This is a genomic window from Tannerella forsythia, from assembly GCF_001006485.1.
GTDB lineage: Bacteria > Bacteroidota > Bacteroidia > Bacteroidales > Tannerellaceae > Tannerella > Tannerella forsythia.
In genome coordinates, this window is sequence record NZ_JUET01000070.1 from 1 (window position 1) to 57,671 (window position 57,671).

39 protein-coding genes, 1 tRNA gene and 1 pseudogene (1 of these 41 running past the window's edge) are annotated in these 57,671 nt (G+C 47.2%); 19 read left to right on the forward strand and 22 right to left on the reverse strand.

Features of this window, described 5'->3' with window-relative positions; genetic code table 11:
- Positions 1 to 814: 814 nt before the first annotated feature.
- Complete coding sequence (gene pbpC, locus Tanf_RS05345) at positions 815 to 3,130, reverse strand: penicillin-binding protein 1C (RefSeq protein ID WP_046825169.1); 2,316 nt, start codon at positions 3,128 to 3,130, stop codon at positions 815 to 817.
- Positions 3,127 to 8,721 (reverse strand): alpha-2-macroglobulin family protein, encoded by a 5,595-nt coding sequence (locus tag Tanf_RS05350; RefSeq protein WP_046825170.1) that lies wholly within the window; start codon positions 8,719 to 8,721, stop codon positions 3,127 to 3,129. Before Tanf_RS05350 ends, pbpC begins: the two co-directional genes overlap by 4 nt.
- Before the next feature lie 352 nt (positions 8,722 to 9,073).
- Between Tanf_RS05350 and pyrE the strand changes: the two genes are divergently transcribed.
- From pyrE to Tanf_RS05375, 5 genes are all read left to right on the forward strand, one after another.
- Entirely contained in the window at positions 9,074 to 9,712 is a 639-nt protein-coding gene (gene pyrE / locus Tanf_RS05355) for an orotate phosphoribosyltransferase (RefSeq protein WP_014223927.1), read from the forward strand.
- An 18-nt stretch (positions 9,713 to 9,730) separates the two neighbouring features.
- Positions 9,731 to 10,165, forward strand: a complete 435-nt coding sequence (locus tag Tanf_RS05360; RefSeq protein ID WP_046825171.1) for a polyketide cyclase — start codon at positions 9,731 to 9,733, stop codon at positions 10,163 to 10,165.
- Between the two features lie 5 nt (positions 10,166 to 10,170).
- On the forward strand, positions 10,171 to 11,508 hold the full coding sequence (argH, locus tag Tanf_RS05365; protein WP_046825172.1) for an argininosuccinate lyase: 1,338 nt from the start codon (positions 10,171 to 10,173) through the stop codon (positions 11,506 to 11,508).
- On the forward strand, positions 11,505 to 11,972 hold the full coding sequence (locus Tanf_RS05370) for a Rieske (2Fe-2S) protein (RefSeq protein ID WP_046825173.1): 468 nt from the start codon (positions 11,505 to 11,507) through the stop codon (positions 11,970 to 11,972). Before argH ends, Tanf_RS05370 begins: the two co-directional genes overlap by 4 nt.
- A 147-nt stretch (positions 11,973 to 12,119) precedes the next feature.
- Positions 12,120 to 13,277 carry a glycosyltransferase family 4 protein gene (locus Tanf_RS05375; RefSeq protein ID WP_046825174.1) on the forward strand — a complete coding sequence of 386 codons (1,158 nt, stop codon included), beginning with the start codon at positions 12,120 to 12,122 and terminating at the stop codon, positions 13,275 to 13,277.
- A gap of 3 nt (positions 13,278 to 13,280) precedes the next feature.
- On the opposite strand, the gene Tanf_RS05380 is transcribed toward Tanf_RS05375, so the two are convergent.
- Entirely contained in the window at positions 13,281 to 13,916 is a 636-nt protein-coding gene (locus Tanf_RS05380) for a ribonuclease H1 domain-containing protein (RefSeq protein ID WP_046825175.1), read from the reverse strand.
- Between the two features lie 235 nt (positions 13,917 to 14,151).
- Here Tanf_RS05380 and Tanf_RS05385 point away from each other — a divergent pair, with 235 nt between their 5' ends.
- A complete protein-coding gene (locus Tanf_RS05385; protein WP_046825176.1) occupies positions 14,152 to 15,273 on the forward strand; it encodes a TlpA disulfide reductase family protein in 1,122 nt (373 codons plus the stop codon).
- A 27-nt stretch (positions 15,274 to 15,300) separates the two neighbouring features.
- On the forward strand, positions 15,301 to 15,810 hold the full coding sequence (cobU, locus tag Tanf_RS05390; protein ID WP_046825177.1) for a bifunctional adenosylcobinamide kinase/adenosylcobinamide-phosphate guanylyltransferase: 510 nt from the start codon (positions 15,301 to 15,303) through the stop codon (positions 15,808 to 15,810).
- Positions 15,811 to 15,838: 28 nt separating this feature from the next.
- Here the strand turns inward: cobU and Tanf_RS05395 are convergent.
- The 17 genes from Tanf_RS05395 to Tanf_RS05470 all read right to left on the reverse strand — a co-directional run bounded on the left by Tanf_RS05395 (position 15,839) and on the right by Tanf_RS05470 (position 45,665).
- A tRNA-Gln gene (locus Tanf_RS05395) sits at positions 15,839 to 15,909 on the reverse strand.
- Between the two features lie 72 nt (positions 15,910 to 15,981).
- The gene (gene tyrS / locus Tanf_RS05400; protein ID WP_046825178.1) at positions 15,982 to 17,274 is read right to left on the reverse strand and encodes a tyrosine--tRNA ligase; all 1,293 of its coding nucleotides are present in this window, start codon (positions 17,272 to 17,274) and stop codon (positions 15,982 to 15,984) included.
- Positions 17,275 to 17,410: 136 nt separating this feature from the next.
- Positions 17,411 to 18,724 carry a ribosome biogenesis GTPase Der gene (der, locus tag Tanf_RS05405; RefSeq protein ID WP_046825179.1) on the reverse strand — a complete coding sequence of 438 codons (1,314 nt, stop codon included), beginning with the start codon at positions 18,722 to 18,724 and terminating at the stop codon, positions 17,411 to 17,413.
- A gap of 77 nt (positions 18,725 to 18,801) precedes the next feature.
- Positions 18,802 to 19,695 carry a GTPase Era gene (era, locus tag Tanf_RS05410; RefSeq protein ID WP_046825180.1) on the reverse strand — a complete coding sequence of 298 codons (894 nt, stop codon included), beginning with the start codon at positions 19,693 to 19,695 and terminating at the stop codon, positions 18,802 to 18,804.
- Positions 19,676 to 20,680: a beta-ketoacyl-ACP synthase III gene (locus tag Tanf_RS05415; RefSeq protein WP_041590587.1), complete on the reverse strand. Its 1,005-nt coding sequence runs from the start codon at positions 20,678 to 20,680 to the stop codon at positions 19,676 to 19,678. The genes era and Tanf_RS05415 overlap by 20 nt, the downstream gene beginning before the upstream one ends.
- Positions 20,681 to 20,767: 87 nt before the next feature.
- Positions 20,768 to 20,953, reverse strand: coding sequence for a 50S ribosomal protein L32 (gene rpmF, locus Tanf_RS14200; RefSeq protein WP_074449431.1), 186 nt, complete (start codon positions 20,951 to 20,953; stop codon positions 20,768 to 20,770).
- 21 nt (positions 20,954 to 20,974) lie between these two features.
- A complete protein-coding gene (locus tag Tanf_RS05420; RefSeq protein WP_046825181.1) occupies positions 20,975 to 21,559 on the reverse strand; it encodes a YceD family protein in 585 nt (194 codons plus the stop codon).
- Between the two features lie 152 nt (positions 21,560 to 21,711).
- Positions 21,712 to 24,054 carry a GH92 family glycosyl hydrolase gene (locus Tanf_RS05425; RefSeq protein WP_046825237.1) on the reverse strand — a complete coding sequence of 781 codons (2,343 nt, stop codon included), beginning with the start codon at positions 24,052 to 24,054 and terminating at the stop codon, positions 21,712 to 21,714.
- Between the two features lie 25 nt (positions 24,055 to 24,079).
- Positions 24,080 to 25,561: a glycoside hydrolase family 28 protein gene (locus Tanf_RS05430; protein ID WP_046825182.1), complete on the reverse strand. Its 1,482-nt coding sequence runs from the start codon at positions 25,559 to 25,561 to the stop codon at positions 24,080 to 24,082.
- A 20-nt stretch (positions 25,562 to 25,581) separates the two neighbouring features.
- A complete protein-coding gene (locus tag Tanf_RS05435) occupies positions 25,582 to 28,458 on the reverse strand; it encodes a glycosyl hydrolase (protein WP_046825238.1) in 2,877 nt (958 codons plus the stop codon).
- A gap of 36 nt (positions 28,459 to 28,494) precedes the next feature.
- Complete coding sequence (locus Tanf_RS05440; protein ID WP_236684392.1) at positions 28,495 to 31,851, reverse strand: glycosyl hydrolase; 3,357 nt, start codon at positions 31,849 to 31,851, stop codon at positions 28,495 to 28,497.
- A gap of 205 nt (positions 31,852 to 32,056) precedes the next feature.
- Positions 32,057 to 33,670, reverse strand: a complete 1,614-nt coding sequence (locus Tanf_RS05445; RefSeq protein WP_014223948.1) for a RagB/SusD family nutrient uptake outer membrane protein — start codon at positions 33,668 to 33,670, stop codon at positions 32,057 to 32,059.
- Positions 33,671 to 33,690: 20 nt separating this feature from the next.
- Positions 33,691 to 37,476 carry a SusC/RagA family TonB-linked outer membrane protein gene (locus tag Tanf_RS05450; RefSeq protein WP_236684393.1) on the reverse strand — a complete coding sequence of 1,262 codons (3,786 nt, stop codon included), beginning with the start codon at positions 37,474 to 37,476 and terminating at the stop codon, positions 33,691 to 33,693.
- 153 nt (positions 37,477 to 37,629) lie between these two features.
- Complete coding sequence (locus tag Tanf_RS05455; RefSeq protein WP_014223950.1) at positions 37,630 to 38,661, reverse strand: FecR family protein; 1,032 nt, start codon at positions 38,659 to 38,661, stop codon at positions 37,630 to 37,632.
- A gap of 161 nt (positions 38,662 to 38,822) precedes the next feature.
- A complete protein-coding gene (locus tag Tanf_RS05460; protein ID WP_046825183.1) occupies positions 38,823 to 40,820 on the reverse strand; it encodes an alpha/beta hydrolase family protein in 1,998 nt (665 codons plus the stop codon).
- 15 nt (positions 40,821 to 40,835) lie between these two features.
- Positions 40,836 to 42,326, reverse strand: coding sequence for a RagB/SusD family nutrient uptake outer membrane protein (locus tag Tanf_RS05465; protein WP_046825184.1), 1,491 nt, complete (start codon positions 42,324 to 42,326; stop codon positions 40,836 to 40,838).
- Positions 42,327 to 42,353: 27 nt separating this feature from the next.
- On the reverse strand, positions 42,354 to 45,665 hold the full coding sequence (locus tag Tanf_RS05470; RefSeq protein WP_052449020.1) for a SusC/RagA family TonB-linked outer membrane protein: 3,312 nt from the start codon (positions 45,663 to 45,665) through the stop codon (positions 42,354 to 42,356).
- Between the two features lie 461 nt (positions 45,666 to 46,126).
- On the opposite strand from Tanf_RS05470, the gene Tanf_RS05475 reads away from it, so the two are divergent.
- Both Tanf_RS05475 and Tanf_RS05480 read left to right on the forward strand, forming a co-directional pair.
- Entirely contained in the window at positions 46,127 to 47,596 is a 1,470-nt protein-coding gene (locus tag Tanf_RS05475) for a C10 family peptidase (RefSeq protein WP_080948565.1), read from the forward strand.
- A 21-nt stretch (positions 47,597 to 47,617) separates the two neighbouring features.
- Positions 47,618 to 48,739: a hypothetical protein gene (locus tag Tanf_RS05480; protein WP_140230599.1), complete on the forward strand. Its 1,122-nt coding sequence runs from the start codon at positions 47,618 to 47,620 to the stop codon at positions 48,737 to 48,739.
- A gap of 497 nt (positions 48,740 to 49,236) precedes the next feature.
- Here the strand turns inward: Tanf_RS05480 and Tanf_RS16375 are convergent.
- Positions 49,237 to 49,493: pseudogene (locus Tanf_RS16375) on the reverse strand (IS1380 family transposase); the annotation flags it as partial.
- Positions 49,494 to 49,757: 264 nt separating this feature from the next.
- Here Tanf_RS16375 and Tanf_RS05490 point away from each other — a divergent pair.
- From Tanf_RS05490 to Tanf_RS05530, 9 genes are all read left to right on the forward strand, one after another.
- Positions 49,758 to 50,369: a peroxiredoxin-like family protein gene (locus tag Tanf_RS05490; RefSeq protein ID WP_014223958.1), complete on the forward strand. Its 612-nt coding sequence runs from the start codon at positions 49,758 to 49,760 to the stop codon at positions 50,367 to 50,369.
- 19 nt (positions 50,370 to 50,388) lie between these two features.
- Positions 50,389 to 50,667: a hypothetical protein gene (locus tag Tanf_RS05495; RefSeq protein ID WP_014223959.1), complete on the forward strand. Its 279-nt coding sequence runs from the start codon at positions 50,389 to 50,391 to the stop codon at positions 50,665 to 50,667.
- A 204-nt stretch (positions 50,668 to 50,871) separates the two neighbouring features.
- A complete protein-coding gene (gene fsa / locus Tanf_RS05500) occupies positions 50,872 to 51,528 on the forward strand; it encodes a fructose-6-phosphate aldolase (RefSeq protein WP_046825188.1) in 657 nt (218 codons plus the stop codon).
- 107 nt (positions 51,529 to 51,635) lie between these two features.
- Entirely contained in the window at positions 51,636 to 52,241 is a 606-nt protein-coding gene (yihA, locus tag Tanf_RS05505; protein ID WP_041590590.1) for a ribosome biogenesis GTP-binding protein YihA/YsxC, read from the forward strand.
- A gap of 48 nt (positions 52,242 to 52,289) precedes the next feature.
- Positions 52,290 to 52,964: a hypothetical protein gene (locus Tanf_RS05510; RefSeq protein WP_140230600.1), complete on the forward strand. Its 675-nt coding sequence runs from the start codon at positions 52,290 to 52,292 to the stop codon at positions 52,962 to 52,964.
- 31 nt (positions 52,965 to 52,995) lie between these two features.
- Positions 52,996 to 53,664, forward strand: coding sequence for a hypothetical protein (locus tag Tanf_RS05515; RefSeq protein ID WP_041590591.1), 669 nt, complete (start codon positions 52,996 to 52,998; stop codon positions 53,662 to 53,664).
- Positions 53,665 to 53,680: 16 nt separating this feature from the next.
- Complete coding sequence (gene trpS, locus Tanf_RS05520) at positions 53,681 to 54,673, forward strand: tryptophan--tRNA ligase (protein WP_014223965.1); 993 nt, start codon at positions 53,681 to 53,683, stop codon at positions 54,671 to 54,673.
- Positions 54,674 to 54,740: 67 nt separating this feature from the next.
- Positions 54,741 to 55,178, forward strand: a complete 438-nt coding sequence (locus Tanf_RS05525) for a putative quinol monooxygenase (RefSeq protein WP_014223966.1) — start codon at positions 54,741 to 54,743, stop codon at positions 55,176 to 55,178.
- Between the two features lie 143 nt (positions 55,179 to 55,321).
- Entirely contained in the window at positions 55,322 to 55,702 is a 381-nt protein-coding gene (locus tag Tanf_RS05530; protein WP_041590592.1) for a hypothetical protein, read from the forward strand.
- Between the two features lie 305 nt (positions 55,703 to 56,007).
- On the opposite strand, the gene Tanf_RS05535 is transcribed toward Tanf_RS05530, so the two are convergent.
- Positions 56,008 to 57,006: a malate dehydrogenase gene (locus tag Tanf_RS05535; RefSeq protein WP_014223968.1), complete on the reverse strand. Its 999-nt coding sequence runs from the start codon at positions 57,004 to 57,006 to the stop codon at positions 56,008 to 56,010.
- Between the two features lie 326 nt (positions 57,007 to 57,332).
- Here Tanf_RS05535 and dxs point away from each other — a divergent pair, with 326 nt between their 5' ends.
- Positions 57,333 to 57,671: the beginning of a 1-deoxy-D-xylulose-5-phosphate synthase gene (gene dxs, locus Tanf_RS05540; protein WP_014223970.1), read on the forward strand. The gene runs 1,590 nt beyond the window's last position; only the first 339 of its 1,929 coding nucleotides appear in the window; its start codon is at positions 57,333 to 57,335; its stop codon lies beyond the right edge, outside the window.

Consider the following 57,671-nt stretch of genomic DNA (forward strand, 5'->3'; position numbering starts at 1 on the left):
ATTAATGGTTAATTGTCAATTGTTAATTGTTATGCGTGGTTATCCGAACGCGAATTTCGCAAATGGCGCGAATCAACGCAAATAATCCCCTTTGTCATTCCGAACACCTCCTCTTGTCATTCCGAACATAGTGAGGAATCTCGCGGGGTAAAAGGAAGAGATTCTTCGCTTCGCTCTGAATGACAAATTAATGGTTAATTGTCAATGGTTAATTGTTATGCGTGGTTATCCGAACGCGAATTTCGCAAATGGTGCGAATGGACGCAAATAACCCCCTTTGTCATTCCGAACGCCTCCTCTTGTCATTCCGAACACAGTGAGGAATCCCACCCCGGTAAAGGGAAGAGATTCTTCGCTTCGCTCTGAATGACAAATTAATGGTTAATTGTCAATGGTTAATTGTTATGCCGGGTACATGATTCGGCGTGTAACACGCATAACCATTACCCGAAAGGGCTGAAAGCCAGACATAATCGTTAGCAGTCAGTATTCAGCAATCAGCCAACAACTCAACATATCAACATATCAACATATCAACAATTTAACAATTCAATAACTCACCGCCTCTGCGGGGTTTATAAGGGCTGTAAGCCTGAATTAAATTCATTCTTATTTCTTCTATTGCGGAATCCGGGGTTATATCGGCATCCATAAAAATATAAGGACAACCTACATAACTCATTTGGGAGGGGGTTTTGTCTCCTCAAACCATTTTTCCATGAAACAGGACCAAACCAGAAACACTCTTAGAGCGGAGAGTGTCAATTATCTAAAACAGCCATATTCAGTATAATCCCTGTTAAAAACTGGAATCTTACTCTTCGACCCGAATGGTTGCGGAGAGGGTATGTCCCTGCTCATCGACGACGGTCATCGTATGTTGTCCGGGCTGAGGAGAGACGGAGACTTTATGAAAATCGCGGGTGGCCGTGAGGTATTCTCCGTCTAAATGCCAAAAAACAGTCGCCTCGCTGTTACTGTGTGCCAGCTCGAACGTAACGACGCCCGGAGTTCCGTCAAGCTGCTTCGGTAAGGTCACTCGGGTATGATAACTTTGCGGATAGATAAATTGCATCGGTTGCTCGGAGTCGCCTCCGCATCCGGCCCAAAAAGGCGGAAGCGGCTTATATTCGGGATGACGACGTCTGTAATACCATTCCCATGCAGGTGGCAAAACAAACCAGTTCTCCGGAATCGTCGTCCCGTTATTCAGACAATGCTCATAGACGCGATAACGCCTGTCTGCACTCAGATTTACACGGATATGGTAAGGACACGCCACGGTTCGCTGTCCGTTCGGACAAATCGGAATCGTTTCCGTTTCGTCGCAAAAACGTCCTTTCAGATGTCCCGACAGGCGGCACACTTCGGCCTCCACAAATACGCCTTCGGGACGAGCGAACCATTCGGACGAAGGCAGGATATTGAAAATATCGAACATCACCGGCCCGGCCGTACGCGCCCCGACCAGCTCTGGTTTACCTTCACCCGAAGCATTGCCTACCCATACGCCCACGGCATAGCGTGGCGTCACGCCGACGGCCCACGCATCGCGAAAGCCATAGCTCGTACCCGTTTTCCAAGCGACGGACTGCATCGAGGGGATTGTCCGCCAGTCGATATCTTCCGGACGGTTCACCTCTTTGATGGCATCGAACGTCTGCCATACGGCTCCGGGCTGAAAGACTTCGGGCAGGGAGGGCGTTGTTTCTCCGTCGGAGAGCATGCGACAGGCTGTGCGCTCCTTTCCTTCCAATGCCCGTGCCATATTAGCATAGACCGTAGTGATATCCCAAAGGGTAGCTTCGGCGCCGCCCAGAATAAGCGAAAGACCGTAATGCGACGACGGGCGGGTCAAGGTCGTCAACCCGGCTTTTTTCAGGAAATCGTAAAACTTGGGCACGCCGTAGCGGCGCAGCAGCATCACCGAAGGGATATTTAGCGACCGGGCAATGACTTCGGACGCCGGAACAGCCCCATCGAACTGCATGTTGAAATTTTGCGGAGCAAAACCGTTTACATTCAGCGGCACATCGGGCAGCAAAGTATGCGGAAGAATATCGCCGTCCTGCAAGGCCGCATAATACAGCAAAGGCTTGAGGATACTTCCCGTACTGCGCGGCGACCGGATCACATCGACCTGATTGCCGGACTTCGTGTCTTGAAAGTTCACATTGCCGCAATAAGCCAACACCCGGTTAGTACGTACATCGATCACCATCGCGGCCATATTGCGGATATCGTGCCGGACGAATTCGGCATGCCAGCGTGCCAATAGCCTTTCAAGCTGCAACTGCAGCCCTTTGTCGATCGTTGAAGTCACCTGCTGCCCCTGACGGTTTCCATAAACATACGCTACCAGATGCGGGGCTATCTGCGGCAACGGCAACGGTTCCGGCGGAAGCGCTTCGCTCAAGGCCAGTTCATAGTCGATTTCGTCAATCACCCCTTGGCGATAGAGTTGTTCCAATAGCTTGTTTCGCTTTTTGATCAGCGCCGAACGATTTTTGGCCAGATGAATCATCGAAGGAGCATTAGGCAGCACAGCCAGTGTTGCAGCCTCAGCCCAGGAGAGTTGTGCGGAAGAATGTCCGAAATAACGCCACGATGCGGCATCAAGCCCCACTACATTTCCCCCGAAAGGGGCATGCGAAGCATAAAGGGCAAGGATTTTCGCTTTCGAGTATCGACATTCGAGACGCGTTGCCAGTATCATCTCAATCAGCTTTTCTCCGATCGTTCTGCGTTCTCCACGCGAGAGGCGAATCGTTTGCATCGTCAGCGTGCTTCCCCCACTCACCACTCGTCGAGCCTTGATATTCTGCACCAGCGCTCTCCCCGTCGCCAGCGGGTTAACACCCCAGTGCCGGTAATAATAACGGTCTTCAAAAGCAATCAGGCACTTTGCGAACTTCTCCGGTATCGTATCGCTCACCGGAAAACGCCACTGTCCGTCGGCTGCGATCCGGGCACCGAGCAACTCGCCGTGGCGATCAGTCACCACGGTGGCGTAGGGAGTATGAAACAAGGTACGGGGAAGGCAGAATAAATAGCAAACAAGCAAAAGAGCTATCCCGTATCGGATAGCCCTTTTGCGAAATAACGAATCTTTTATGCTCCGGTTAATCATCGTTCTACCGTGACACGTCCGGCACGTGTCCGCGCCTGTGCTCCCGCATCGTACATCGCTCCGCAATGTACGGCAGGCAATACGAACGTACCGGCATAAGACGCTTGCAAACGCACCTTAAACACTTTTGTTTCACCCATCTTCAGATCGAAATACGTCATTACCCCATCATCTCTGATGTCACGGTAAATGTAGGACGCCGCTTTTTCCGTATCCGGATCGTCCGGATTGAGCATGCGCTCGTTGTATACTTCCCATCCGGACGGAATAAGTTGTGTCAGGGCAACATCCGTATAGTCATTGATTCCACTGATATTCGACACCCGAATCACCGCCATAAAGTCCGTGCCCTGCTTCAGCCGTTGCACATCGACCAGCGTGCCTTTCAGATCGGTATACGTGACTGTCATACGCAAATTTTGCTCAATGGACGGAAGCGAGTCGCGGAGAGGTTTCGTCTTCGAGACAAGACTTACGTACAGCAACCCGTTTCCATTGTTTTTAACAGTTGCCGCACCGTTCGTCGGACGTGTCGGGAGGTCTTTCTGGAAAACGGCACGGGCCGAATTCACCTTGGATTGAGCCTTGCCGTTCAACGTCCAATCGAACTGCAACGAACCGGACACCTTCTCCGCCAGACGTCCCATAGCCACCAACGAATAAGCGGTAGACTGCGTGGTAAACGATTGTTCACGTGAAAGGTTGGCCGATACTTTCCGTGCCTGTTCGAAGGTTTCCTTTTCCTTGCCCATCAGCACCATGGCCTCAAGAATCATCGCCATATCCCGCTCGGACGAGCCAAACGTCGAGTTATTTAATGCATAGGGAGCTACCTCCGTCGAGGCGTTAAAGACAAGCTCGCTCGCCGCCTTCGTCTTACCGGACAAGGCATAAGCTGCCGCCAGACACCAGCGCGCCTGCATCGACAAGTCTTTCAACTCTTTCATCCGGTTCATTGCCCCGAGTTCGGGAGCGCCGGACAACGCCAGCGTATAAAGACGGTAAGCCTGCGAAAAGTCCGACTGATAATATGCATATCGACGACTTCCCCGTGCATTCGCCCGCCAGTTCTGAGCGGCACTCCGCTGGTAGTTTTTCCATCGACTCAGCACGCCCGAATTGACGTCATATCCTTTCTCTTTGGCCAAAACCAGGAAACTGCCGGCGTATGATGTCACCCATTCGTTCTCGTACCCATCGCCCGGCCAATAGGTAATCCCACCATTGGACAGTTGACGACCGTACAGATTCAAAATGGCTTCGCGCACATTCTTTTTCACGGATTCCGTCTCTTTCTCCTCCATGTCCTTAAACTGAGCGATAAACAACAGAGGCAAAGCCCTTGAAGTAAGCTGCTCGGAACAATAATGCGGATAGTCATACAGATAATCGAACCGTCGACTGATATCGACCGAAGGAATACGGGAAACTTCTAATTTCACCCAGTTCCCGTCGAAATCGCCGTCTAAGGTGTACGTAAAATCAGCCGACTCTCCTGCATTGAGCAGTTTATTGTCGGTACGGATAATCGGAGGATTAGGATTCCGGACATCGATTTCAATCGTCTCTTTCGAAGTATGCCCATTGCCAGTGGCGGTAACCGTCACTCGTTCTATTCCCGTCGAGGAGCCCGATTTCAGGGCAAAGTATACCATCTTATCGCCGGGAGCAGCAAACGTCAGGGACTGGCTGCCTCCGTTCGCGATTTTTAACTTACCTGTCGTCTCAACCTTGATCGATACGTTCTTCACCGTATTCTCCATTGCAAACACATTGACCGGCAAATAAATTTCTTCGTCCGTGCTGACTACACGAGGCAATGACGACAAGATCATCAACGGCGTACGTACCGGCACGGTCTTTTCCGCCTTGCCGTAAGCGCCATCCTGCCCGGCAACAACCATCACACGTACCGATCCGATATACGGCGGGAGCTTCAACTTATGACTCTGTTCCTCCCCTTTTTTCAACGCGAACGGACCGATAAATTTCACGACCGGTTTGAAACGATTAGCTTTCGAGTTGGCAGGCTTCATATCTTCATCCCCTCCGATACTGAACAGTGAACCATACTTCCCTGCGTAGGCGCCCATCACAAAGTCATACATGTCCCAGGTACGTATCCCCAACGCTTCGCGTGCATAAAAGACATTCCACGGGTCAGGCGTCTTGAAATTCGTCAGGTCAAGTAATCCGTCATCTACCACAGCCAGCGTGTACGTCATGGCTTTGCCCGATGTTTCTTTCACTTTCACCGTGAATTCCGTCTCGGGACGTAACACGTCGGGCATCGTAATTTGCGGTGTAAGCTCGGAACCTTTATTCGTGACGAAAACCGGTACTACTCCGTACATCCGGATAGGCAAATCATTGACGGTTTGCGCGTGAGGTTGCAACAGACTGACATGCACATAGACGTTCGGCGCCATCTGTTCCGTAATCTTAAACGTATATTTCGTATCGCCGGACGAAGCCATATCGACCCACTCGCGGCTTATGACTTCCGATCCGTTCTCAATAGAAACCAGCGCTCTGCCTCCGGCCGACGAAGGAATAATCACCGTCGCATTCTGGCCGGCCTCATACGAAGATTTATCTAACGAGAATGCTAACATCTTAATCCCGTTCGGATCCGATTTATTCGAACGTCCGCGCCACGAAGGCCAGTCGATATAAATAACCCCGCCTGTCGCATGACCGCTTTCATGATCCTTGACATAGACCAGATAACGTCCCCACTGCGGATAATCCACCCGGAAGCCGATCCGCGCCTTACCGCCCGAAGTGCTCAGCGTGCCCGATGCCACGGGCGAAATCGAAGAGTTATTCAGGTACGACACGAACGATTCGTCATCATGCTCCCACCACCAGCTCCAACCGATCTTGTAAATCTTATATTCCAGGCCGGAACGATTTGTCGGTTGACCGTCCGGACTGAGCGTCACAACTTCGAACTGATGGTCAACATCCGTCTCGAGGAAACCGGTCTTGTCCTTCTCTCCGAAACGGATTCCCACATATGAATCGAAAGGAGAGAAAGGAATCGTCTGCGTATAGATACTCGCATCCCCTCCCGGTTCAAACACCCGGCAGGTGATGTTGGCACGCAACATGCCCGGTGCATTTTTGGCCGCCGGAAGCGACATACGGAAGACTGACTTCCCCTCTCCATCCAACACTCCGGAGTATAGATCAATCGTACTCGACGTAAAGTCTGCGGCCGGATTATGAAAGATGTATTTTTCATACCCTTTAAACTGGGTTGTCGTTTCAGATAACAACAACTCCACTTTGGTCTTGAGATGCTGCGCCACCGCACCGGTCAACCAGGCCGATTCGAGAGTTGTCTGAACCGGCGATGCCGAAGCCTTCAACTGTTTTCCGGGGATCTTCAAGTTAATTTTCAAGCGATTGGGCTTCACGGTCTCGATACGTAACGATTTATGAAACGACGTACCGCCCACTTTCACATAGGCATTCCAAAGCCCCGTCGGATCATCGGCCTTAGTCGGAACCGTAAATGTGTACAATCCGTTCAGTCCTTTGGAAGAAACTTGCTTTTGATAGAATTGTCCACGGGGATTATACACTTCTATCGACACCGGATGATTGACCGGAATCCGCTTCTCACGGTCTTCCAACATAAATGAAAGATGTAATGTATCTCCCGGACGCCACACGCCACGCTCACCGTACACAAAGCCTCTCAAACCTTTTTTGATCTCCTTGCCGCCGACATCGAACCGACTCAGCAGATTATCCTCGCCATCGACGAGACGCAGGTAGGTCTTCTGCTTATCTTCCGACGAGGCAACGAGTACAAACGGTTTGTTTTTAGCCTTGATCAGTGCAAATCCGTCTCCGTCTGTCCGAGCCTTCCCTATCGGTTGCAACTGGAAGTTATATGCTGTTACTTCAACATTCGACATCGGCTTTGTATCCAACAGATTTGACACAGTGACCCATAACGTATTGTTCGTGTTGCCTTTCACAATCACCCCCATGTTCGAAGCCATCACATTCGTCGTTGCCTTACGCTCCGAAACCATATAATAACTCGGATGGCACGGGTTATCCCGTTCGTCCCATTCGTATATATCCCAGTCCATGTTCGAATTATCATAATAATACGTTTGGGGTTGATCCCATACGGCCTCGTCCTCTTCCGTCATCTCACCGGCCTCAATACGTGTCAAAGCATTCGATGTTTGCAGATTACGTGCGGCCGGCTCGTTTCCGCACGGATAAGCCGAATAGTCCTGCTTAAATGAAAGCTCTACCCGGTAAATAGCCCCCGGCTCCTGTTTCATCACTCCACTGAGGTCGATAAAATAGTTATCCCAGTCGTGTATATTCTTGGTCGGATCACTATCGAGACGAAGCATCTTTTTATATATCAGTCGGCCGGAACGTCTCAATTCCGAAGAAGAAGATGCAGATAACGAATTATCCTGTAAGAACATCAGCACGTTGCTCTCAAAAATCCGGATCACTTTCAGATCGACGGCATACAGATTAACTGCCCTAAACGGCAAAACCAGCTCTTTAGAATCAGGCATAATCGTTCCCGACGACAAAAATTCCACTTGTGGACTCAGTGAATTCATTTGCAGGGTAACAGACGAAGACCTGGATAACGATTCGTCAGATACATTTTTTAATCCCTGATCAACATTAATATAGAGAGACGTATTTTCACTCTTTCGCTCGAAAAAGATTTTAACTTTATTATCTTCCACCTGAAACGTATAGGCAGAGATCGGTTCCAGCGCAATCAACCCGTTCAAATCCTGCGTATTGGAAACCGGTGAAGAAAAAGTCAGACACACGCCATGTTCAGGTGCTTCAATAACTTTGGCCGACAGCAATTCAAATGGGGGCGTCAGGGCCGGTATGTCCATCTCCTGCTTGATCCTTTTATCGGAATTAAAAGCCTTTCCATCGACCGTAACCTCGAGGGTCGTTTCGGCTTCTTTTTTGGCGATGTTCGGAATAACGAAATGGAACGTACGCGGATTGTCGGTCGGGGTCACAACAGCCGAGAACGACTCGTTTTCCCTCATGGCCGTTATCATGTCTTGTACAATCGTAGCGGGCGGAGCTTCGCTAAAACGGATCTCTCCCTGAACAGCAACCTGACTCATCGCCGACTCCACCACATCAAGCGACGTAAATTCCATCACAAAACTTCGCTCTTCCACGCGAAACGAAAATTCAAATTCTTCCAGTTTCCTCTCCACCTTCATCACTTTACCCAGCGCAAAGGTTGCATTGTAGAGTTCTCCGGGTTTCAACGCACCGGAATCGGGGATAAACTGAAGCATTTTGTTGTTAGCCCAAAAAGTTTTTCCCTTCAGCGACGGAGAGAAACGAAAAAGTTTCTCCTTTACTTCGGCACCTATCTCCACGATTTGCTGTTCTTCAGTTAATTCGATAAAAATAGACGCATCGGACGAGATGACCCCGCCTGTATATGCACTTACATAAGGAGCATATTCGGACGAGGGCACAATATCCCGATTTCTTTTGCAGGACATGCAGGACAAGCCTGCGACGATTGCAATAACGGCAAGTGCAAGAAATTGTTTCATGGATTCTTTCTATTTAAAATTAAAATCATTTGTATTTCTATATTCTGTTTAGTTTTATTTTGCTTATCAAGAGGCAAAAATAGATAATATTTCTCAAAGAAGCGACTATTTTCATTTCCATTTCCCGCAACAATTGTTAAAGTTCTTAAAATTGCAAATGTATCGTATTATTTCTCCGCATGCAAATAAAAAGAGTTTTTCTTTACGGACTGAAGACTGAGGTAATACAGGGTCTGCGACTGTTTAGACGACATCGTTCCGAAATTCGTTCGAAAGAATTCCCTCATAAATATTATGTACATTCATTCTCTTTTTTTACTTTTGTCCTTTCAAATTTGGATATAACTATATTATGAAAGCATTAGAACGAATCGTAGCAGAAAAATTACTAAAGATCAAGGCCGTAAAGTTACAGCCGGCCAATCCGTTCACATGGGCATCCGGTTGGAAATCTCCTATTTATTGCGACAACAGGAAAACACTTTCCTATCCGGCTATACGTACTTTCATCAAGTTGGAACTGGCACGGATCATTTCTGAGAAATACGAGGAGGTCGATGCCATTGCCGGCGTAGCCACAGGGGCTATTGCCCAAGGAGCTTTAGTGGCAGATCTCCTCGGCCTGCCATTCGTTTACATCCGTTCGGCACCGAAAGATCACGGACTGGAAAATTTGATTGAGGGTGAATTGAAACCGGGCTCGAAGGTTATTGTTGTCGAAGACCTCGTATCTACCGGCGGAAGCAGCCTGAAAGCCGTGAATGCCATACGCAATTTCGGATGTCAGGTCATCGGGATGGTCGCGATCTTCACACACGGTTTCCCGATAGCCGAACAGCAGTTCAAGGAGGCCAAAGTATCGCTGACGACACTCTCGAACTATGACGCTGTCATCGAAGAAGCTGTTAAGATCAATTACATCGACGAAACGGAGGTAGCCATCCTTCAGGAATGGCGCAAGGATCCTGCGAACTGGGACCCGGATGCTTAACATCATGGACATAAACGAATGACAGAATTTACCAGTCGAATCAGAACGATCCCGCATAACGACGAACACATCTTCTCGATGTTATCGGACCTCTCCAATCTGGAGCGTGTCAAAGCCCGGATTCCGGAAGACAAAATCAAACGTTTCTCTTTCTCGAACGACCGTTGTTGCATCGAAATAGATCCGGTAGGTCAGGTTGAGTTCCAAATCGTCGACCGCGAACCGAACAAAACGATCAAATTCGAAACCGTTCAGTCTCCAGTGCCTTTGTCCATGTGGATTCAACTCAAGCAGGTGGCGGAAAAAGACACGAAGATGAAGATGACCGTACGCGCCGAGTTGAACCCTTTTATCAAAGCCATGGTATCCAAGGTGATGCAGGAGGCTGTCGATAAGATATCGGAAGTGATTGCTTCGCTGCCGTATGAACTGTCAACGAACGAAAACACGTAACGCTTATGTCCCGAAAACTTTGGGAGAAAAATATACAGGTCGATAAGGAAGTGGAACGGTTCACGGTCGGGAAAGATCGTGAACTGGACCTTTATCTGGCTCCATACGATATGCTCGGATCGATGGCGCACATCACCATGCTCGAATCGATCGGATTGCTGACGAAAGACGAGCTGCAAAGCCTGCATGCGGAGCTAAAAAACATGTACGCCGAAGCCGAGCATGGTAATTTCGTGATTGAAGAAGGTGTGGAGGATGTACATTCACAAGTAGAGCTTATGCTCACACGTAAGCTGGGCGACATCGGAAAAAAAATCCACAGCGGACGCTCCCGCAACGATCAGGTATTGCTCGATCTGAAACTGTTTACACGCGCCCGAATCCGAGAATTGGTCAGACTGACCGGCGATTTATTCGAGGTGTTGATCGACCAGAGCAATCGCTACAAAGACATCCTGATGCCGGGCTATACCCATCTGCAAATCGCGATGCCTTCTTCTTTCGGACTTTGGTTCGCAGCCTATGCCGAGAGTTTGGCCGACGATCTTCTGCTGATGCAGGCGGCATATAAGATATGCAACCGCAACCCGTTAGGTTCTGCGGCGGGCTACGGTTCTTCGTTCCCGCTGAATCGCACCATGACGACGGAGCTGTTAGGGTTCGACTCGATGAATTATAACGTCGTTTACGCTCAAATGGGGCGGGGAAAAATGGAACGGACGGTCGCTTATGCCATGGCGGGAATAGCGGCTACTCTCTCGAAATTAGCGATGGATGCCTGTCTCTTTAACAGTCAGAACTTCGGATTCATCCAATTACCCGACTCGTTCACGACCGGCTCCAGCATCATGCCTCACAAAAAGAACCCGGACGTGTTCGAGCTGACGCGTGCCAAATGCAATACGCTTCAGGGGATGCCCCAACAAATCGCACTCATCTGTAACAATCTGCCCTCGGGATATTTCCGCGATCTGCAAATCATCAAAGAGCTTTTTCTTCCCTCGTTCGATGAATTAAATGATTGCCTGCGCATGGTCACCCTGATGATGCGCGAAATAAAAATCAACGAACATATCCTGGACGATCCAAAATATTCTCTGCTTTTCAGCGTTGAAGAAGTAAACCGCCTGGTTATGGACGGCGTGCCTTTTCGGGATGCGTATAAAAAAGTAGGTATGGATGTTGAGGCCGGAACATTTACAACCGATCAGACCGTCCGTCATACGCACGAAGGGAGCATGGGGAATCTTTGCAATGAGAAGATCGAACAGCTGATGCAACAGACAATCGAGGGTTTTCAGTTCGAGAAGGTCGACCGGGCAGAAAAGGCATTACTGACATGAGAAAAAGAATCTATCTGATCTTATTCGTACTGTTCGGATGGTTGGCTTGTACGGAAGAACATCCCATACTCAATTATCCGGTAGACTTATTGTTAGACACCCAGCACAGCGACAAAAATATCCGCAGAGGAAACATTCTCGGATACCGAACTTATACAATCGAAGATATGCGGGAAAGACCTTTCGCCATAAGAGCGACCGGGTATGGGGGGATATTGGCGGTACGCGCGCTGGATGGAGAATGTTATGCTTTCGATCTGGCCTGTCCGCACGAAAACGACCGCGGAGTTCTTATTTCCGTCGATCAGGATCGCACTACGGCTACCTGTCCGAAATGCAAGACCGTTTATGACATCAGTGCTGCAACCGTTCCGGGTATCCCCATCAAAGGAGTCAGTAAATCTCAATTAAAAAAATACTCCGTTTACGAAAACGGCAGCAAGATCATCATACGAAACCATTAATCGACAAGCCGAAGGATCGATGAATTTTACCATCCCCCTCTGAACCGTTCGCACTATTCCCGTACTATACATGCATTGTTCTTTCAAATATCCGATACTTCTATCGCCTGACGACCGGGTGAATAAAAACCTTTATGCTTTCTTTTTATGAAACAGTCATCCCCCTTCAAAATAGGTTTCGACGCCAAACGTGCTGCGCGAAACAATACCGGATTAGGAAATTACAGCCGATTCATCATTTCCCTGCTGGCTAAGTACAGCCCGCAAAACAGGTACTACCTCTATACTCCCGCCTCGCGGCGCACCAATCTCTTAAGCCAAGTCGCAGATCATACGAATGTGTGCTATCCTCACACCGGTTTCTGGAGAAGATGCCCATCCTTATGGCGCATTTGGGGAGTAACGAAGACAATCGCTCAGGAACGCATCGATCTGTTTCACGGTCTCAGCAACGAGCTTCCCCTGAATATTCGTCTGGCGAAGCACACACGAAGCATCGTAACCATCCACGACCTGATTTTCATGCGTTATCCGCGTTATTACCGTTTCTTCGACCGGATGATTTATCGTTATAAATTCCGAAAAGCCTGTCGGAATGCCGACCGTATCATCGCCGTCAGTCACTGTACGAAAAAAGACATCATCGACTATTGGGGTATTCCGTCGGATAAGATCGATGTCGTTTATCAAGGATGCGCCGACGATTTTAAACGTCCCGTATCGGAGGAACTGCTCCGGAGTGTTCGGCAGACGTATAAGTTGCCGCAGCAGTTCATCTTATATGTAGGAAGCATTGAAGAACGCAAGAATCTGCTTCTCGCCGTACGCGCGTTGCGACGGCTCAGCCGGCCGGTCAAATTGGTGGCTATCGGAAAACGGACGGCATACACGCAGCAAGTAGAGCAGTACATCAGAGCGCATCGGATGGAAAGCAGCGTGACGTTACTGACCGGCATCAGCACCCATGAATTACCGGCATTTTATCGACTGGCCACGGTATTTGTTTACCCTTCTTTTTTCGAAGGGTTCGGTATTCCCATTCTGGAGGCGCTATGTTGCGGCACTCCGGTAATCGCGGCCAAAGGCTCATGTCTGGAAGAAGCAGGAGGGCCGGGGTCTCTTTACGTCGACCCGAACGATCCGGACGAGCTGGCACAAGCCCTTGAGCGGGTACTGGATGATCCGCATTTACGCCGCCGAATGATTGACGAAGGACTGATGCATGCCCGTCGTTTCGACGATGAACCACTGTTCCGGAATTTATATAATGTATACGAGAAGACACTTTATCCTTCCGTTCCATAACGACTATTTCCGTCCGAAGTCGGCAGGTATTTCGCCCCACGCAGCCGTATCCCATTTCAGGATTTGCGTCGTGTAGGTATTTTCACGCAACCATTTCTCCGCCCGGCGGATCAGTTCGAAAATCGGGGCATTAGCGGCGTTCTGTTCTAATTTCGTCCGGCATTTTTTGAGTCGCACCCATTGCATCGCATTGCGACTGTCGGAATAGATCGGCATCGCACAGTTGCTTTTCTTGAACAGCGCCAGCCCGTGTACCAGCGCCAGAAACTCGCCGATATTATTTGTCCCCTGCGCCATAGGCCCGACCCGGAAAATCTCCTGTCCCGTCTCGACGTACACACCCCGATATTCCATATCGCCGGGGTTGCCGCTGCAAGCCGCATCGACCGCAAGGCTCTGCACAATATACGGGGGAGGCCCCTCCCGACGGAGCAACCCGGAAGACGATGCAGCATGCTTCCCGATGTATTCGTAAGGCGATTCACGCAGGGCTGCTTCAGCCTCGGCACGCGAAGCGAACGACTTGTAGAGCGCACCTTCAAACCCTTCGATCTGTAGTTTACACTCCGTCCAATCCTCATAAATCCCGGGACAAACGCCCCGCCATACCACATAATATTTCTGTTTCAACTTTCCCATCCGCTATTCCATTTTGGTAGCTCCAAGCTGCCGGCAAAATACCGATGCCGCATCATCTCTTCCGGAATCCCCGTACAAAAGTAAACATTTTTTTCCGTAGCGGCTAAGTGCCTTTCCCGAGCTTGTTTAAAAAGGCTCTGCATAAGCACACAATATCATTTCTGTTATTTTTTGTTGCTTTTCTTTTATAATTTCAAAAAAAACAATTACCTTTGACACAAAATTTTCAGGAAAAATGGGGCTGAAAAGACTATTATTCATCGGGTATATCTCCTGTCTGTTCGCGGCATGTACAAAAAATGCGGCCTATCAGGTAGATGTAAAGCTTTCCAATCTGGAGGCGCAGCACGTTTATGCCGTATTCGAAGCATTCGATGGCAAGGACGTCGATACGATTGCCTGCCAACCGTCCGAAACGATCTCGATCATACGGAAAGAAGGAGAATATACGACACTCACTGTTTATTTTGAAAATCATAAGGATTGGATCACTGTTTATCTCGAACCGTATAAGAAGATTACAATCACCGGCGATGCACTCTATCCGCAACTTGTGCAAGTCAAGGGGACGCGCACCAACGAACTGTTGTCCGATTTCCGAAAGAAAGGGGCATCATTATTGAAGGAAAAAACCGAACTGTCCGGCGCGATTGATACAGCCCTGTATGACGGGGCTGACCATGCCATGGCCGAGCATACGCCTCGTCTGGCCAATATCGATCACGAATTGACCATGCTGGCCGAACATTTTATCCGCAAGCATCCCCACGATGAGGCTTCGGCCGTTCTGATACAGGAGTACTTCCTCGATCCTGAAAATCCGTTTCCCGCCGAGACACTGATAAACACGCTGGATCCAAAACTTGACGATTCATCTATTGTTAAAAACCTGAAAGCTTATTGTCAAAAAGCAAAGCAAACCATGGTCGGAGCAAAGGCTCCCGATTTCGAGATAACAAACATCTACGGCACCACCTATACGCAACATTCGCTTGCCGGCAAGTATTGCCTGCTCGCCTTCACGGCCACGTGGTGCGACATGTGCCAGATCGAAAACATGATGCTGGACCAAATTGCGAAGATTGCCCGCCCGGAAGCACTCGAAATCATGCTTGTCAGCCTCGACGAAGACCCGCAAAAGGTACGCCGTTTCATCAAAAGCCAGACGATACGCTGGAACATCTGTACCGACTCAGCCGGACAAGCCATCCACTTGTTGGAAGCCTACAACATCAGTTCACTACCCCGTTGCTTCGTACTTGATACGAACGGAACGATTGTCTTGAAAACAGACAACGGCATCGAACTGAAACAAAGCCTCGAAACCTTGGGAGTCATTCCGAAAGACGAGAAATAACGACAGAACAAGTATCCCCTCCGTGCAATGAAACGAATCATTCTCATCACCGGCGGTCAGCGTTCGGGTAAAAGCAGCTACGCCGAACAGATGGCACTGTCATGGTCGGCTAACCCTGTTTATATGGCTACTGCGCGTGTATGGGACGATGAGTTCCGTCAACGTGTCGAACGGCATCAGGCTTCGCGAGGCATGCAATGGACAAATATCGAAGAAGAAAAAACACTGAGCCGGCATGATGTGACAGGACGCGTCGTAGTGATCGACTGCGTTACGCTGTGGTGTACGAACTTCTTCTTCGACCTCAATGCCGACGTACAGCAATCCTTGCAAGCCGTCAAAGACGAATTCGACCGGTTTACAACACAAGACGCCACGTTCCTCTTCGTCACCAACGAAATCGGGTTAGGCGGCGTTTCCGAGAACACCCTGCAACGTCAATTTACCGACCTCGAAGGATGGACGAACCAGTACATCGCAGCCCGTGCCGACGAAGTGATTCTGATGATCAGCGGTATCCCGGTAAAAATAAAATAAGAAAGAGGAACTCTTTTTAAAAGGATTGTTGTCTCACCAAGATTCGAACTTGGACAAACAGAACCAAAACCTGTTGTGCTACCATTACACCATGAGACAAACGAAACATTCGGTAAAAACGCTGCAAAAGTATACGAAATCTCCCGTATTTGCAACTTTTTGCCCGAAAAACTATTTTGCGATCAGCAAAAAGTAATTCTTCTTGCCGCGCTGCACGAGTAAGTACTTTCCGTTCAGCAACGCTCCGGCATCGATCGTCGCATCAAATTCGTCCAGTTTCTCTTTGTTGATGCTTACACCACCGTTCTGCACCATCTTGCGCATCTCGCCTTTTGAAGGGAATACGGCAGCTTTCTCGGTGCAGAGATCAACGGCTTTGATGCCGGCAGCCAGCTCGTCGCGCGAAATTTCAAACTGCGGTACGCCTTCAAACACGGAGAGCAGCGTTGCCTCATCGATCTTTTTAAGCGTCTCGGAAGTGGCTTGACCGAACAGAATATGAGAGGCTTCGACAGCCATTTCGTAGTCTTCGGCCGAATGTACCATGGTAGTGATCTCCTGTGCCAGACGTTTCTGCAAGGGACGCAGATGAGGAGCGGCCGCCTGTTCCTGTTCGAGTGCGCCGATTTCTTCGCGGCTCAGCGCCGTGAAAATCTTGATGTATTTGGCAGCATCGGCATCGCTTACGTTGAGCCAGAACTGATAGAATTTATACGGCGAAGTGTAATTCGGTGCCAGCCATACGTTGCCCGTCTCCGTCTTGCCGAACTTCCCACCGTCGGCCTTCGTGATGAGCGGACACGTAAGCGCATAGGCCTCTCCGTTCAGCTCGCGACGGATCAACTCGGTGCCCGTCGTGATATTGCCCCACTGATCGCTTCCTCCCATCTGAAGTTTGCAGTTCTCGTGCTGATAAAGATACATAAAATCGTAGCCCTGCAAGAGCTGGTAGGAAAACTCGGTGAACGACATCCCCACATTCGAATCGGCACTCAGGCGTTTCTTGACCGAATCTTTGGCCATCATATAGTTGACCGTAATATGTTTGCCGATGTCACGGATAAAGTTCAGGAACGTATAGTCCTTCATCCAGTCGTAATTGTTCACGAGCTTGGCCGCATTCGGAGCGTCGGAATCGAAATCGAGGAATTTGGCCAACTGTTTTTGGATACCTTCCTGATTGTGCCGGAGCGTATCCTCGTCGAGCAGGTTTCGTTCGGCCGATTTCATCGAGGGGTCGCCGATCATGCCCGTCGCACCACCCACTAACGCAATCGGACGATGTCCCGCACGCTGGAAATGCCGAAGCATCATTACACCGACCAGATGCCCAATATGCAGCGAATCGGCTGTCGGGTCTATTCCTACATACGCGGACGTCATCCCCTGCCGCAAACACTCTTCCGTTCCGGGCATCATGTCATGCACCATACCCCGCCATTTCAGTTCTTCAATAAAATCCATCGTTTTATAACTATTGTATATTTTTTAGTCGTGCAAAGGTAGTTATTTTTTAGGTTCATACTTGGAATGAAGCCATGAAAAACCGATCCGGCAGCTCGATTAAGAAATGCAGGGAAACGCTGAACAGATGCTAAGCTTATTTCTCCCGGATAAATACCTGAATCGGTGTACCCAGAAAATCCCAGTGCTCGCGTAGTTTATTTTCGAGAAAACGCTTGTAAGGCTCTTTTACCCACTGCGGCAGATTGCAGAAAAACGCAAACGACGGGACACTGCCTGCCGGCAGTTGGGTAACATATTTAATTTTGATGTATTTCCCTTTCCACGCGGGAGGAGGAGTCTTTTCAATAATCGGAAGCATCGTCTCGTTCAGCTTGCGGGTCGGTACACGCCGACGACGATTGTCATACACCGCCTTAGCTGTCTCGAGCACTTTCAAGATACGTTGTTTCGTCAGCGCAGAAATAAACAGAATGGGAAAATCGGTAAACGGCGCCATCCGCTCGCGAATCGCACGTTCATACGTCTTGATGACAGCCGTACTCTTATCCTCCACAAGATCCCACTTGTTTACACAAACAATCAACCCTTTCTTATTCTTCTGGATAATGGAGAAAATATTCAGGTCCTGACTCTCGACACCGCGTGTCGCATCAAGCATTAAAACACAGACGTCAGAATTTTCGATGGCACGGATGGAACGAATCACCGAATAATATTCAAGGTCTTCATTCACTTTTCCTCTCTTACGGATACCGGCCGTATCGACCAGATAGAAGTCGAGGCCAAACTTATTGTATCGCGTATAAATCGAATCGCGTGTCGTGCCCGCTATATCGGTGACGATATGACGCTCCTCGCCGATAAACGCATTGATCAGCGATGATTTTCCCGCATTCGGACGTCCCACGACGGCAATTCGGGGTAATGCCTCCTCGAGCATCTCCGGAGCTTCAGACGGTAGCAGCTCAATGATACGATCCAACAAATCGCCCGTGTACGAGCCGTTCATCGCCGAAATACAATACGGGTCGCCCAGTCCGAAACGGTAAAACTCGGCTGCCACCGCATGCCAGTCGTAAGTGTCGGCCTTATTGGGCACAAGCACCACCGACTTCTTGCTGCGACGCAGGATATGAGCGACCTCATCGTCGAGATCGGTCACGCCGTTTTGCACATCGACCACGAAAAGAATCACATCCGCCTCTTCGATCGCGATCTGCACCTGCTTGTTAATCTCTCCTTCAAAGACGTCTTCGGAATTGACAACCCAGCCCCCCGTGTCGATAATCGAAAATTCGCACCCTGTCCATTCTACTTTCCCGTACTGACGGTCACGTGTCGTTCCCGCCTCTTCATTGACGATGGCCTGACGCGACTGCGTCAAGCGGTTAAACAGGGTGGACTTGCCGACATTCGGCCGTCCGACGATTGCTACCACATTTCCCATATCCTTTTTTGATTTACATGTTTCATCTTACGAACCGGAAGAAACAAAGGAACGCATCTGCTGCGCCTCATAAAAAGTTAATCCAGCTTATAGCCAAATGATTTCAGCAAATTGTCGCGGTTGCGCCAGTCCGATACCACCTTGACAAACAACTCGAGAAAAATCTTCTTCTCGAAAAATCGCTCCATATCCTTGCGCGCCATCATACCGACCTTCTTCAACGCCTGCCCGCCATGTCCGATGATGATGCCTTTCTGCGTTTCACGCTCGACAATGATCAGCGCCTTGATATGCACGCACGTCGGCTCTTCGATAAACTGCTCTACAACGACCTCCGTAGCATACGGGATCTCTTTCTGATAGTAAAGCAAGATCTTTTCACGAATAATCTCCGTGACAAAAAAACGCGCCGGACGGTCGGTCAACGCATCTTTCTCAAAATAAGGCGGCGAGTCGGGAATCAACTCCCGGATACGCTTCTTCAACGGCTCGATATTGAATTTCGACGTAGCCGATATCGGGATAATCTCCGCCTCGGGCAATAACGCATGCCATTCCTCCACCAAGGTCTCCAGCTTCGGCTGGTCGGCCAAATCAATTTTATTAATCAGGAGCAGGACAGGACATTTCGCCTGTCGTACCCGTTGCAGGAAATCGTCGTTCTTATCTGTCTTCTCGATTACATCAGTCACATAAAGCAAAACATCCGCATCGCCCAAGGCTGATTCCGACGATTCCCGCATCGTCTCCTGCAATTTATAGTTAGGACGCAATACTCCGGGCGTATCCGAATAGACAATCTGCATATCATCGGTATTGACGATCCCCAAAATACGATGACGCGTTGTTTGCGCCTTCGATGTGATGATCGATATGCGTTCACCCACCAACTGATTCATCAGGGTGGATTTGCCAACATTCGGATTTCCGATGATATTGACAAAGCCGGACTTATGCTTCCGATCCGTCATAGGCCCACTTCACATAGTTGGCGCCCCATGTCCAACCGGCTCCAAAAGCAGCCATGACGATGTTGTCCCCCTTTTTCAGTTTCTTCTCCCATTCCCAGAGGCATAACGGGATCGTTGCCGAACTGGTATTTCCATATTTCCGAATGTTCACCATCACCTTCGAGTCGTCGACTCCCAAACGGCGAGCCGCCGCATCAATGATGCGAAGATTGGCCTGATGCGGAACAATCCAGTCGATTTCATCTTTTGTCAGTCCGTTGCGTCGCACGATCTCTTCTGCTGCATCGGCCATATCAATGACGGCTCGTTTGAATACGGCCTGTCCCTCCTGATACACAAAATGCTCACGCTTATCAATCGTCTCGTACGAAGGCATTCGAACAGCCCCGCCGGCCTTCATGATTAAATGAGATTTTCCGGTACCTTCAGCACGAAGAATCGTGTCCATAACCCCATAATCTTCACAGGTTGGCTCTAAAAGAGCAACCCCGCAACCATCGCCGAAAAGGGGACACGTCGACCGATCCTGATAGTCGGTGATGGCCGACATTTTCTCACTCGAGACAACGAGCATCCGCTTATAACGTCCCGAACGAATAAAATTAGACGCAGTTTCCAATGCATAAATAAATCCTGCGCAGGCAGCCTGTATATCAAAGGCAAATGCGTTCTTGCAACCTGCTTCATACGCAATCATAGAGGCTGTACTCGGAAAATGATAGTCGGCCGTAGAGGTCGAACATATAATCCCGTCTATCGTTTCCGGATCGATTCCCTTCTTGCGGACGAGCCGGCCGACAGCTTGGACCCCCATATAAGCAGTGCCTAATTGAGGGTCTTTCAAGATACGTCTCTCCTTGATTCCGACCCGTGTCATAATCCATTCATCGGTTGTATCCACCATCTTTGACAAATCGGCATTTGTCAACACATCGTCCGGAACATATCCGTCGACTCCCGTAATCACTGCATTTATCTTGTCCATCATCGCGGTTCTTTAAAAAAATAGCCCTTAAAGATTCAGGGCTATCTTTTTTCGTTTTTACATCAAATTTGGTCCGAAATGTTTCTATTAAAGGGCTGCTTCCTTTTCGATGGCAAGCTTACCTCGATAATATCCGCATTCGTTACAAACGGTGTGATACACATGCCATGCACCGCAATTCGGGCAGATGGCCATTGTCGGAGTCACTGCATGATCATGCGATCTTCTCTTGGCAGTTCTCGCGCTTCCTTGTCTTCTTTTAGGATGTGCCATAATCTTATTTTTATTTTAAATTCATTCTTCATTCTTCAGTTTTTTCAGAGCATCCCAACGAGGGTCTGTCGCAGTATCCTCATACTCATCCGACAGTATGTTATCGTCGTCCTCCACCTCATCCTCCGCATTATCGCTTTCATCAGAGCGATGTGCAGAGTGTTTGCGTAATCGGGCCGACATCGCCTTGTTACACTTTCCCGGCGCGTGCACATGCTTCATCGGAATGTTCAATGCGACAAACTCGTAAAGGAACCATGCCAGATTTACACGACCTTCATCTTCCGAGATGACCAATATCTCATCGCTTTCCTCGGCATATTCTTTGCCAAACTTCACCATCAAGCGATTATCCGAAGCAATCGCTTGTTCCATGTCGTCCAGACACCGGTCGCACGATACGATCACCATACCGGATAAATGAAACGTCATCTCAAATGTAGACACTTTACGCTCCACTTTCAACGAAACATTTACTTTACCGCGCTGAACTTCGGCACCGTCAATATCCGTAAAAAACTGATTATCCAAAAAGTATTCGTACCTACGAACTTCTTCCGGATTCATATTTCTCAAATCAACCCAATATGCGCCGAATTTACCCAAAGCCTATAATCTCCAAAAAAAAAAACGATGCAAAGGTATATGTTTTTTGTATAGAAAAAGAATGATTCCTTATATTTTTCAGTAACAATCAAATTATAACCATCTTACAAAACCATAAACTCCGAAAGAACAGACTTGTCTTATTTCATTCATTATTCTCTTTTCGTCATCGAATACGGTTTTTCGTAGGCCGCCGATTTCTTATTCGGACGAGTGCACATCTCGAATTCGATCTCCCCCCCACCGAGAATATCGGCATGGGTGATGTAGGCTTTTCGATAAGGCAGCCCGTTGAGTCGAATGGATTTGACATAGACATTTTCGGCCGAAGCATGTTTTGTCCTGACAATAAAATTCTTACCATTTTCAAGTTGCACAATCGCCTCTTTCACCAAAGGCGAGCCGATAACGTACTGGTCCGTTCCCGGGCAGACGGGATAAAATCCGAGCGCCGAAAAGATGTACCATGCCGACATCTGTCCGCAGTCGTCGTTACCCGACAATCCATCGATCCGGTTGCGATACATCCTGCGCATAATCTCGTGAAGACGTGCTTCCGATTTCCAAGGTTCGTCCGTCCATTTATACAGATAAGGCACGTGATGGCTCGGCTCGTTACCGTGCACATAGTTGCCGATCAATCCTTCTTCGTTAATATCTTCCGTATTTTCGAAATATTTTGCGGGCAGACGCATCGTAAAAAGCGAGTCGAGACGACGCACGAACCGTTTCTCTCCGCCCATCAGACGCATCAATCCGTTGACATCGTGCGGTACGAAGAACGAATAGTTCCACGAATTGCCTTCGATAAAGCCCTGTCCGTGGGTATCGAGCAAGTCAAAATCTTTTTTGAACGTCCCGTCCTGATGTTTCGGGCGGGCAAAACCCAGCAACGGATCAAAAATATTGCGATAACTGCATGCACGTTTCGCATATTCTTTCTCTACATCCAGAACCTTCATCCGCTTAGCCAGCTCACTGATCGCCCAATCGTCGTAACTGTATTCGAGCGTGACCGAAGCTGCCGAACCACTGCGTTCGAGCGGTACATAACCCAGCTTCTTATATTCGGCAATACCATCGTAGTAATCCAGATTCGAACTGTTTATACAAGCATCCAGTGCAAGCTTTTTATCCACCACCAATCCTTTTGCGAGGGCATCGGCCACGACCGAAACGGAGTGATACCCGATCATACACCAGTTTTCATTGCCCATGTGCGACCAAACCGGCAAGGCACGGTGTACGCTCTGCCGGTAATGATTGAGCATGGAATGAACGAACTGCACGCTGCGCGACGGCTTAATCAGGTTCATCAGCGGATGCTGGGCTCGAAACGTATCCCAAACGGAAAAGACCGTATAGTTGGTTTGCCCTTCGGCCGCCTGATGGATATTGTGGTCAACGCCGCGATAACGCCCGTCTACGTCCTGATATACGGAAGGATTGATCATCGTATGATACAAGGCCGTGTAGAATACGGATTTTGTATCGTCGTCAGCTTCTATACGGATACAGCTCAACTCCTTCTCCCACTTCACCTGCGTAGCCTTCCGAACTTCATCGAATGACTTCCCTCCCGTTTCGGCCTCCAGATTCTTCCGTGCGCCCAGACAATCGACCGGCGAGAGAGCGACCTGCACCTCGAGCGGACAGCCATCGGAGAAATCAAATTCAAAATAAGCCGTAAGGTGTTTGCCAAACATCTCCGGGAAATTCTTCGTCATGTCGAACCTGCGCCAAAATCCTTTATAAAGCACCTCTTCGTTATTGCGACAACCGTAAGCGGTAATCGGCTTCGAGAACTTCACGGCGAAATGAGTGTAATTCATCCGAGACCAGCCGCGGGTGATACGGTAACCGGTAAGCGTACACGAATCCTCCACACGAACATTGGCCATCAACACCTTGCCATCGTAGTGATAAATACCGTAATTGAGGTCGAGTACGATATGCCCTGTTTGAGTACCTTTCGGAAAGGTGTAACGATGCACACCAACCCGTTCCGTAGCAGTCATTTCGGCACGGATGCCGTAATCTTCGAGCAGCACAGAGTAATATCCGGCTTCGGCCTTTTCATGCTCATGGCTGAAGCGTGAACGATAGCCGCTTTCGGGATGTACTGCCGTACCTTTGTCGAGTTTTACCTCACCTGTTGCAGGCATGACTAAAATATCACCCAAATCGGAATGCCCCGTGCCGTTGAAATGGGTATGACTGAACCCGACAATCGTTTTATCGTCGTACTGATAACCTGTGCAATACCGATAGGCATCGGGTTGATAGATTCCGCCGATGTTATGCGGAACCATTTCCGTATCAGGACTTAACTGCACCAGACCGAACGGAGCGCAGGCTCCGGGGAACGTATGTCCCATGCTTTTTGTTCCTACCATCGGGTTAACGTATGGCAGCAAATTGCCCGCCGATGCGTTAAATGTTGCAGTGACTGCCAGATAACCGATCACGATTCCGATTTTTATATGTATGTTCATACTGCGTATTTTTTCTTCTTCATAATCATGGTTCAACATGTATCCCCGACGAACAGTGACGTACAATTTCGTCTTTATGTGCCGACTCCGGTATGGAAATCTTCATATTTTTAAAGACGGCATTGTGTACATCGTCGAGCACGACGGCCGGGCGATAGTCCGCTTTTTGGGCAACAAACGTCACATTATTGAACCGGATACCCTTAGCATGCCGGATATAAAAGCCCCATGCCGGGAGCTCCTTAAACATCGAAAATTCCGGATACTTATTCTCCATCTCGGGAACACTGTCCAACTCATCCAATCCCACTTTGGCATACAGCGCATTACCCCCTCCTGGATACCGAATTTCGATATTTTCCAACGTCACATTTTCGATGGGGATAGACGGAATACCGGCAATGATACAGGGAGAGACATTACGTGGCAAATCTTCGATCGGGCCTTCGTAACGATAACCGGCATCGGGCTTGGTGGCCGGCACTTCGGCATAGACATTCGATATCCTGATATTTCGCAGACAAGGCCTGTTACGCACCGTGCGAGTTCCCGTACGAAGAAAAATCACATTACCCGTGTTGATCGAAACAAGACTATCCACTGTCACATTGTCTATTACCGCTCCATCGACGGAGGCAAAGGTGATGGCTGAACGATATGTATTGAAGACCGTGTTTTTGACGATACGGATATTGCGAAACCCTCCTGCCGAAACAGTGCCGAATTTGATGCCGCTGGCACTTGTACGCACCGTATTGTTGTAAATGTAAATATTGCTGCATTCGTGGTCGGCACTATGCGACTTCAGGCAGATGCCGTCGTCAGCCGCATCGAAGTAAGAATTTCGGATAATCACGCTATCGCAATCCACGATATCGATTCCGTCGTTGTTCCAATACGCTTTGCTGTCGGTCGTAATTTCTTCGACAAGCATGTTTCGACACTGTTCGTACTGTTGATTCCAGCTTGCCGGATCTTTCAGCAGAATGCCTTGTATATGAATATCCCGGCATCTCTTAAAATAAATATTCTGCGGACGGCGAAATTCGCGAGGACGATCGAGCAACAACGCATCTTCAAAGATGCCGTTATTGATCAGCGAAATCAGATTGTTGGCCACCTCGTACCCCCTTCCGTCAATCACGCCTTGACCTGTAATGCCGATATGGTGCTGCTCGTGCGCTACCACAAGCGCCGTCCAATTCCAGTTCTCACCGATGTCGTAATCGAGCGGATTGGTAGAGCCCAGCAGTACGGCACCTTCTTTCAGGTGAAGCGTAACGTTCGATTTCAGATAAATCGTTCCCGTAAGGTAACGTCCGACAGAGAAAACTAGCCTTCCGCCTCCCTTGTCGTGGATATGGTCGATGGCCTTTTGAATGGAGCGCGTGTTGAGCGTTGCTCCGTCGGACCGGATACCGAACAGCGAAGCATTGTAATCTTTTGCGACGAGTTGATTGCACAGCACAGCCGAGAAACAGAAAATAATTGATTTCAGAATTTTCATTGGAAGCATATTTTAAAAATTTATGAATGGATATACATGGTAACCGGCCCTACCAGTCCCATCGACCGGATCGGCTGATCTTTCGATTTAAGAACGGTAAATTTTTGCGCCGTAAGGTTTTCCTTGAGCGTTTTCATATAATTCCCCATCGTAGTAACGACATGTACTTCGAGTCGGTTGATACCTTTTTTCAGGAAGGGACCGAGGGCGTAAATCCGCCGACCGTACCACTTCACTCCGCACGATTGTCCGTTGAGAAACACTTCACAGACACCATGCACCTTACCGAGATTCAGGCACACGTCCTTTCGGCCGTCCGCCTCAAATGTCCGACGATATACAGCTGTTCCCGTGAAATTGACCCACTCGGTTTCTTTGAGGTCTTTCAGGGTCTCCATCGGGTAAGTTTTCACCCATCCTTCGCGACTGTGGCGTAGCTCGACCTCCCAGACGCCATCAAGCGTACGTTCTTCCTTTCCGCTTGTCGGAAGGGGGTGCCACGGCTTGCCGTGTTTCTCGCGGCTCCATACGATCAGGCATGTTTCCGCCGGCCCCAATTCGAGGGTAATGGTATTTCCTTCAGGATGTATGCGATAACGTTCACCCGTTTCGGTATCCCACACCCACGGGAATCGCCGGGCAGTTATTTCGGCGGCAAAAGTGATATTCGTCGTATAGGACTGATTACGGTGCGTATTCGCAAAGAAGAACAGTTCATCGTGTGCATCGCTGCGATAGCGGTTTTGCGTCACAAAACGGTCAGAATATTCAATATCAAGATAATGAGGGATTCGGTATTGTTGCATCACCTCACGGTACCATTCAAGGAAACGATCGTCTTCAGGCTTGCGAAGCAGGACAAAGCGATCGGGATGTTGTTTCAGCTTCTCCACCCATTGCTTCACCAGCCGGTCTCTTTCGTGAAAATCCTGCAAGCCAAGCGATTTTTCCGGGTATTTCTCTATGCAGAAAATCCGTCCGCCATCAGCTACAAAATCATCTAATTTGGCCAATACTTCCGGATTGATTCCGCTCACCTCGACTAAGAAAAGTGTACCGTAAGCCTTGGAACCGTAGCAGAGCTTTCCGTTCCTGACCGTCGATTCGCGGAGGACAATCTCCGAGGTGTAATCCGCCCCGCCGCCGTTCTTATGAATGGCCTCCCATACAAGCGAGGTGTAGGGAACATTCAGCTTTTCAGGGAACGGATCGGTCTGCACGCCCATTTCGCTCCATAAATCGTACGTAGCCGGGAGGATGGCGATATCGGTGTACATATCGGCGTTCATGAGTACCGACGAGAGACGCGCTTTATAACGGTTCAGATACTTGACGTAAGGCCACCAGTTGTTGTTTTCGTTATGATATGTACCGTATTGCACCCAGCCGGGAAAAGGTGCGTCGGGCGGGGAATAATTAAAACCGTGCCAAACGGAATGAGTCACACCCGACATGATGCTGTGATCGGAGCCGATCTTCAACAGTTCCAATGTGGCGTTAAAAACATCGTAAGTATTTGTCATCTCTTCGCAGCTCACCACTCGCTTACCGGTGAGGTGAGCGGCCGAAGAGACGAATTTATTGATCATCGTGTAAGCTCGTCCTCGGCGATAATCTTCGTCCGGCATCTCTTCGCCCGGCCGATGTTTGAGCCAATTCGTTGTCCACGATTCACCCTCGGGAATGTCGAATTTCAGGCTGCTTTCGAGCGGAAAGAAGCCGCGTCCGTAAGCCTGCGCCCTCGATTGCACGCCCTGCTCCCTGCACCATTGCAGATATGTTTCGGTAAATCGCTCCCGCAGCAACTCAGCTTTGGTCAGTTCGAAATCGAACCGCACGCGATTCAGGATGTCTGCAAACCCGGGTGTTTTCTCCGCCCCATATGTATCATCCACGACCGCCCCCAACCGTCCGACCTTGAACAGGATAAACGGAAGGTAAGGCATCAGATCGTAGCCACGACGTTGCCGAAAAGTTTCCGCCAAATCGTCAGTCCAGTTACATCCTTCCAGCTCCATCGAATCACAGAAGAACGCACGCAGATGTTTTGAGAGCGCACCGTTTTTTTTCCGTATCGTGTCGGACATGCGGTCGAGGTAACTGCGCACGGCCTCCCGATTCATATGATTGAGAATATGTCCTGCTGCACCCGGAGCGCCATTGATGACGGATGCAAAGGAATCGACCTTCACCAGTGCATAAAGCACATGTCTGCCTTCGGGGATTTCGATACGGACAACCTCGTCCCTGCACCGGTCGGAGAAGTCGACGACTTGTTCCAGCCCGCTCATCGGATCGGGAACAACCTGCAGAGAAAGGAGTTCGAACGTACGTGACGGATCAGGTACGGTCACACCGGGATCAACCGCCTTGAAAAGGTGAAAACGTGACGCTTCATACATCATCGGACCTTCGAGTTTCTCGGCATAAACGAGCACCACCTGTGCCCGCTCGGCACCCTGTAATGTCTCAGCACCAAACGGCCACCCCGACCCGACAATCAAATCGCATGTCATTCCGAGACGTTTGGCCTCATCGAAAGCGACTTGCAACATGTCAATCCATTCATCGCCCAGCCACGTAAGCGACTTCTTGCCCAAATCGTCGCCCGACGAAGGAAAAGCGATCGGGTTAATCTCTACGCCGCCCACGCCGGCATCTTTCAGCAGACGAAGCTCCCGGACAATCTCCGACGCCTCAACCTTATTGCCGTTCCACCACCAACGCACAAACGGCGCATAACGTGAAGCGGGATGTTGAAATAAAGCAAACAGTCCGGACGACGTTTGAAGACGCTCTATGGTTTTCGCCCCTGCCTTTACGGTAGAATATGCTCCTCCAGTCAATATGGAGGCAGAAAACAGTGTACTATGCTTTATAAACAGTCTTCGATTCATCATTTTTATTGTATTCGTTTCATTCTGTAATAATTTTCATCGGACTTCTACGAACTCCAACCTTACGGGACCGATCAATCCGGATTCCTGTAAATCTTCTTCTTTTTTCCACCCTTTCCATGTAGAAAAGGAGTATTGCCCAACTCCAGAATCAGGTTTATCGGCAAGCACCCAATCCGGCCAACCATTCGTCTCCGGTACAACGGTCTCATTCCTCAAGTCGCCAATCAAACGATTCACCCATAGAGTCGTTACAGCTATTTCCAACATATTATTTCCAAGGCAGACCATATCTGTAATATCTATTGAAAAAGGTTCTTTCCAAAGAAGTGCAGCTTTTTTTCCGTTCACGAAAATTTCAGCTATATTCCGAACTTTTCCCAGTTGCAATAAAATTCTTAAAGAGCGACCTTTCATTTCTTCAGTGACTACGAACGGATGTCGATAAGTTGCCGTACCGGCAAAGTATCGAATACTATCCGACGAATTTTCACTAAGAGATTCCAATTTACTCAAATGTACTGTATCCGGTGCACCGGAAGCAGGCGGGAAACTTACCTGCCAATCATCGCTTATATCCACAGGAGCATGTACATGACTGACACCTATTTTTTCATTCTTCCAATTATTATCCGTCACAACTACCGTATCCGGCCTTGTAAAAAACAAACGAACCTTATTTCCGACAATGTGCGCTGACACGCCGGACGGATTTTTCTTACGCGTTTTTTCTTCTCCTATCATGAACAAATGAGGAACAGATCCCGGATGAAAAATCACAAAACGAGATTCCTGAGGCAACATCGTTACAGGAATGGTAATATAGTCTCCTTCTCGTTTCCACAAAGCTACCGTATCTATCTTAGCTTTATCCGCATTCCAGCATTCCGGTATTTTATTTCCGCAAATCCTGAATTTTATATCTTGCGAAACCGTTCTACAGCTATCGTTATAAAGAAAAAATATGTCGATATCCCCTTGCCGCCGATGAAGCGTACTGATTCCTGCCGGAGCTTTTACATCGGGAAGAATTCCTATATGATTCATGACAGATAAATAATCAGTACTGTTAATCAATTTTCCTTTACCGATCTTACGAATTTCTCCCTGTTTCGACGCCCCCCATATTTTTTCGACTAATTCATTATATTCATCTGCTTTATCCGACAACGACGGGGAACCCAAAGGACGACGACCCAAGATAACAGCGCCGGAGCGAAGCAAATGATATACGCTTTCCAGTGTTTTCTTCGTAAGATATTTCTCTTCTCCCAGAGATAAACAGGAATAAGTAACTCCCGAAGGAGAAGTAATGCGGTGTTTCCGAACGGTAATATAATCATACAAATCGTCCACACAACAATAATCATAACCATATCCGGCCCATGATAATTCAGGTATCCGGGTATATTTATTAGGATCTGATTCACCGGAAAGGATAAGGATATGAACGACCGGTTCTCCCGATTGCAAAAGAAATTGAGCACGATTTATATAATCGATCCACCCGTTACCGTATTTCCACCATGTATTTGTACGCGACAAATGGGCTCCATGGCGACCTAATGTAAACCCCGGACGGACATTCAGGTACGGTTGATGAACAAATGAATGTGAAATCAGTTTGGAAATACCTTGCGCCCATGCTCTGTCACCATATTCCTTCAACTGTTGAGGGTCTTGAAGCCAGCGACCTTGTTTTTCATCAGTCGTAAACGCTTCTGCCGCCACATATTTTTTCCCGTGAAAATGTCCGGCAGAACGATACAAACACGATATTGGCGTTTTAGAACCGATCCAGAACTCGCCGGAGGGAATATCTGCCTTTCGGGCGCAACGTAAATAATCGAATGATCCGAAATAAGATTCCGTGATAGAGAGCAATCCGTTTTTGTGACATAATTCCGTGAAATAATCATAATAGTTTTCGGCAAACAGTTCAGCGACCGTTCTTTGAAAATCATATAGAAAACGAGCACTTTCAGAAGGTTTCCCGACCACATAACCGACGACGGTCGGCAGATAAGGTCGCAAAGAATACCCGCGACGTTTTAGAAATTCCGTTTCGAATTCTGGCGTCCAATTCTGTCCCCCTGCTTCATAACTATCTATAATGCAATATTTCAACACATTCAGATAACCTATTCGTTCTATTATTTTCGACATCATTCCCTTCCAATGTGCATCTAATCCGTTTTTACTCAATTTATCGCATTCTAATCCGCTTAATGTTGCCGGAGCATTGCATTTTCCGGTTGTCGTATAGCCTATACGCAAAATCGTCCAGTTTCCTCCGGGAGGATTCCACCGCAGTGTCCCGTCAGGAAGCATTTTACCGGACAAATCCAGCATTTTAGTGGGATCAATACCATCGGAAATATAATCCGACACAAAGGGTTTAAAGGAATAACTGTCTTCCATGGCCGAATTTCTACTATCAACATCAGGGATCATAGATGAAGTCAAGAGCCTGATATCATTCAATCTGATGTCGACAGGAGTCATCCATACCCGGTAAGGGCGATGCATAAACGTAATTCTGAAATACCGGAAACTTTCGGTATTTTCTTTCAGACGAATACACTTCGGCGACTGCAAATCCGTACGGATTTTATAATCGAAAGCAGCAACTTCTCGGAAATGAATTCCGTCCATAGAAGCTTCTACTTTCCCTTTGACAAATAAATGAACTTCTCCGAAAGACAACTCTATAAAACGCGCCTCGAACGGCTGTTTATATTTCAACGTTATGACTGCCTCGGTATCCTTTTCTTTGATCGGTAACCGTATGAAAGTCGCTTGGTCATGATCCAGTATTTTATCCGGATCATTTATTGAAAAATCTGCTTCTAATTGTGGTTTTTCATGCGTATTTATATCAGGAAAAGCCAGCACGGCAATATCCCGATAAAAATTGTAACGCGTCTCCGGTTGAGGCAATACGATCTTCTGTAAAGTGTCAGCCGAGACATTCACTTCAGAAGAAACGATCATTTGCATTGCATCTTCCGGTTTAATCCAGGGCCCACCGGATAATGACCATCCCGGACAATTATGAATTCCCAGCTTTAACCCAAGACGTTTCGCCTCTTTCCCGGCATGTTCCAAAAGCGCTAACCATTCCTGACTTAACATTTCCGGATAATGCCCTTCAGGATAAGGACTCGAACCGGTGACAAACAGATGCGCCCCACTGTATCCGATCGCTTTCATCGATGCAAGATCGGCAGTGATACCTTTTTTCGTCACAAACGGACTTGTCCAATGCCACCAAGTTTGAGCATGCCCGTCTGTCGGAGGAGAGAGGAAACCGCTATGCAATTCTTTCAAATTATCCGCATACGCATTCGTCATCCACAAGACAGAAATAAACCAAATTATTTTTATCTTCATCTTTTTAATCAAATGTCCCATCTTTTCAACTTTTCAACTGCCAATCATTTCACACAACTGTGAAGAGACGATTTGCACTACAGGAAAAGAGGATGTGTCAAAACGCTATGTTTGGGCACACCCTCTTCAGGTGTGTAAGAATGGGTAAGCAACGAAGCCGCTCACCCATTATGATTCATCACCCTTTACGAAAGCTCACCCATCGTTAATTTTGTTCGCACAACGGATTATAGAATATCTCATCGTCCGGAATCTGAAGTGTCATATCCTTCACCGGATACGTAAGTTTATTGAGATGATTGGACGAAGAACTTCTATCAACCGGAATATTCCATCTTTTATTATTGTAAAACTCTCGACCGCCTTCGCCCCACAGTTCGATGCGCGTTTGCAACTGTACCATCTGAAGTACCGAAAGGCCTTGCATCGACGGATAATTATCGCAAGTCAAAGACGGGGTGCCTTCTTTTGTACGGGCTTTCAGCAATACATTCAATGTTTCCTTTGCTTCGGCCTCTTTATTCGATTGAGCCAAAGCCTCGGCTTTCATCAATAAAACCTCGGAAGTTCTCATATAATAATCGGTGACGGTACCGACCTTAGTTCTATCCGTAACCGGACTTCCGATGCCATGTGTCGCTGCAAATTTCATACTTGTATAAGCCGGAATATACCCTTCTACATTGTTGGGAGGATAATGATAACTTCCAAAATCGGTTTTGAGAAAAACGTCCTTACGATAATCGTTATCATCTATCTTCTCATACAACCGATTGTCAATACGTTGATATTCTCCGGCTGCTCCTCCGTAGCTCGTACCGAAAGGATTCATCCATGCATTATGCGCCGTCAATGCTTCCCCGACCGGCCAGCCCAGTAACACTTCGGGATTAATGGTATTGTTCAGGAATCCATTCGTTTCAGGTAAAAAGACCGGATTCTTGCTGTCGCCCGTATTCTTACCGCCATACATCTTCTGATCCATCAACACAGGATACTGAGCTAAAATATCGTTACAACTCGAAATCACCGTAGCCCAATCGCCTGTCCAAAGTGCTACTCTAGCCAGAATAAAGTTTGCCACACCTAAATCAATATCGGTGGTAGATTGAGTATATTCTATCTTGGCCGCTTTAAACAAAGAGATCGCTTCAGACAAATCTTTCTTTATGAAGTCATAAGTCTCTTTCGAAGTAGAACGAGGTTTCAATTCTTGAGTAGGCGAATATTTATCGTACAGCATAATTCCCAATTTATCCTTCCCACCCTGTAGATAGGCATCCTGATAATTTTCCATCAGATAATTATATGCAAAAGCACGAACGACCAATGCTCTGGCTTTATAATCTTTCAGATTATCATTACTGTTGACCAACTGATCGTCAGTGATGTAATTCAACAGTTTATTGGCTGTAAAAATACATTTCCAGGCATAATACCAATAAGGAATATTTTTATCGACGGAACTTGCCGTAAAATTCCGAAAATTGTATTCATCGGCTCCGAATGCATTCGTCGTAGCTTTCGTACCGAAAACAATGTCATTACCGAGAAGATTCCTCATGACATCAAGTCCCTGACAGGTATAATAACGCCCATCAGCGCTTCCTTGCCCTTGTATCCCGGAGCTTTTGAACAAGAGAGGCAGTTCATTGGCCATACTTCCCAGCACAATTTTAATCGATTCGCTGTTTCCCGATTCCAGCAATTGCATGATCTGTTCGTCGGTAATCTTGTTTGGAGGCGTTATTTCCAGCTGATCCGCACATCCAAACAGCACAAACGAACATACTAAAATCGTTAATATATTTTTTTTCATCGTTATACGTTTTTTAATGATTAAAAATTCAAATCAATTCCCAACGAGAGAGTTCTCATATATGGAAAAGCATAAGCACCGACTTCCATTCCGCTAACCAACGACATACGCGGGTCAAATCCGGCATGCTTCTTAAACATAAACACATTGTCGGCTGTGGCAAATATCCGAAGTCCGGATATATTTACCTTTTTCGAAAGATGTTCGGGCAATGTATAACCGAATGTTATGTTTTTCACATTCAAATAAGAGGCATCAAACAATGCCATATCACTATACATCCAGCTGCCGATGTTCGCCCCGTTACCATACGTATTGCCATACATGACCATGGGGAAATATGCATCTGTTCTTTCGGGCGTCCAGGTATTACCGAGCAATTCGGCCGATAATGCCGACCCTATATTTTCACTCGAATAAAGGTTCCATCCATATTCAACGCTAAAGAATTTTCCTCCGATCTGATAAGCCAAACTCGACGAAAAATCAAAATTCTTATAATTCAAGGTTGTCGAAAAGCCTCCAATCCATTTTGGGATAGCGCTTCCCATCTCATATCGGTCAGCCAAAGAATAATTTGTTGTCGTGACATCTTCACCCACTTTATAATCTTTAAAGAAACCTTTTTTGTGATCTTGTTCGGTTACCCTGGCATAAAACAACGGTAATCCCGTATTCTGATCCACCCCTCCGTATTTAAAAAAATAGAGATTATAATAATCTTTTCCGACTCCTCTCAGGTAAGATATCTGGTTGGTAGCGGCACCACCAATAGCCCCCCAGCCATCGATACCCGCCGTCCAGTTTCCGTTGAGCTCGGCCGTGCCTACACCTTGCGGCACACTTGTCAGAATCGTTCTGTAATGCATTCCGTTCAATGAAATGCTCCAATAGAGTTCTTTCTTTTTAAGAATATCCACACTCACATCCACTTCAACGCCTCTATTTTTCAATTTTGCCGTATTTTTCTCAAGAGACGACTGCCCCAAAGAATAGGGAATAGGTTGATTCCAGAAAGCATTGACCGTGTTTTTAACAAAATAATCGACAGAAAGGTGTACACGATTCCATAAAGAAAGGTCTGCACCGGCATCCAACGTATGTACATTCTCCCACGTAAGAGCGTCATTTACAAAGTTTCCTTTAGACAAGCGATAATCGGCCGGCGTCCCTGTTCCTCCGGTGGTAGAAGTATAATTCGCACCATAAGACCAAGTTTGATAGCCCGAATAATTGGCAATACCACTCTGATTCCCAATAACGCCATAACTGGCTCTAATCTTCAGGTTATTTAACCAGTCTTTCGTGGATTCCATAAACCGTTCGCCGGTCATTCTCCATCCTCCTCCGACAGACCAGAACGTCCCCCATCGGTTTTTGCTGTATTTGAATTTGGAAGAACCATCCGTTCTTAATGATAATTCAGCGTAGTACTTGTCGTTATACGAATAGTTCAATCTTCCGAAATAACTTTCCATAGCCGTCTTATCCAATGAGCCACCGGGATTTAAGAAGGTACCTCCCACATACCGGCCTGTAAAGTTGGTATAACTGATAAAATCAGGAATCAGCGAATAAGCAGAGCGATAGTATAATCCGTCTGAATTGAACTTATTGAATTCATGCCCGGCCAAGAAATCAATCTGATGCTTATCCAACGTTTTATTGTAATTAAGCAGTTGCTGCGTATTCAGTACGGCAAAATTCTGATATATTTTGCCCAACGCACCCGAAGTACTCTTGGCTTGTCCTGTTTCTTTATTCCAATACCGCGTTCTGATATGTGAAAAACGGTCGTACGAAAGATTCAGGGTCAGCGTAAAATCCTTCAAGAATTTAAGCTCCGCATATCCACGCATGTTAAGGTCATTAGATACAGTCTCATCCTTATCTTTATTGAGAATATCGATCAGATTGGCATTCGTCAATGGACCGTTGGTAGGTCCCAGAGGAGAATACGTTTTATCCGGACCGTCATTCACCTTTTTAGAACCGTCTTCGTTGTAGATAAAATCACCGTTTTTGTCATGCGCAAAGAGGGGCGTCAATTGATTTTGTCCGTTTGCCCATCGGAAAACATTGGCGACTGCAGAGCCGGGATTTCGCCCATAGCGAGTGGCCGGAGACTGTGTTCTCCGGTTCGCATACGCTACATTGGCTCCCACTTTCAACCAATCGAGCAACCGGGCATTCATGTTGGCACGTGCATTGTATCGTTCAAATTCGGAACCACGTATGTATGACGGATCTTCCAGATAACCCAAAGAATAGAAATAATCCACTTTATCTCCTCCGCCGCTTGCGCTTATGTTGTATTCTTGACGCAACTTATTTTCAAAAAAGAAATTATCGTAATTATCCTCATACAACAATTCCGCATTCGGATTCAACCTTCCGTCAGGATTGACCAGATACGCACCGCTCATAGTAGAACTTGCATCAGCTCCTTCACCCGTAGGGGTATAGACTGCTCCGGGAACATTATATAACATATAATTACCTAAAGCATTCTTTTTAAAATCAGTGGTTGACCCCACATAGTCGAACAGGTGCCGACTGGCAAACAAGGCCGCTTCGTCATGAGACATATTGGGATTCGCCACATGAGTCGTATATTTCTGATCACTTTTATACCTCACGGCATTGTAGATTGCAGACCATGCATATTCGTAAATATCTTTTGGTTTTGATATTTTTTGATATTCGAACGGTCCCATTTGGTTTACTCCAAAACGTCCTTCAAAAGATATTCGTGCTTTTCCCTTCGCCCCTTTCTTGGTCGTGACCAGCACCACACCATTCGCACCTCTCGAACCATATAAAGCAGTAGAAGCGGCGTCTTTAAGAATAGTGATATTCTCAATATCTTTGGGATTAATGGAAGACAAGGTATTGTCCGTTTGTGAGGGTACACCATCGATGACAACAAGAGCACTGGAATTATTTTGGCTCGTTGAACCGACTCCTCGAATACGGATTCCCATGTCCAGACCGGGTTGCCCGTCGATAGAAGCAACTTGTATACCCGGAGCCGCCCCTTCCAAAGCTCGTGAGACGGAGGAATTAGACTGTTTAGCAACCAAGGTACGGTCAATAGAAGTAATCGATCCCGTCAAGTCCTTCTTCTTTACCGTGCCATAGGCGACCACCACCACCTCATCCAAAGCTTGCGTATCTTCCCGTAAGGTGATATTCACGGAGGTTCTTCCGGAAACCTGAACCTCTTCGTCTAAATACCCGATATACGACACATGCAGTACGCCGTTCGGCGCCACAGACAACGAGAAACGGCCGTCGGCATCCGTTACCGTACCGTTTGTCGTTCCTTTTTCAACGACATTGGCGCCGATCACCGGCTCGCCCTGCTCATCGACGATCCGGCCGCTGACGGTTTTCTGTTGCTGAGTCTCTTTCACTCCCGGCCTTACTGAAGCACGCATACTCTTGGGCGAGAGCACGATTTGTGTACCCTTAACTTGATAATCCACGTCTCCCGAAGTGAATAAATCGTCCAGAATCGCAGCTACCGGCTTGTTTTTCGCCTGCACGTTCACCCGGCGCTCCACATTGATCAGCCGACTGTTATACAAAAAATAATAATCCGACTTCTCCTCGATAGACTGCAAAACTTCTTCGACCGTGGCATCGCTCATGTCTACCGATATCTTCTGTTTCTGAGGATCAGCCTGCGCTTTCAACAATGAAAGAGACAGCAGACATACCACAAGCAGCATGTCCCTGAGCAGACGGGGAAGTTTACGCAATACGGCACGTTCCCCAAGTGCCTTTTTCAATAAATCATCCATATTTTACACGCTTATTAGATTGTATGTAAGTACTTTTTGCCGCCTTTCCCGATCTATTTTTCACGCCGGCAGCCCTGCACGAAAAATCCTCCTTCTACTTGTTCCTGTTTCCCTTTCCTCCTATCGTTACATTGATTGTTTATGACGGTTGGTTTAATGCATTGTCTTTATGGTAACCGTACGTCGAGTGTACGTATGATTACCGAGTTGTCGCTGTCCGGATATCGTATAGGTCAGAGGCGTCGAGCGTTTGAGCAGATCGAGGATGTCTTCGAGCGATTCGTCCGTAAACGTAGCCGTGTACACATAGTCTTTCAACTTGTCGTCTTCGAGCCGGATCGTCACCCCAAACTTGCGCGAGAGTTTCTCGGCAATATGATCGAGATGCCGACGGCGGAATACCATCTTCCCGTCTTTCCATGCCGTATCGGCATACGTATCGGCCGGCTGTTTCGACATTGTCCCGCTTTCAGGGTGGAACAATGCTTTCTGTCCCGCATCCAGCGTCAGCATGCCCGGCGTTTCAACAGACGATACGTCTACATTCCCGCGTGCCAAAGTCACTTCATAACACGAATCCCCAGGATGAGCACAAACATTAAACTCCGTCCCGTATGCACTCACCTTCATCTGTCCGGGAATAAGCACATCAAAGTGATTCTTCCGGTCTGATGTTACCTTGAAATATGCCTCTCCGGTCAACCTGACTTTCCGCCCCCCCCGACGGGTAAAACGGCTCGGGTATGAAAGTGAGCTGCCGGCATTGAGCCACACCTGACTACCGTCGGGGAGGGTCGTCTGTACCACCATGCCGGGCGACGCCGTGACGGTCAATGTTGCTTCGGGCTGCGAACGCTCCTGCCACGGAATCCACACGTATTGATAAATCAACCACAAAGGCAGTAAAACAGCGGCAGCCGTGCGAGTGACGTTCCACGCCTTGCCAAGAAACAAAGAACGAGTGACCTTGCGCGACACGATTCGCCACGCCGCAGGCGTATCGATATTCCGCTGTTCACTCCGCAGACCGGACAAGCGCCACAGCCGACTCAGGTCAGCAACCGTTTGTCGCAAATCCGCTGAGAGGTTCATCTGCTGCTCGAACATCTGCCGCTCCTCGTCCGGCAATTTTCCTTTGAGATACATCAATATATACAATTCGTCTATGTTGACCGATTCTTTCATTTTCTACTTTTTACCTACTTGACGCTTGATCCGGCAAACACCCTATGATAAATTTGTTTTTTTAAACATCTCCTTAGAAATCGTTTACATTTCAGCATTTCCGAATTGCCTTCGCCTTCTTACCGTTAAGTCTGATAAAAAGCAAATACGGAATCAAGCATTTATCGAACGGTGTCCCATCGGTATAAAGAAGTGTCCCGTCCGATCACATCATCGAGAAAACGAAAACACTCACGATAAAACCGGCGGTTATTATCTATCCCTTTAATGCCGTGCCCCAGCCCTTCAAATTCGACATAACGGTGTGGCCGTTTCAGATGCGTAAGCATACGATGCATCAGGCGTGAACCTTCGACATGGACTCGGTTGTCATGATTGCCATGCAGTAACAACAGTGGCCCTGTGAGGTTCGCAGCATGATACAGAGGAGAGCGCTCGATGAGCCGTGCAGCCTCCTTCTGCGGGTCGCCGGCCTCAAGCCTGGTCCAGTCCGGAATATTAGAATGTGTATGCTGATAGATAATGTCACAGAACCCGGCCGTTTCGATCCCGAAACCAAAACGAAAAGCCCCCTTATGTCCGTTTACTTCACCGGGGAATGTCAACAGGCGCATCGTCGCATAACCTCCATGACTCATCCCAAAGATCCCGATACGTTCAGACGGAATATTCCTTTTTTCGGATATATACGACGCACAATAAATAATGTCAAGAATCTCATTGCCTCCGAGATCTTTGTCATTCATTGCTGCAAAATCGCGTCCAAAGCCTGTGCTTCCTCTCGGCGAAGGACTGAGCACGGTAATACCTGCCGCATTGAAAATTTGATACTCTGCATTGTATCGATTGTCACCACCATAAAAGGATTCGATCATCAGCAACTCCTTTCCCTCAGGAAGCGGGTGCTTCGGTTTATAAAGATAAGCATGCAGCGTGCGTGTTTTGCCCGTGCTCGGATCAACATCAAATGTCGGAATGGAAAGTCGCTCCACATCCGAATGAATTAGTTTGGCATTCAGTTCGTCTGAAAGCTCGAGCACTTCAGAAAGCACCATTTCCTTTTGACCGACCCGAGCATCAATAATCCGAAAGACCACAGATGCCGCATTCGCAAGCAAACGTACACGGTCACCCTGTACGGCACCGATGGATAATGACAAATCCGAGGAATGTTTATACAGGATTTTTCCGGTTGCGATATCCATCAGCATCAACGACGTTTCTACGGGATTGCTTTGCAGAAGAAACAGATATTTCTTCTTACCCACCATCACGAAACGTGCATCGTCTATATCCGATGTGAAACGTGTTACCTGTTCCGTTTTCATCGTCCGACGGTCGAAACGATAGAGGTTCTTATACCCGTCCTGATCGGAGAAAAAGAAACATACGTCATCCGAGAACCATCGCTCCATGACCGAAGTTCCGGCATAACTACCCGGTTTGGAGGGATCAGTAAGCACCGTAGTCTGCTTCGTTTCAGTATCAACATAGATAATGTTTGCATACGTACGGTCGGCATCTTTCAGCGCCAACAACATTAACCCTTTACCTTGAGGTTGCCAACTGATATCGCCCCAAGTGTAACGGAAATCCGGTTTATCCTGACAGACCAGCGTGTCTCTTCCGGTTCGCAGATCAAGCATCCGCAACTCATCCAACCGTTTTTCGTTTTGAGCCAATCGAGCTACATAAGCAATGCGTGTTCTGTCGGGACTGAAATCCCAAGCATAAATATAAGGCACATCGGTAAGTTTTTCGACTCCAGGTGCGAGAAGATTGCAACGGTAAATGTTGATAATCTCCTCGTTCCTTTCGTCTCCGATCCAATACACGTAACCATCTTTCTCATTGTACATGGGTTGCCAGCAATTACGTTTCGAAAAGTCGAGATCAACCGCATCGGTAGCCTTCAAGAAATCTTTTTCTTTCGTAAGATCAAGCCATTGCAATTTATTCTGTTCGGAAGTCTTAAAGAAGAATAACTTCTCCCCGTCCTCACTGAGAGAGAATTGCGAATAAGGGAAATCCTCGAAGAACGGAGCTATATCGACCTGGCGTTTCTGAAATTTCAGGAGCAGATCAGACCTTTTGTGTTGAGCTGACGAGGCCACGCAGACCATCGTCAGCATCATGATAATCCATCGTTTTGTCTTCATTCTTTCGTTTCTTCGCTAATTTCTCCAGTATTCATTCTGATCTTCAGCGGTCAACTGTTTATTATAAAGCATCTCAGTCTCCGGTATCGGCAGCATGAACCGCGGACTGTTTGCCGGCAATTCTTTCACCCCTGCCCATTGGTCTTTACCGGTTCGTTTCAGAGGCATGCTCAAACGTTTGATATCATTTAAAGCAAACCCTTCGCCATAAAGTTCCTTCCGTCTCTCTTGCCAAATCAACTCCACGGTTGCTTCCGTAGGAGTAGCTCCACGGGCTTTCTGCAATATATTCAACACTTTCTTCGCTTCGGCAGCATTACCCAGCCCAAGCTCAGACTCCGCCTTGATCAGATACCCTTCGGCTACGCGGCAGAATGGCGATTCGGCATCGCCGATGTTTTTACGATGTCCGAATTTGCTGATGAAGAAACCGTCTTCTTCATAGGCATAACCGGGGAAGAGTTTACGGCAATCCGAATCTTCGAACATGTCGCGGAACGAAGCACTGGCACGCACTGTACTGTATCCTTTAAGAATATTCTTAGCCTTACCCTCGATATCTTGTGAGGCTATTTTCGCTCCGTACGGATAACCTTCGAATGAAGAGCAATACCAATAGAACGAAGGAATCGAAGCATACAGATTACATGTGTTGGGAGTAAAGTTAAAGAACCAAAGCCATTCTTTGTTTCGGTCTTTGAAACCGGCACGGTATTCGTCCTTTGTCATGAGATTGCTTCCATCATACAAGCCGACAGCATCCGTCGCATATTTAACGGCATTGGCATAATCTCCCATATTCAAATAAGTACGAGCAAGCAACAACGCGGCTCCCCGCCGGTTCACAAACTGTGCATCTTCTCCCGAACAATGCTCGTAAGCATACATCAGATCGGAGAGGATTTGTTTGTAAGCTTCGCGTACGGATGTTCGGGGCACATTACGAGATTCGTCGTTCGAACCCGGTTCGAGGCGCAACAAGATACCTTTCGAATCCGGCTGATCGGTATAAGCCCTCGCAAAGAGCTGTGTTAAAAGTAGAAAGTTATAAGCTCGCAGTCCGTAAGCCTGTGCAATCAGATCTTCTTTTTCAGCGCCTTCAGGCTTTAGCGCCTTGGCATTGATGATAATCGTATTAGCCTGGTCAATGGACTTATACGCATAACGCCAGATATAATTGGCATACCCCGTCCACCACGGACTTATCACAGGTGTTTGGGCATACTGATACGAAAAGACGAGCCAGTTATACGTGGAAAAACCATAGGCTCCACTGGTCATGGTCAAATCTTGCCCCATCACATCGGAAGTAATCGTTGCCAATGTATGATAACGAAAATCTCCTAATTGGGCATACGCTCCCATAAGAGCTGTCCTTGCAGCAACCACCTCCGTCATGATTTGTTCGTCGGAGACGGAGGTCGACGGTTTCTGATTCAACAGATCGTCCGAACAGGAAAAGCATATCGGGAGAACCAGGAAAAGTAACAGATATTTTATTTTCATCTCTTTTGAATTTAAATGATTGTATGATCAAAAAGTCAAATTAAAGCCCATCGTCAATGTCGTGGGCACAGGGATTGCCGTTAAAGTATTGTATCCTCCGATCCCGAAAATATCGATATCGGAATACCCTTTCCAGTCGTCCTTAAACCAGGTAAACAGATTGTCGGCACTGACAAATATTCTCGCTCCTTTCAACACATCCGATACCGGTTTCAGGCCGGAAGGAAGCGTATAAGACAAGGTGACGTTCTTGAGCTTGATATTGGTCGCATCGTAAAGAAAACGAGTGGAGACACCATCCGAAGCATTCGTGTTGTTATTGACATATTTCGGTACATTCGTATTCGTGTTCGACGATGTCCAAGCCTTCAGTTCATCTTTATGCATCTGTGCACCGGCCTGATTACCGTCATGCATAATCTGCGCGTATAACGCATCATAGACCAGCCCTCCCCAACTGTAAGCAAACAATACGGACAAGTCAAATCCCCGGTAAGAAAGATTCGTACTCAAGCCCCCATAGAAATCCGGGGTGGCACGTCCCTGTTTCTCATAAGTGGCCTGACTGTAAACATTCGTCGTACCACGACTCCCTGAAGCATCGATTTTTACCCACTGCGGGTCTCCGTTAACCGGATTGACCCCGGCCCAAGTCGGCATGTAGAATTCATACTGACTATATCCTTTCGACCATATCTTCTTTGTGTTCGAAATGATTTGATCGTCTCCCACAAGGTCTTTAATCTCATCACGTATGGCCGACAAATTAAAATCGATATTCCACTTAAGGGGGGAGTCACGCAAAACATGGGCGCCTAAGGTCAATTCCACACCGTAATTGGCGACCTTCGCCATATTCATCATGATCGATTCAAAACCATTCGATGCAGCAAGCGGATATTTATAAAGCAAATCTTTCGAGCTTTTATAGAAATATTCGGCCGATCCGTAGAAACGATTCAGGAAACGAAAGTCGACACCGACGTTAAACATAGCCTGCTTTTCCCATTTCAAATGCGGATTCGCCAGTTGCGTATGTCCCGTACCGGACGACGTCCCGTAGATGTAGTCGGAGCTGCTATCCCACAACCCTAACGATTGATAACGATCCAGCCCCTGATTATTTCCGGAGGTACCGTAACTTAAGCGTAGCTTGAGCTGATCGAGCCATTCAAAAGACTTCATCAGGTCTTCCTGTTCGATTCTCCAGGATGCTCCCGCGCTCCAGAACGTTCCCCATTTGTTATCAACACCAAAAATCGATGAACCGTCGCTACGCAGACTGACTGAGAAATTATAACGGTCGCTATACGTATATTCAACACGTCCGAAATAAGAGATCAGGGTCTCTTTCGTCGATTTGGACTGAGGACTCAGTGCTGAAGCCCCGGAGCTTAACTCATACATATTATTCAGAGGGAACGTGGTTGCCCCTGCCTCTACTCTCTCATAATCACTCTGCCAATACTCGAAACCCGCCATTGCATTAAGAAGATGCCGTTCCGCGAAACGATTCGTATAGTTCAGCGTATTGGTAAACGTGTACACCAGATCGGTCGTATGATAACGGTCTGCACGTCCGTTATAAGCAGGCCCGTTACCATGTTCTTTATTCCAATATCTCGACTCCGAGTAATGAATATAGTCGGGAGCAAACACAGTCTTGAAGTTTAAGCCCTCATACAGTTTGAAATCAAGAAACGCAGAGGCCAGAAAACGATAGTTTTTACTGCGATTCAAATCCATCTGGGGTATAGCTATCGGATTGAAATCCAACGAGGTCGGATTCGTGAAATTATATTGTTTGTTCCCGGATGAATCGAGGATCGGATTTCCGTCTCTGTCTGTCAGATAGACCGGCACTCCGTTGGGGAACAGTAAAGCGTTGTACAGCGGACTCGCACCGGCACCTCCTCCTACTTCGGAATGCTGTATTGAATGAGAAAACGTGATGTTCATTCCGGCTTTCAACCACGAGGCAACATCCGTCGATATCGTTCCTTTTCCGGAATATCGTTTGTACAAGGCCGAAGGCGTCACTCCCTCCTGGTCGTAATAACCGGCCGAGAAAAAATAATTCGTCTTCTCATTCCCTCCATGAACATTTACATTGTAATCTTGCGTCAACGCCGTTTTAAAGATCTCATCCTGCCAGTCTGTATCGACAATGATCCGCGCGCCGTTTACCAAATTCCCGTTGGCATCGATCGGCTGATCCACATTATACGGATTAAACGTGATGGCCCCTTGAGCAAACGCATTGGCAGAAACGGCTGCTTTTTCAGGACTTTCACCGGCTTCACATTTCTGTTCATAATGCGAAAGCCATTTCATCCGATAGAATTCGGCCGAACTCATCATATCGTAAGCTTTGGGAACAGACGCCAATCCGAATTGGGTATGAAACGAAACGGAAGCCTTGCCCAGCTTTCCGTTTTTCGTGGTTATCAATACCACGCCATTGGCCGCACGCGAACCGTATAAAGAGGCGGCCGAAGCATCCTTCAAGACCGTAACAGACTCGATATCTTGTGGGTTCAACGTAGCCAGAATACTGGATGAGTTGCTGTTATCCTCGGCTAATTTACTGTATTTTGTGTTGGCCGAGATCGGTACTCCGTCCACAACATACAACGGTTCATTCGAAGCATTCAACGAGCCCGAGCCACGAATACGAAACGACGAGGTAGAACCCGGCTGTCCGGAAGCAGACATCACCTGCAATCCGGCTACCTGTCCTTGTAACGATTTATCGAACGAAGCATTGGGACTCTGCAGTTTGGTATGGTCTACACTCGCCGCTGAACCTGTGAATACCGACCTCTTACTCGTACCATACGCAACCACTACCACCTCTTCCAGCGATTTCGTGTCTTCCCGCAAGGTGATATTCACGGAAGTTCTTCCGGAGATCTGAACCTCTTCGTCTAAATACCCGATATACGACACATGCAATACACAGTTCGACGCCACAGACAGTGAAAAACGACCGTCGGCATCCGTCACCGTACCGTTTGTCGTTCCCTTTTCAACGACATTGGCGCCGATCACCGGATCACCCTGCTCGTCGACAATCCGGCCGCTGACGGTTTTCTGTTGCTGAATCTCTTTCGCTACCGACCTTGCCGTTCCATGCATATTCATGGACGAAAGCACGCTTTTTTCTCCGAGGGCCGTGTTCTCCGTCTCCATCAATCTCTTCTGTTTCCAGGGATCGGCCTGCACCTCCGGCAACGAAATGGCCAACAGACATAACACGAGCGACATGCCCCTGATCAAACGGGGAGTTTTACGGAATACGACACATTCCCCAAGTGCCTTTTTCATTGAATCATCCATATTTTCAACTGTTTATCTAATTGTATATAAGTACCTTTTACCGCCTTTTCCTGTCTGTTTTTCATGCCGGCAGCACTGCACGAAAAAAAAATCATCCTTCTACCTGTTCCTGTTTTTCTTTCCTCCTATCGTTACATTAATTGTTTATGACACATCGAACATTGTTTGCTTTTTATCTACTTGACGTACATCTCACCAAACACCCTGTCCAAAAATTTATTCTTTTTACAAAAACAGCCTGAAAAATTTTAAATTTAAATATTTTTTCCAGCTTTACTATCATATAAGTAGAAAACGAGGCTTTATACGTACAACTCGAACCAAAGAAGAACCTCATCCACAAAAAACTTTTTTTCAATTTTCTTTGGAGTGTTCAAAAATATACTCTAACTTTGGGGGGGGGTCGATGAATCAAGTCGGTAAATTTCCGACAATCATTATTAATTTTAACATTAAACGCTATGAGAAAATTTTCATTTTTGGCTTTGTTGATGGCCATCTGTGCATCAGCAATGTTTTATTCTTGTAATTCAAACGATTGGCAAGAAAGTGGAGAACCCGGAAGCATCTCTCCGGAAGTAGTAATGGTAGAAAATCCATTTCTAATAGGGAAAGAAAAAGCTATTGATAATGCTATGGAATTCCTTTCAGAAACAGGATTGGAATCTAATCAAACGCTTCTGCGTTCATTTAACTTAGGCAAGGCGAAAGTAGAGACAAAAGTCTCTAACTATGCCATTTCTCTTGTGAAAAAATTAGGTTCCAAGAAGCAGGTTCTTACTCAAACAATTCCTGTTTACACAATCAATTTCAAAAACGAAGATAGTGAAAACTCAGGCTTTGTTGTAACTGTAGGAGACGATCGATTTACTAAAAAAGATGTGTTGATATACAGCAATGAGAAAGGGGCGCGTTTCGACTTAGAAGCCAGAGAAGATGCTGATTTTTTAAAAGACATGATTGCAGGATACCTACATAATAAGGTGAATAATGTCGAGATGGAAAGCAGCGACTTTACATCTGAAAAAAAACATGTCGAAAATGTCACACAGCCAAGAAGTCAAGAATATGAAGGATATTCCACTCCTACCGTAGAGATACGCCCTACTTATGAACTTTACGTAGTGGGATGTCAGGCTTGTTGGCCACAATTAAGCGATCCGTATACACGCTATACCCCTTTTCGTAATGGCCGACGGGCAGCCGTCGGATGCACGGCGATTGCCATGGGTGAAATTATGGCCAACTACAAATGGCCACAATATGGTACATACAAACGATACACCACTAATGCTCCTCAGCCGGAAGTAGTACAAATCAATTATGCAGATATTTCCGAATATGACTATAGAGCAGTATGGGGGACTGACTACCTAACCTCCAACACTTCTTGGCCCGCAGCCGAGGAATATGTTGCCAATCTGGTTTCTGAAATTGGATACAAGTTAAATACCGATTATACGGCAAGTGGCACACTCTCTCTTGCGTATCCTTGGGATGTTCCTGCTGTATTCAGAGAAATGGGATATCTTTCAGACGCATGCACAGATTATTCCTTAGAAAAAATAAAGACCGATATTATAACTAGAAAAATTCCCGTATTCATGGCTGGATGGAAAGAAAATGGAGGAGGAGGTCATGCATATGTAGTTCGTGCTTATGAGTATCGAAAAACAAATAAGCAGTCATACATCTGCGTAATGAATGGAGATATTTATAAGGACACTGGAATGCGCTGGTTCTGGTTCAATGCTGAAATGTTTACTACAAAATACAACAACCATCCTTATGTTCCCCAACCAGATGATCCTGAGAATGTTGTATATGAATACAGATATAGTTGCGAGGTTGTCACGAATATCCGAAAAAATCTAAATAATCCAGGCTCTACTAATCCGGAATGGAAAGTTAGATATCATAACCCATATTAAAATATTTCAAACATCTACGTCATGAAAAAATTAATTACAACAACCGCTCTGTTATGGGCAATGGTGGGGATGCTCTCCGCGCAGACCATCACGGGTCCCAAGCACCCGCTGAACATGAAAACCCAAAGGAGTATGGCAGACTCCACAACATGTGAGACCTACCTCAGTGGAGGCAGCACGAACATCATGTATCCGTTTTGTTCTTCTATTCATCGATACAGCAAGGACCGGCTAACGGATACAACGCTTCATCAATGCGGACTTCTTAGTCAAACCATCCAAAAGTATTCCCCCGACGGGCACTTGCTCTACCGATCGACATACGTCCCGAAAAGAGTCGATACGGATGGCAATGTTTCTCCCGAAAAGGAGTTTCACGTTGTGAAATATACCTATGGAAAAGACGGCAGGCTTCTCAAAGAAGAACATTACGACAGGATAGCAGACCAACCGACGAAAGGCAAACTGTATGAATCACTCGATTATCAATATACGATGACTGACAGCGGGTATGTACTCCACGTCACCGAAAGGCTGAATATCGACACCGAAAAAGATTCTATTGCCCAACACAAAGTCGAGATTCTGCTTGATAAGAAAGGACGCGTTACAGTCTGGAAAACAAAAGATAAACCTGCCGAAGAAGCATACATCACGGGCGATGACGGTAAACGCTATCGTGTCGGTGACACATATTATTCGTATACCGACAGCAGCTATACTTCCCTCTCGTTCAAACGTGGAGGGAAAGAACTGATACGCGACCAAATCACCCCCGACCGATGGTATAAACATGACTATCTCTTTAATAAAAAAGGCCTTCAAACCAAAGAAATATTCAGTATCCGCCCGAAGGATTCCAAAGAGTGGAAGAAGTGGGACATAGAAGGGTATTTCTACTTCTACAAAGACGGAAACCCTTACAGCAATATCCGGATTGGGAAGGCTTCGGGACGAGTCTACGGCACCGTAGGCGGCGCTGTGGTGGAAACGGAACAGACCGTAGAAGCAGCTGTTTATACATTCGGCGGACAACCGGTTAAACGCCAACGTATCGGCGCCGGAACGACCCGCATCCCCTTGCCCGTAGGCTTCTACCTTATCACGCTCAACGGCACGGGACATAAAGTTATCGTGAAATAATCGATTTATATTCCATTGCCTCTCTCCTCCCCCTTCAAGAAAAAATGAAACGAAAGCTTGAAAGGGGAGGAAGAGCGGCCGAGACATAACAGCCGTTTTTTGAAATCCACCTTAAACCCGCAACACAGAATAAAACCTTAGTTTGTTTAACCCAAATTACGCGATACACTGTTTGGCGTTTACCATTAATAATGGATGTACGAATATATGACAAGGGTTACGTCAGGCTTACAGCCCTCCGCCGAGATGCGATGTCTTTTTCCCCAACGCTTCGCATTGGGCTGAATGATCTCGCCCCCTATTTATTAATGGTTAATTGTCATGCCGGGTACATGATTCGGCGTGTAACACGCATAACCATTACCCGAAAGGGCTGAAAGCCCGAATTATTTCAGCCCCATCCCATAAGGGTGGAGGATCGACATCCGGACCTTGTTCGGAGGGCTGAAGGCCTGAATTAAATTCATGCTTATTTGTTTTATTGCGGAATCCAGGATAATCCATTTTGCAGGAACGGCGATGAGTCTGAAGACGAAAGCCTTGACCCTGCTTGTAGGCTTCTGCCCAAAGACCTTTATTCCTCCATCCTGCATCAGCAGTTTATAGAAGTTTCTTATGAGGGCTGTGAGGATCAGGAACACGGTATGCTCTGCCATAAAGGATTTAATTTAGGCAGATGTTTCCATCCAAGCCCGTTGTTGAGGTCATCGAAGATGCATTCCTTGCTCCCTCGCTGATTGTAGAATTCAATCATGTACTGACAATTTCTCTTGAGCAGGAGCCACAGTCCGTTCTTGCCCTTTTGATATGGACATGGCGTTCTTCAAGCAAGACGGGAGAAGATACGTTCTAATGTGTCTTACTGGTTAAAAAGCACATTGGCATTACCATTCGGCATCAATGAGCAATAAAAAGTTGTTTAGAACATTATAAAAATAATTAAATCAGAGTTTTGCGAAATGTAGGTATAAGATTTTTTCTTACCTTTGGTTCCCCTAACAAACAAATTTATTAAACGATGAAGATATTGAAATTAGTATTGGCAGCATCTTTTTTATCTGCGGCTACCCTTTATGCACAAGATGCTTCGAAGGCACTGAAAGTAGGCGACAAAGCCAAAGATTTTACTCTGAAAAACGCACAGGGCAAACCTGTAAGATTGTACTCTCTGTTAGAGAAGAGCAATGTAGTACTCACTTGGTACAGAGGTGGTTGGTGCCCTTATTGCAACTTGGCTCTAAAACAGCTGCAAGATGCCTTGCCCGAGATAAAAGCACAGGGAGCACTCTTGGTAGCCCTTACACCCGAATTGCCCGACAGCAGCCTGTCTACTAAGGAAAAGCATCAATTGCAGTTCGAAGTTCTCTCCGACCTCAACAACGAGGTGGCACGTACATACGGCTTGGTATTCAAACTGGACGAAACCACGGCAACACGCTACGAACAAGGATTTCAACTCTCGGCATACAATGGCAATCATTCTGCCGAGCTGCCTATGCCCGCTACTTATATAATCGACCAAAAAGGTATTATCCGTTATGCTTTTGTAGAAGCCGACTATAAGCAGCGTGCCAACCCCAAAGTAATTGTCGGAGAATTGAAGAAAATCGGAGCAAAAGCCAAAAACTGATCACAATGTCAATAAAAACATGCCTCAAAAAGGACTCCTTATCTTGAAATACACGTATGGAGAAGACGGCAATCCGTACAGTAATATCAAGGTCGGGAAGGCTTCGGGACGAGTCTACGGCACCGAAGACGCCGCTGTGGTGGAAACGGAACAGATCGTAGATGTAGCTGTTTATACGTTCGGTGGACAGCAGATCGAACGTCGACGCATCGGTGCAGGAACGACCCGCATCCCCCTGCCCGCAGGCTTCTACATCATCACACTCGGTGGCACGGGACATAAGGTTATCGTGAAGTAACAAATTTTATTTCCCATCGCCTCTCTCCTCCCCCTTCAAAAGAAAAAAACGAAACGCAGGTTTGAAGGAGGAGGAAGGGAGGCCGAGACATAAAAACCGTCTCATAAGCAATCGACTAAAAAAACGCTGGGCTGCTCACGTTTTTTGTTGTAACTTTGAAGACGCATAACGGAGACAAGTATCATTAAATAAAACAAATATTGTATGAAATTTTTTATCGACACGGCCAATCTGGACCAAATCCGTGAGGCTAACGACATGGGAGTATTGGACGGCGTGACCACGAACCCTTCGCTGATGGCCAAAGAAGGCATCAAGGGAGAGGAAGCGATTCACCGTCATTATGCAGAAATCTGCCGGATCGTGGAGGGCGACGTGAGCGCCGAGGTGATTGCCACCGATTACAAAGGGATGATTGCCGAGGGTGAGGTGCTGGCCGCGCTGCATCCCAACATCGTTGTGAAAGTACCCTGTACGGCCGACGGCATTAAGGCCATCAAACACTTCGGCACGAAAGGTATCCGCACCAACTGCACGCTCGTGTTCTCGCCCGGGCAGGCATTGCTGGCGGCCAAGGCGGGAGCCACGTACGTCTCTCCGTTCGTGGGACGTCTCGACGATATTTCGAGCGACGGTATCGAGCTCGTATCGAAAATCGTAGACATGTACGCGTACTACGAGTTCGAGACACAAGTGCTGGCTGCCTCCATCCGACACACACAACACATCATACAATGTATCGAGGCCGGTGCCGATGTGGCCACCTGTCCCCTAAGCGCCATCAAAGGACTCCTGAAACACCCGTTGACAGATAGCGGACTGGCCACCTTCCTTGCCGACTACAAAAAAGTAAACGGCTGAAAAAAAGAACACATCCAATTCATGGAGAAGATAAGCAAACAGATTTGTTTTTCGACCCAAAAGTCGAGGAATTAAACCCATTTTATAAATAAACAAAGAAAGTCATGATGGAAATCAAAAGTGCGGAATTTGTCATCAGCAATACCGACGTGCAGCAATGCCCTGACGGCACACGTCCCGAATATGCCTTTATCGGACGGTCGAACGTCGGCAAGTCGTCGTTGATCAATATGCTCACCGCACGCAAACGATTGGCCATGACCTCACAGAAGCCAGGCAAGACGCAACTGATCAATCACTTCATCATCAACGGCGACTGGTACATAGTCGATCTGCCCGGCTACGGCTATGCACAGCACGGCAAAGCAAACCGCGAAAATCTGCGACGCATCATCGAATCGTATATCCTGCGCCGCCCCCAACTGACCTGCCTCTTCGTGTTGCTCGACTGCCGGCACGCACCGCAGAAAATCGACCTCGAATTTATGGAATGGCTCGGCGAAAACGAAGTACCCTTTGCCATCATCTTCACCAAAACCGACAAAATCAGCAAAGGACGGCTGCAGGAAAACCTTGACGCCTATCGTCAAAAAATGCTCGAGACCTGGGAAGAACTGCCGAATATCCTTACCTCCTCATCCGAAAACAGGGACGGACGCGAAGAAATCCTCCATTATATCGACGAAATTAATCGGCAGATAAGAACCTCCTGATTTAACTTTTTTATGTATCTTTGCGCGCATAAACAGAACAAAGAAAAAATGAAAAAGATCATCGGAGCGCTTTCATTGGTACTGCTTATCGGCTGCTCCTTGTCGGGGAACAGAAAAAACGATGCCTGTAACCATTCGGAATGGTACGGATACGTAAACATCTGCCTCCCCACCATCGACGGGATGAAAGAATGTCGCCTTCACCCTCGTGTACAGGCCTTCACGCAGAAATATCGCGAAAGCGGCCCTCTGCTCGGATACTATCTGAACGACAAAACATATCAACGAATCGACAGTCTGGGAACGTTTTCGTTCGATAATTATTTCATGCTCTACGGCGACTACAATCGCGAAAACTACGAAGCCACGGCCACCGACCTGCCCCTCATGCAACAACAGCTCGAACAAAGCCTCGTAGGCACCAACTGGCAGGAACTGGGCCGGCAAGTCGAAGACGTATATAACACCTTGATGATCGGACAGCCTGCCATCATCGAGAAATACAGCCCTTGCTCCGACGTACTGACGATGATCGTGCTGATGAAATACCGGCAGGAAAACGGTCAGGAATCGACCGTTATCAGCGCAGCCAACTGCATCCTGGTAAAAAAACGCCTGCTCAATATGGCTTATTACATGGCTTACGACGGAGGCAAAACCATCGACCTGCTCAAAGAGCGTAACGACGGCGCCGTACAAAAGCTGATGCAACTCAACCAATAACCCGATTTCTCAAAAAACAATCCGTACTGCAATGGAAAGTAGAAAGGCATGCGTTTTTGCCAAACAACGAGACGGTCAGGAAGTTCCTCTCTTCGAAGGAGGGAATCCCTTGCCTTTCTTTTGGCTCATGCTTGTAGGCGATGACGATATACGACACTACAGCGAAAAAATCAAACAGGCCTCCCATACGATGCCCGACGATACAAGCATGGCGCTCGATAAACTGAAAGCCCTTGCAAAAGCTACGGGACGGCGAAACTACATCGAAAAATATTACACCTCGTGCCTGCCCTTGTTCGACGACTGGATTTACTTCCTGCAAATCTCCGACTTCACCGACATGAAAATCTACGTCGATTTGTACGAAGTAAGTACTTGCTACACGGACCTTGACGATTTCGAAAAAAGCTTGCAACGAGCTATCGCCGGCTTTGACAAAGATGAACAGGCCTGGTACGAGAATACCATTGCCGGCACTTGCGGCTATGAAGCACGCAACAAAAACAAAAGACGATTTGTCGACTTCTCCGGAAGCTACCGGGATAAAAATAAAAAAGATATCTACAGCCATTTCGATCAGCGCATACATTTGGGCAAAACCATGTCTCCCCATAAACGCATGCTGCTCACCGTGCTTGTGCTCACGGCCATCAGCCTTCTGATCATCGGTATCGTAGCCTTATTATATTGGGTGAAATAAAAAAATGAAACAACATATGGAAACAGTAGTAAGCGGCATCCGACCCACAGGCAACTTACACTTGGGCAATTACTTCGGGGCGGTCAAAAGTTTTCTGCGCATGCAGGATGAGTACCGGTGTTTTTTCTTTATTGCCGACTGGCACTCACTCACCACCCATCCGCGCCCCGAACATATCCGCCAAAGCGTGAAAACCATCCTCGCCGAATATCTGGCTTGTGGACTCGACCCGCAAAAGGCCACGATCTATGTGCAAAGCGATGTGCATGAAGTACTCGAATTATATCTCTACCTCAATATGAATGCCTATCTGGGCGAATTGGAGCGCGTGACGACGTTCAAGGAAAAAGTACGCACCCAACCCAACAACGTGAATGCCGGCCTCCTGACCTACCCTACGCTCATGGCTTCCGATATCCTGATTCATCGTGCAGTCAAAGTACCCGTAGGGAAAGACCAGGAACAAAACATGGAAATGGCACGCAAATGCGCCCGACGATTCAATATGATTTACGAAGTCGACTTCTTCCCCGAACCGGCATCGTTTCACCTCTCAGACAAGGCCGTAAAAGTTCCCGGACTTGACGGATCGGGCAAGATGGGGAAAAGCGAAGGTAATGCGATCTATCTGACGGACGACGAAAAAACGATCCATAAGAAAGTGATGAAAGCTGTCACGGACTCCGGCCCTGCAACGCCTAACAGCGAGAAGCCGGAAGTGATTCAGAACCTCTTTACCATGATGGAGATCGTATCTGCTCAAGAGACGTATGACTATTTCAACGAGAAATATAACAACTGCGAAATCCGCTATGGAGACATGAAAAAGCAATTGGCCGACGATATCAACATGTTTTGTGCACCGATTCGCGAACGCATCAAGAACATCGTCACCCATGATACTTATCTCGATACCATTGCTGCCGAAGGCGCCGAGAAAGCGTCGGCCAGCGCAGCGGTTACTCTTGATGAAGTACGTCGCATCATCGGATTCAAATCCTACCGATAAACGTTGATGAAGAAAGAAAGAATTTTTATTCTTACGACGGTTATTCATTTTAAAACATAAATAAAAGATGAAAAAGATTGGATTATTATTGATGGTTATTGCACTGATTGGAACGATGTCGTGCAATGGAGGAAAAAGTGTGGACACCGATACGTTGTGTGCAGAAAAAGTAGCGGCTGCCGTACAGGCTGCCTGTGACTCGATCCGTGCGGCTCAGCCCGTGAGAGAAACGAAAATCATCGTGGCTCGGGCTACCGTAAAAAGCGGAAAAGAAAAAGCATTTCTCGAGATCGCAAAGAAACTGGTCGAAGCCACTCGCGCCGAAGAGGGGAATGTCAGCTATACCCTTTATCAGTCGCCCGAACAGCCTACCACTTTTATCTTTTACGAAGCATATAAAGATGCGGCGGCATTCGAGACCCATGCTTCGTCCGAACATTTCAAAGCTTTTGCCGATGCCATTACCGATTTGCTCGACGGCGATTTGCTCGTTGAAAAATTTTAGTAAGAAAAAAGAGACGGACAAATATCCTTTTTTTTTAGGTAGAAAAAGAAAAAATATTTTTTTTATGCTGTAAAACATTTTTTTCTTTTTACCTTTGTCGCGCAAATAAAAAACATCAATCAGGATTTTAAATTTTTAAAGAGATGAAAAAGATTTCAATGTTTATGATGGCTTTGGCCATGGTTATGATGGTTGCTTGCGGTGGTAAGAAAGCTGAAACAACCGAAGGTGAAATGACAGAACCCGTAGCAACGGAAACTCCTGCTACCGAAGTTGCTCCTGCCGAAGGAAGTGCTTTGGATCAATACCTGAGCCTTGTCGACGAAATGGTACCTCTGTACGAAAAAGTAGCTGCCGGCGATGCTGAAGCAACACAGAAAATGGCTGAGCTCGGGCAGAAAGTGCAGGACTTGGCTGCTGACCTGCAGAAAGAAATGGCTAACCTGACTCCGGAACAGTCTCAGAAATTCCAAGATGCTGCTAAGAAACTGACAGAAGCAGCTCAGAAAGCTGTAGCGAAATAAATGTCTATTTTTTGACTATCGAAAAAAAAGGCAGCCTTTCTCAAAAAAAGGTGGCCTTTTTTCGTTATGGCCAGTCTACACGAAAAAGAACCGGCTCCTCTCATATTCCGAAAAAAACACCCTCTCTTGCTCGGTTACGAACCGGCAGGACAGAACAAATCCCTATCTCACAGGTTTCCCATAGAGACAGGGATTTTCATTAGCCTACAAAAACACTCAACGGCCGAGATCAACTGCCCCCCCCCTTGTAGTTCTGCCTTCTCCCGAAAGCCGATAAACATCTCTTTCCGGGAACAATCAATCTTTTATAAATGAGCATTCACTTTATTCCATTCTGCAACCGGAGGTAAGACGCCAAGTCCGATCACTTCGTCACGCATTGCGCAAAGATGTTCGTAGCTCTTTTTCAGATCAGCCATCTCGGAAGACGTACCTTGTACATCTTTGTACGTACATCCGTCTTTCGTGATTTCAACAGGCATCGCCATCATAATATGGTCGAATCCGCCTGACGACACGTAAGTGCCGGCCGGCCACCGGAACGCCTCTCCCCCCATGGCAGCACGTATCATCTCGACCGATACGTAAGCAGGACTTTGGAACGAAGAACGTCCACGCAAGTTGATAATATTCGCACCGCCCTTGGTCACACGCTGTTGCAATGCAGCCCATGCTTCGGCCGGTAATTTGTCTGTTCCGATCAGGTCGACCAGCGGCGTGCCGTTGATTTTTGCCGTCGAAGCAAAAACAGCCATCTGTTCGCCGTGTCCGCCAAACGTACAGCATCCCGTCACAGTACTCTGCGGCAGCTTGAAGTACTTCGCCAACTCGCTTTGCAGACGTGTCGAATCAAGCCCTGCAAGCGTTGTCACCTGCGAAGGTTTCAAGCCTGAGTATATGAGCGTGATCAGCCCCGTAATATCTGCCGGATTAAAGATCACGACCACATGCTTGCAATCCGGACAGTATTCTTTAATGTCCTTACCCAATTGTTCGGCCACCTCGGCGTTGCCTTTAAGCAAATCTTCACGTGTCATGCCGGCTTTACGTGCAGCACCACCCGACGAAATGACATATTTCGCACCCTTCAACGCCTCGGCCGGAGACGTCGTATACGTGAAATTCATCCCCTCCAATCCGCAGTGACGCATCTCTTCATAGACTCCCTCCAGAGCCGGCTCATACACATCCTGCAAACAAATGTTCGGAGTCAGTTTCATCATCGCAGCCGTCTGTGCCATATTGGAACCGATCATCCCGCCGGCACCGACAATCGTCAATTTTTCGTTCGTTAAGAATCCCATAGTCTTGTTTATTTTTATGTTAGTAAAATGTTCAGAACGCTACAAAAGTACGGTTTGATTTTTGAATAAAGAAATTTTTCCGTATTGAATTTGCTCCGAAAAGATAAAAAGAAAGAAAATATCTCTGCAAAATACCGAAAGAATTTGAAAAGACCAAGTGAAGAAGGTCGTGATATAAGTCCGATCAAGCTCATTTACAAAACAGAACAGATTGATCTTAAGGCATAATCTGCCTTTTTCGATCTCTCTTCATACGATTTTCAAAACGATTTGTCATCTTTATCTACGCTAAATTCCGTAAATTTGCAAAAAAAAAGAAAGAAAGGATGACTACAAACAAGCAAGAAAGCTTATTGGAACAGATTCACTTTCCCTCCGACCTGCGTAATCTCTCGGCTGACCGATTGGAAGACGTATGTGCAGAGCTGCGACGGTATATCATCGACGTGTTATCCAAAACTCCCGGACATTTAGGAGCGAACCTGGGTACTGTCGAACTGGCCGTAGCATTGCATTACGTATTCGACACCCCTCATGATCGGATCGTGTGGGACGTAGGACACCAGGCTTACGGACATAAGATATTGACCGGACGACGCGATGCATTCCGAACCTTACGCCAGTATAAAGGAATCAGTGGCTTCCCCAATCCGAAGGAAAGCGAG

Bases quoted from the DNA above. Each gene is read 5' to 3' on its own strand.
- pbpC (WP_046825169.1), bottom strand. From the start codon at position 3,130: ATGATTAACCGGAGCATAAAAGATTCGTTATTTCGCAAAAGGGCTATC.
- Tanf_RS05350 (WP_046825170.1), bottom strand. From the start codon at position 8,721: ATGAAACAATTTCTTGCACTTGCCGTTATTGCAATCGTCGCAGGCTTG.
- pyrE (WP_014223927.1), top strand. From the start codon at position 9,074: ATGAAAGCATTAGAACGAATCGTAGCAGAAAAATTACTAAAGATCAAG.
- Tanf_RS05360 (WP_046825171.1), top strand. From the start codon at position 9,731: ATGACAGAATTTACCAGTCGAATCAGAACGATCCCGCATAACGACGAA.
- argH (WP_046825172.1), top strand. From the start codon at position 10,171: ATGTCCCGAAAACTTTGGGAGAAAAATATACAGGTCGATAAGGAAGTG.
- Tanf_RS05370 (WP_046825173.1), top strand. From the start codon at position 11,505: ATGAGAAAAAGAATCTATCTGATCTTATTCGTACTGTTCGGATGGTTG.
- Tanf_RS05375 (WP_046825174.1), top strand. From the start codon at position 12,120: ATGAAACAGTCATCCCCCTTCAAAATAGGTTTCGACGCCAAACGTGCT.
- Tanf_RS05380 (WP_046825175.1), bottom strand. From the start codon at position 13,916: ATGGGAAAGTTGAAACAGAAATATTATGTGGTATGGCGGGGCGTTTGT.
- Tanf_RS05385 (WP_046825176.1), top strand. From the start codon at position 14,152: ATGGGGCTGAAAAGACTATTATTCATCGGGTATATCTCCTGTCTGTTC.
- cobU (WP_046825177.1), top strand. From the start codon at position 15,301: ATGAAACGAATCATTCTCATCACCGGCGGTCAGCGTTCGGGTAAAAGC.
- tyrS (WP_046825178.1), bottom strand. From the start codon at position 17,274: ATGGATTTTATTGAAGAACTGAAATGGCGGGGTATGGTGCATGACATG.
- der (WP_046825179.1), bottom strand. From the start codon at position 18,724: ATGGGAAATGTGGTAGCAATCGTCGGACGGCCGAATGTCGGCAAGTCC.
- era (WP_046825180.1), bottom strand. From the start codon at position 19,695: ATGACGGATCGGAAGCATAAGTCCGGCTTTGTCAATATCATCGGAAAT.
- Tanf_RS05415 (WP_041590587.1), bottom strand. From the start codon at position 20,680: ATGGACAAGATAAATGCAGTGATTACGGGAGTCGACGGATATGTTCCG.
- rpmF (WP_074449431.1), bottom strand. From the start codon at position 20,953: ATGGCACATCCTAAAAGAAGACAAGGAAGCGCGAGAACTGCCAAGAGA.
- Tanf_RS05425 (WP_046825237.1), bottom strand. From the start codon at position 24,054: ATGAACATACATATAAAAATCGGAATCGTGATCGGTTATCTGGCAGTC.
- Tanf_RS05430 (WP_046825182.1), bottom strand. From the start codon at position 25,561: ATGAAAATTCTGAAATCAATTATTTTCTGTTTCTCGGCTGTGCTGTGC.
- Tanf_RS05435 (WP_046825238.1), bottom strand. From the start codon at position 28,458: ATGAATCGAAGACTGTTTATAAAGCATAGTACACTGTTTTCTGCCTCC.
- Tanf_RS05440 (WP_236684392.1), bottom strand. From the start codon at position 31,851: ATGAAGATAAAAATAATTTGGTTTATTTCTGTCTTGTGGATGACGAAT.
- Tanf_RS05445 (WP_014223948.1), bottom strand. From the start codon at position 33,670: ATGAAAAAAAATATATTAACGATTTTAGTATGTTCGTTTGTGCTGTTT.
- Tanf_RS05450 (WP_236684393.1), bottom strand. From the start codon at position 37,476: ATGGATGATTTATTGAAAAAGGCACTTGGGGAACGTGCCGTATTGCGT.
- Tanf_RS05455 (WP_014223950.1), bottom strand. From the start codon at position 38,661: ATGAAAGAATCGGTCAACATAGACGAATTGTATATATTGATGTATCTC.
- Tanf_RS05460 (WP_046825183.1), bottom strand. From the start codon at position 40,820: ATGAAGACAAAACGATGGATTATCATGATGCTGACGATGGTCTGCGTG.
- Tanf_RS05465 (WP_046825184.1), bottom strand. From the start codon at position 42,326: ATGAAAATAAAATATCTGTTACTTTTCCTGGTTCTCCCGATATGCTTT.
- Tanf_RS05470 (WP_052449020.1), bottom strand. From the start codon at position 45,665: ATGGATGATTCAATGAAAAAGGCACTTGGGGAATGTGTCGTATTCCGT.
- Tanf_RS05475 (WP_080948565.1), top strand. From the start codon at position 46,127: ATGAGAAAATTTTCATTTTTGGCTTTGTTGATGGCCATCTGTGCATCA.
- Tanf_RS05480 (WP_140230599.1), top strand. From the start codon at position 47,618: ATGAAAAAATTAATTACAACAACCGCTCTGTTATGGGCAATGGTGGGG.
- Tanf_RS05490 (WP_014223958.1), top strand. From the start codon at position 49,758: ATGAAGATATTGAAATTAGTATTGGCAGCATCTTTTTTATCTGCGGCT.
- Tanf_RS05495 (WP_014223959.1), top strand. From the start codon at position 50,389: ATGCCTCAAAAAGGACTCCTTATCTTGAAATACACGTATGGAGAAGAC.
- fsa (WP_046825188.1), top strand. From the start codon at position 50,872: ATGAAATTTTTTATCGACACGGCCAATCTGGACCAAATCCGTGAGGCT.
- yihA (WP_041590590.1), top strand. From the start codon at position 51,636: ATGGAAATCAAAAGTGCGGAATTTGTCATCAGCAATACCGACGTGCAG.
- Tanf_RS05510 (WP_140230600.1), top strand. From the start codon at position 52,290: ATGAAAAAGATCATCGGAGCGCTTTCATTGGTACTGCTTATCGGCTGC.
- Tanf_RS05515 (WP_041590591.1), top strand. From the start codon at position 52,996: ATGGAAAGTAGAAAGGCATGCGTTTTTGCCAAACAACGAGACGGTCAG.
- trpS (WP_014223965.1), top strand. From the start codon at position 53,681: ATGGAAACAGTAGTAAGCGGCATCCGACCCACAGGCAACTTACACTTG.
- Tanf_RS05525 (WP_014223966.1), top strand. From the start codon at position 54,741: ATGAAAAAGATTGGATTATTATTGATGGTTATTGCACTGATTGGAACG.
- Tanf_RS05530 (WP_041590592.1), top strand. From the start codon at position 55,322: ATGAAAAAGATTTCAATGTTTATGATGGCTTTGGCCATGGTTATGATG.
- Tanf_RS05535 (WP_014223968.1), bottom strand. From the start codon at position 57,006: ATGGGATTCTTAACGAACGAAAAATTGACGATTGTCGGTGCCGGCGGG.